Origin of the sequence: Vagococcus sp. (assembly GCF_052102835.1) — a bacterium.
Lineage (GTDB): Bacteria > Bacillota > Bacilli > Lactobacillales > Vagococcaceae > Vagococcus.
Map to the genome: position 1 here is coordinate 124,902 of NZ_JBQEIL010000005.1, position 56,765 is coordinate 181,666.

The following is a 56,765-nucleotide window of genomic DNA, read 5'->3' on the forward strand; positions in this document are numbered from 1 at the left end:
AAGAATTAAACAAAGAATTTAGCGCATTAAAAGAAGAAATCACTCGTATTTCTGACACAACTGAATTCAACAAGAAAACTTTATTAAACGGTGACTTTGATGGCGCTGCTAAAAGTAAAACAACAGCTGGAACAGAAGCTAGCAAATATTATACTCTTGACGTAAGTGACCATGAAAAATCTAACTCATTAGAAGTTTCATTCACTCGTACTGATGGCGATGCTGGAAAAGCAAAAGTGAATGCAGGTTTCTTCTTAGACACTGATGGAAAAGTTTATAAAGGTACTGATAAAACTGGTGATTTAGTAGGATCAGTTACTTTAACAACTGAAGGAAAATCAAAAGTTGGCGATGTAGCTGATACAGATACTAAATCTACTGTTGCAACAACAGCTCCAAAAGATGATACTAAATCATTAAAATTACATATTGGTGCTAACAAAGGTCAAAACATTTCTGTAACTATTGGTAAAATGGATGCTGAATCTTTAGGTATTAATGATTTAGACTTATCTAAACAAGAAGATGCTAACTCAGCTATCGAAGTTATTGATCAAGCCAAAACTCAAGTATCAAGCACTCGTTCTGACTTAGGTGCGGTACAAAACCGTCTACAACACACAATCAACAACCTTTCTACAACACAAGAAAACTTATCAGAAGCTAACTCACGTATCCGTGACGTTGACATGGCTGAAGAAATGATGAGCTTCACTAAGAGCAACATCCTTTCTCAAGCTGCTACTTCAATGTTGGCACAAGCTAACGCTATGCCACAAAGTGTTCTTTCATTATTACAATAATCAATTAAATTGAGTTGGATTAAAAAGTCGACCTAGTTGGCTTTTTAATTCATTTTGTTGTATTGATAGAGGCTAACTTTTTATTGCTATGTAGATAGGAGTGAAAAAATGGAAATCAATCAAGGCGTTCAGGGAATAACATCAATTTCATCTGTATCGAATTCACAAACAGAGAAGCATTCAGGACAACTAGCTAATAAAAACAAACTTAGTCTTAAGTTAGAGACTTTAATCGATTCAAATGGTCAAACTTATGAAGCGGGAATGTTATCAGGATATAGTAAGGAGCAAATAAGTAAAGCTGTTGAGGAAGCAAATCGTTTGTTAGTTGGAAAAAACACTAAATTAAGTTATAAAATACATGAAGCTACAAAACGTTGGATTGTTGAATTAAAAGACATAAAAACGGATGAAGTAGTTAAAGAAATACCACCACAAAAATTACTGGATGTTGTTGCTGAAATCTGGAAAGAGACTGGTATTATTGTTGATAAGAAGGGATAAGAAAAGATGGCAAATGTTACAAGTACAACAGGAATTAGTTCAACCTTGGGAAGTTATTCGGGGATTACAAGTCAAGATATCGATAAACTAATTGAAGCTGAATCACTACCAATTTTAAAATTAAATAATCAAAAATCAAAAATAACAGAACAACAAAATGCCTGGAAAGATGTTAAATTACGTTTAAATACATTTTTAACTAAACTTGATAATTTACAGAAAAATGAAGCATTTAATACTAAGAAAATTTCAAATTCTGATGATAAAAAAGTATCTTTTAAAGCAAGCGATAAGGCTTCAAACGAAAATTATGCGATAACAGTTGATCAATTAGCGACAGCTTCTCGTTTAGTTTCTAATGATATTGTTGCTTTGAAAGATAAAACTGTGTTTGAGGAACTTTCGATAGCAGGTAACTTAGAATTTACAGGCGAAAAAGGTAAGAAGATTACGGTTGATATAAATAATGAAGATAGTTTAAAAGAAATAACAAATAAAATAAATGAAGTAACAAAAGAAACAGGTGTAAAAGCAGCAATCGTAGATAATCATCTTGTGTTAGCAAATGTAGAAACTGGGAAAAAATCATTTGATCTTTCAGGTTCATTGATGAGTGATTTAGGATTAGATGTCACTAATTTAAAACTAGGAAAACAAGCTGAATTTACGATTGATGGTATGAAGGTTGTAAGAGACTCTAATACTGTGACAGATGTTGTAGAAGAAGTCACAATTCAATTAAAAGCAACTTCAAAGGAACCTATTCAAATTGAAGTAACTCAAGATATTGATGAAACCATAAAAAGTGTTAAAGGCTTAGTTGAACAATATAATAGTACAATGGATTTCATTAATGAAAAACTATCGGTTGGAGATCCTAGTAAAAAAGGAAATAAAACAGGCGCTTTATCGGGTGACAGTTCTTTAATTCGTTTGCAGTCTTCACTAAGAACAATGATGACAAGCCCGATTGAAGGGGCAGATAAATCTGAAATTAGTCGACCATCAGACTTAGGTATTACAAGTAAAGATCGTACGTCTACGATTGTCTTTGATGAAGAAAAATTTCGTAAAGCCTTAGAAAAAGATCCAGCTGCAGTTCAGAAATTCTTTTTTAATGAAGTGAAAACCTCTGAAACGATAGTTGATGATGCAGGTAAAAAAACAGTTAATAGAGGTAAAGAAGTTTCAGGCTATACTAAGGGAATAAAAGAACTCTTAAATGGATTTATAATAGATGACAAAGACAAAAAAAGTGTTTATACTACTAAAAGTAATACCTTTGAGCAGACCATTAAAGATTTAGATAAACGAATCGAGAAATTTACAGATCAAGTAGATAAAAAACGTGATTATTATGTTCGAACATTTACGCGTTTAGATCAAGTGATGATGCAAGCTGAAGAACAAATGGCTTATCTACAAAGTCAGTTAACGGCATTAACAGGCGGTAAATAAGAAATTTACAGGTGAGATAATGGAAAATAGACTTATAAATGATATGAAGGCTAATTTAATCAGTTGGGATGGTTCTGTTCAAGTCGGAGAAGCTATTCTAAAAGATAATGAAAAATTAATGCAAGAACTTAAAGCATTAAATTTCTCGCTTACTTTGGAAATGGTCGATGTCTTAAAAGAGATTATTGAAAAAACTGGAGAAATTAAAAAAGTATTACAAGGTGAAAAAAATCTATTAGTGAAGCAGTTAAATCAAATGAATCGAAAAGATAAAATGATTGATCACTATCTAGTCAGAGATCATTCACCGAGTTTCGTCGATCGCGATATTTAAAGGAATAGGAGCATCAAGGATAATGAGTTATAAACAAGCAACGAATGCCTACAAAAACAATCAAGTGTTAACAGCTTCTCCTAAAAAGATCATTGATTTATTATTAGAGGGAGCGATTAAGCAGATTAAATTGGGAATTCACTTTATGGAAGACAAAAACTTTGAAGCAGTCAATGAACATTTAATTAAGGCACAAGATATTATTTTAGAATTAAAATTATCGGTGGATACGACAGTTGAAGGTGAGATACCTGACCAACTGATTGCGATGTACGAGTTTATGTTTTCTCGATTGGTTCAAGCGAATATGGAAAAAGATGTTGAGCGTTTAGAGTTAGTTGTTACAATGTTAGAGGATTTCAGAGAAACATGGAATGAGCTGTAGAGGAAAGAATGATGAAATTAAGTAAAAAGAAACTCATTGGTACAACAACTGCTGTTAGTTTACTTATTTTGGGAGTTAGCTTTTTTTCGCACAATCAGTTTGAGGCTTCTAAACCTAATTATGAGCCAGTTGATTTACTCCGGGGATATGTGGAGAGCCAAGAAAGTAAAAATCTTGAGAGCTATCATATGGAAGTTCCATTGTATAATCAAATGTCTGGGGTCAGCTTACCCTATGGTTGTGAAGTGACTGCTTTAGGTATGTTACTGAGTTACTATGGATATGATGGCGATAAAAATCGTTTACAAGCAGAAATTGTTAAAGTTCCTTATGAAGACGACCAAGGATACAAGGGAAACCCAGATGAAGGTTTTGTTGGAGATGCGACGGGAAAACAACCCGGGACGGGTGTCAATCATGGCCCTATCGCTCAGCTGGCTCAAAAAAGGGTAGGAGCGAACTATCTTGTGAAGGATATTACCGGACAAGGATTTGCAGAGGTTAAACAACAGGTTTTATCGGGACATCCTGTTTGGGTGGTTACTAGTATTGATGATAAGTTGCCCACACAAGAAGACACAATTGAATGGAAGACGGCCAAAGGAACGGTTGATTTACAGCTAAAACACCATGCTGCGGTGTTGACGGGTGTTGATCAAGAGTTTGTGTATTTGAATGATGCTTATGGTATTAAGAAAAAAATACCTTTGACTCAATTTGAAGCGATTTATCATGCAATGGGTTCTCAAGCTATTTATTTAGAAAAAAATGGAATATCTTAAAAAGTGTTATTTATCTTACTCGATAAGTGATGCTTTTTTTTGCATTTTCTTTTCATTCCTTTTACAATAAGGGTAAGTTAAAAGAAAGAAGGTGCGTATGATGTATTGGATTTGGATCTTAATAGTTGGCGCAATCATTGGTGGAGTCGCAGGAGCATTGGTAAATAGAGGAGATTCAAAAGGTTGTTTATTTAACGTCATTGCCGGATTAGTCGGTTCAGCACTGGGTCAAAAATTATTTGGAGATGACTGGGGAGGCCATCTAGCAGGAATGGCGTTAGTACCATCGATTTTAGGAGCAATCATCATTGTGGCGATTGTCTCAATCTTCATGAAAAAACAAAACTAGTTTTTAATTGGAGTGGATGGATTTATGGAAAAAAAGTTAACCATGAGTAACGGTAGGAAAGTGGATGTCTTTTATGTTGAATCACTTAATCGTCTGTTAAAAGAAGGGCGCTTAGATTGTTGGCTTCAAGAAGAAAATATTTTGTTTATGAGTCAGCCTTCATTATATGAGCAGTACTATGACCGATTTTTGAAGCGTCTAAAAAATAAGGAAGGTTTTCATTGGTTTATCGCTCCCGTGAATCCAATCAATGAAACCCTTTCTAGCTTTTTGAGAGTCTTAGCTTTTATTGAAGAAATGAAGTTACCTAAAAAATTAATAGTGATTGGTATTGGAGATGAGATGATCTATCATTTAGGGGCAATATTACGAGAGACTAGCCCTTATGTTCGACAATTTATTTATGTACCAAGTTCCTTTGCTGGCTTTTCATTAGCTATAAACCAAACAGCTTTTCTTTATGGTCAACGCTTAGACAATGCAATCGAACAAAAGGCTTTACCGGATGGGTTGATATACGATACAATGATGGTTGATACTTCGAAGAGAAGTATATCGTCTTTATCTTTTTTACGTTTATTTCAATTTGGATTGCAACAAAACAAAGAGGTTTTACAGCGTTTATTTGTAGGAAATGATCAATATTCAAGCTATGCTGAAGAGGTATTCCAATTAGCAGAGGCCAAAGTATCGATTGATTATCAATATGGTATCTGTTTCTCTCGTGCATTATTACAAACGGAAGGTAATCATCACCTTGATTTTGAACAAAAAATATGGTTGGGAGTTTTACTTCAGTTAGCTTGGTCTGTCGAACGGATGAAGTTTAAGCTTGATTTAAATCGGATTAAACGATGGTTAGAACAGACTTTGAGCAAAGCCCTCTATTTGCCAGCACAACTGCTTAGGAGTGAGCTAAGTGAGCGAATAATGGCAGAATGTTTACGTGAGGGAGAACTAACGGTATTGAGTGGTTTGGGTCAAAGCTTAAAGACGACAATTCCAACAAGAGTAGAAGTTGAAAAAATAATAAAGATATTTTAAAGACTGAATTGAAGAGAGAATAGGGGAAAAGTCATGTCACATAGTAAAAAAATGCTAGAATTTATCGCCAATGGTGAGTTTATCGAGGCAGAAATGGCACTTGAAAATGTTATTGAGTTTGATTTACCAGAAGAAAAATTTCAACTAGCCGATAACTTGTTTCAATTAGGTTTTTTAGAAGAAGCTGAACGTGTCTACCAACATTTAACAGAAAAGTTTCCTTCAGAAGAAGGATTAAAAATATCATTAGCTGAAATAGCCATTGAAAATAATGAGTTAGCTGAAGCACAAAATTTATTGAGTTCGATTTCTAAAGAAAATGATGTTTATCCCCAAAGTTTGTTAACGCAAGCTGATTTATATCAATTATTAGAGATACCAGAAGTGAGCGAACAAAAAATTCGTGAAGCTAAAGCTTTATTGCCTGATGAACCATTAATCCAATTAGCTTTGGCAGAATTATTTTTCTCTATTGAAGAATATCAACAAGCCATTGAAAATTATGAAGCATTGTTAACGGAGTTCCCAGATTTTGATTCACCTATTAGTATTTTTGAACGTTTAGGCGTAGCCTTGTCTCGTATTGGTGAATTTGAAGAAGCCGTTAATTATCTTGAAGAAGCGCTAGAGGAAGAAGAAACAATCGAACGTCTCTTTCAGTTAGCTTTAACTTATTATCAGTTGGGTGAAAATGATCGAGCGATTCATCTTTTACGTCAAGTTTCATCAACGGATGAAGACTTCAGTCAAGCGTATTATCCGTTAGCGCAAATTTTATTTGATGAGGATCAGTATGAGGAAGCGTTAGCCACACTGATCAAAGGAATTGAATTAAACCCTTACGAAGTATCTTTATATCATTTAGCTTCTGAAACCGCTCATCGTTTGCGTGACAAGGATGGAGCCATTCATTATCTGCGTCAAGCGATTGCTTTAGAAGAAGATAGTGATTTTTCTAAATTACGTTTGGTTGATTTATTGCGTATGGAAGAAGAATACGATGAGGCGCTCACTTTACTATCAACTCTAGAAAATCCTGATCAAAGTCAAGCATATTGGCTAGCTGCTCAAATTTACAATGAATTAGAAGAGTTTGGACAAGCGGCATTGTTCTATGAAAAGGCAGAATCAGGATTGTTAGATCAAGCAGATTTCTTGAAAGACTACGGTCTATTTTTACGTGAAGAAGGTCAGTTAGAAAAAGCTGAGAAATTACTAAAAGCTTATTTGCAACATGTACCTGATGATTTTGAAATTGAAACGTTGTTAGGTTAAAAATTTAGAAAAGGTGGGGAGATTAGTGATTGACGTTGAACAAAAAAAGACATTTATCAAGTGGGTTATTGATTCGTTGACCTTAAAAAAGCGAGAATCATATTGGATTTTGAGTTATTTGTTAAATCATGATGTACTCTTAACTAAACTAATGTTTGTTAACAATGCATTGGCAACACCGAGAGGTTTAAAAATAAGTGATGAAACGGTGGCTGAAGTTGATTCGGGCTTATTATTATCTAAAGATGGATTGGAATTTGATGATCCGGAACAAATCTTTCATGAAATGCGTTTAAATTGGCGTCAAACACTCTATTTAGAAATAGACTTCCCAAATTCTTTTCATTATTTACCTTACCAAACGGTTTTAGAAACGAATCCTTATATTGATGAAACGAATGAGGAAGTTGTCGAATGGGAGAAAGAATTACAAGGTTATTTATCTTCTCTTGAAAAAGAGGCACAATTAACTAGCTTATTGGTAGCTATTAATCAATCAATTGATGAAGAGGATGAAGTGGCTTTTAGAAATTATACGAAAAAATATAAAAAAATAAAAGAACTGTAATTTTTTAGGCCCCCAAAACTCACGTGAGTTTTGGGGGCCTTACAATTAACAGTTCTTTTTTTTACTGAGAAACCTAAATTTAGCAGGTTTATCGAAGGAAAAGCCTTCACCATGAACTTCTTTAACATCAATGATTGAGATGAAGGCACTTGAATCAATGGTTTGACAAATTTCTTTTAATTCACTCAGTTCGGCAACATCAACAATACTGTAAATCATTAAACGTTCTTCTTCTGAATAAGCACCTTCTGATTTTAGAAAGGTTACCCCTCGTTCTAATTGGCTCATGATTTTTTTGGCAATGAGTGAAGCTTCATTCGAAATAATGTAGACTCCTTTAGAAGAATAACCAAAACCGGATTGGACGAAATCTACGACAAAACTAAACACAAAGACAGTAATCATGGTGTACATCATTTCTCTAATTGATAAATAAGAAAGCGATAATAATAAGACAATAATATCTAGTAAAAGTAAAGATTTACCCATAGTAAACCCAGTATACTTTTCAATCATCCGAGCAATGATATCAGTTCCACCAGTAGTCCCTCCAAAACGATAAACAATTCCACTACCAATACCCGAATTAATTCCTGCTAAAAGAGCGGCGATTAACAAATCATTCTCCAAGGGGACTGGAAAAGCAAAAGTTTGCCAAATCCATAAATTAAAAGAGAGTGAAATCGTTCCAATAAAGGTATATAATAAAGCTTTTTTACCAAGAAATTTAAGTCCTAATAAAATTAGTGGTATATTAAGAACAAGGATAGAAAGCGAAGGTTCAATCCCAAGTAAGTGATATAAAATCAAGGTAATCCCTGTTAAACCACCTTCTGCTAAATTGTTGGCAATATTAAAATTAACCAGCCCGAATGCAAAAATAAAAGTACCAATAAAAATCATGAGTGTATCGATAACATGTTGTTTCTTTAACATAACGTGTCCCCCTATTTTGATAATCTTCTCCATCTTATCACTTCAAAATAACAGTAACAAGCGTTCTTCAGTTGATTAATTAACTTTTTTTTTATAAGATGAAAATATTGAGATTTTTAATTGGAGGAAAAGAATGCAACAGATAAAAGCATTGGTCAACTGCAAGCGGAACTAGACAAGTATATCCATCAATTTAAACAAGGTTATTTTAAACCAGAAACACAAATGTTAAACTTAATGGAAGAGGTTGGTGAACTATCACGTGAAATAAATCATTATTATGGTGAAAAAAAGAAAAAAACGGGCAAGAAAACCCAGTATTTGGAAGAAGAATTGGGAGATGTTTTTATTACTTTACTAATTATGGCTAATTCATTGGAGTTAGATTTAGCCGCTATTTATGAAAAAAATATGGAAAAATTTCGTAAACGTGATAGTAATCGTTTTGAGAGAGTAGATTGAAGAAGGAATGAGATTAAAATGACAATGAAAAAAAAATTACCATTAGATTTTGAGAAAGCAATACCTGTCATGAAACGATTAATTAAGGCCGGCTATGAGGCCTATTTTGTAGGTGGTAGCGTTCGTGATATTATTTTAGAACATGCTATTCATGATGTAGATATTGCAACGAGTGCTTATCCATCGGAAATAAAAGCAATTTTTAACAAAACGATTGATGTTGGGATTGAGCATGGAACGGTTTTGGTTTTATGGGATGATGAAGAGTACGAAATCACAACATTTCGGACTGAATCAACCTATCAAGATTTTCGTCGTCCAGATAAAGTGACGTTTGTTCGCTCGTTAGAGGAGGATTTAAAACGTCGTGATTTTACGATGAATGCCTTAGCAATGACGATTGAGGGAAACATTATTGATCAATTTGAGGGGATTTCATCAATTCACCAACGTGAAATCAGGGCAGTTGGTAATGCAGAAGAACGTTTTTTTGAAGATGCCTTGCGCATGATGCGTGCCTTACGCTTTGCTTCACAGTTAGATTTTACGATTGAAACTGAAACGTTAGAAGCAATTAAGAAAAATGCTCCTTTGCTAAGTAAAATATCTGTTGAGCGGATTTATATTGAGTGGGTTAAGCTTTTATTAGGTGAAAACCGTCAAATTGGTTTAGCTTTATTTATCCAAACGGGGTGTTTTAAATATTGTCCAGGTTTAGCCAAATACGAAAAAGGTTTAAAAGCTTTTCAATCATTGAAAGGAAAACAATGGGACAATGAAGTCGTGGCCTGGGTTTTATTGTTAAATTACTTAGATGTAAATAATTTAACAGCTTGGTTGAAACAGTGGAAAGTTTCGAATAAATTAATGATGGATATTATAACTTGCTTAAGTTTATTGATGCAGAGAAAAAAAAGTGTTTGGACGATTGATATGTTGTATCAAGCGACACCAGGTTATATTCATATTGTTGAGCTTGCTTGTTATGAATTAGGGTTATCTAGTGTTGAAGAGCAAACGCAAAAAGCGTATCAAGCATTATCTCTGCATTCGATTAAAGATTTAGCAGTAACAGGAAAAGATATCATGACTTTAACAGGGCTAAAGGGCGGTAAATGGCTCGGCGATTTATTAAAAAAATTAGAACAAGAGGTACTCCATCAACGGTTACAGAATAAAAAAGAAGTTTTATTAGCAGCAACTAAAGATTATTTAGACCGTTAAAGAAAGGAAATAAAAATGAAATTAACTAAAAAATTTAAAGTCACCTCCAATTTAACAGCAGAAAAAATGGGGTCGGGTGATCTGGCAGTTTTAGCGACACCAGCCTTAATCGCATTTGCTGAAAATACCTGTCAAGAATTGCTAGGGAAACAATTAAAAGATGAGGAAACATCAGTTGGAACACAAATTGAATGTACTCATTTATTACCAAGTAAAGTAGGAACTGAAATTGAGTTAATCGTAGCGATGGAAATGATTCACAAAAAGAAGTACACTTTTTCATTTCAAGCCTTTCAATTAGAAAATAAAGTCGGAGAAGGGACACATGAGCGTGTCATTGTTAAGCGAGACTCGTTTTTAAAAAATTTGAAATAGTTAATTTAATTTGTGAAATAAGCATCAAATTAGTTTCACTCTATTCTTTTTCATGATATAATTGAGATGTTAAATTGATAAAGTAACTCAAACAGAAAGAGGAGATTATTGATGGCAAAAGAGATGACTAGCTTTAAATTTTATTTTAGAAATGGTGAAACATGGTCAATCGACCGTGAATATATTGGTGATTTATGGATTAGCCAAGTAACAACTAGTTATGGCCGTATTAATGGTAGTGATTTCCAAAAAATTCATCCATGTGAAGGGTTAAAAATTGAAATTTTAAATGAAGCTGATCATGTTCAGACCGATGATATTAATTTAGGTGGTTTAGAATTAGGGATGTTTTCTCGAGCATTAAAATATCAAGACATTGAAAAAATGAGTATTCATTTTGACGATGCAACTAGCGATTTAATTTATTTTCCATATAAAGACAAAGAAACTCCTGGTCAAGAAGGACTAGATAATCTATATCAATCTACTAAAGTATCAAAAGATAATCATTTATATATTGTTATCAACGCTAATCAATCTGTCAATGATGTCTACGGCGATAAATTTTAACTGAAAAGAAAATTTAAAAGATATGAAAAAGTAAAGTCTACTTTTTTATATCTTTTTTTAATCACTAAACTGTTATTCTTATTAAATAAACATTATACTAAATAATGTTTAAAAGATAGTTTGAATGGAAGGGAAAGGATGAGATTGCTTTATTTAGAGTTATTTGTTGATAGTGAAACGAAACAAGCTTTTTATTTGAATTTAGAAAATAATAAAACGTATGTTTTTAAAAATGATAGAAGAAAAAAAAGTAAAGAAAATAAATTGTATCTCGTTCCGATGGGATTCTCAATAAATTTAGACTTTATTTTAACTCAATTTAGTACTGTCTATTCCCATACTTCTTTAAAATTTTTGTTTTTTTGTTTGGTTTTAGGGGTATTCATTAGTTTTTTTTCATTTTTTCTTTTTCAAAGAAAACAAATAAAAGAAGTTATCAAAGGTAAAAAGAGAGAGGTTACTCTATCTCCTGCTCAAATCCAATTTGGTATGTCTCGGCGATTAGAAAATAATAAAAAAAAATTACCCATCGTATTATTGTTGATTTTGATTTATTATTTTATTTTGATTGATCATTTTAATCTCTTAGTGTTGTTTTTCTTGTTCTCAATGCTTTCTTTTTTAGGAATGTATTTGTTTCAATATTATCATTTTGCAAAGGTTAAGCGTTTTTTTAAATAGGCTTAAGCGAACGACCCTTTCATTGATAGGGTTGTTTTTTTATTTCTAAACCATTATGACTTCTAAAGTCACCTTGTTTAGCCCACCTAAATCTGTTAGAATTAACAATGATAAAATTTTAAGAGCAAGGTCTTTATTTTAAAATAAACAAAAAGTAAAAGAGCTTAGTTTTGATTATGTATTAGAAAGAGGACAAATCATGTATTTTTATTTTGAAGGCTCAAAAAAGAGTGAACAACAACATCAATTTGTTTCTATGTGGGTGAAAATATGAAAATACTAAGAGCAGATCATTTAACAAAATCCTATGGTGAAAAAGTATTATTAGAGGACGTTTCTTTTTTGATTAAAGAGAAAGAACGAATTGGACTAATCGGAATTAATGGTACTGGAAAGTCAACGTTGATGTCTATCTTAGCCAACAAGGACACTCCAGAACTAGGTAGTATAGACCATCCAACAGATTATCGAATTAGTTATTTGTCACAGCATACAGAGTTTCCACCAGAGAGTAGTGTTTTAGATGTTGTTTTTGATGGCGAGACTCCTGTGATGAAAGCTGTTAGGGCGTATGAAGTCGCCTTAACTAATCTAACTGATGACGGTATTAATCCAGTTTTTCAAAAGGAATATACCCAAGCAGAAGAGCGAATGAATCAAGAGGACGCTTGGATAGCTGATACTAATGCAAAAACGATTTTAAGTAAATTAGGTATTTTATTTTTAGATAAAAAAGTGGCTGAATTATCTGGTGGTCAGAAAAAAAGATTAGGTTTAGCTCAAGTCTTGATTCAAGAACCAGATTTACTTTTATTGGACGAGCCAACGAACCATTTAGATTATCAAAGTATCGAATGGTTAGAAAGTTACTTGAAACACTATAAAGGGGCTCTAGTTGTTACGACTCATGATCGCTATTTTTTAGATCGTGTGGCGAATCGGATGATGGAGCTGTCTAGAGGATCTTTGCAAGAATACTCAGGAAATTATGAAGCCTATTTAGTCCAACGTGCTGAGCGTGAAGATGTCGAACAGGCGCAACAACATAAAAACAAACAATTATTTAAACAAGAGTTAGCATGGATGCGTGCGGGTGTTAAGGCAAGAGGAACAAAGCAACAAGCTCGCATTGATCGCTTTAAAGATTTAAAAGATAAAGTCAGTCAAGCAACGGATTCTGATGTTTTTGAAATTTCAACTGCCAGTCATCGTTTAGGTAAAAAAGTGATTGAGATTACAAATGGTGAGTATGCATTTGATGATAAAATTATTTTAAACGATTTTAATTTATTACTTCAAGCAAATGAACGTTTAGGTATTACTGGTAAAAATGGATCCGGTAAATCAACATTATTAAATATTATGGCTTCTCGTTTAGAATTGCAAGCGGGGGAAATGTCGATAGGTGAAACGGTAAAACTTGGCTACTATACTCAAGAGAATGAGGGGATGGATACTTCACTACGTGTGATTCAGTATCTACAAGAAAAAGCAGAAGAAGTAAAACAGGCAGATGGAACTGTTATTAGTGTCACTGAAATGTTAGAACGTTTTCTCTTTCCTCGTCATATGCATGGGGCACTGATTTCTAAATTATCAGGTGGGGAGCAACGGCGCCTCTATTTATTAAATATTTTGATTCAACAGCCAAATGTTCTTTTATTGGATGAGCCAACGAATGATTTAGATATTGAAACATTAACAATTTTGGAAGATTATTTGGGGCAATTTCCTGGAGCAGTCATTACTGTCAGTCATGACCGTTATTTTTTAGATAAAACAATGAAAAAATTACTGGTCTTTAAAGGCGATGGCGAGCAGGAGATGTATTATGGTTTAATGAGTGATTATTTATTCGATCAAAAAGGGAACCAAGAGAATAAATCTGAAGAAAAAGTTAAGGAAATCAGAAAAATCGCGTCAGATGAAGTGAAAACAAAAGCTAAAAAACAAAAATTAACTTATAATGAGCAAAGAGAATGGGATACTATTGAAAATGAGATTGAACAGAGTGAAAATAGAATTTCCAAACTGAGTCAAGAGATGCTTTCTTTTTCGAAAGATGCGTTAAAATTACAAGAATTACAACAAGAATTAACTAAAGAAGAACAAATATTAGAAAAAAAGATGGAACGTTGGGAATATTTGAGTGAATTCGTTGATGATTAGAAAGTAAGGGGCAAGAATGGAACAAGCATATTTAGATTTAGGACAAAAAGTCTTAACAGCAGGTATTGAAAAATCAGATCGTACAGGAACAGGAACAAAAAGTATCTTTGGACACCAAATGAGATTTGATTTACAAAAAGGTTTCCCGTTATTGACGACCAAACGCGTTTACTTTTCATTGATTAAGAGTGAGCTATTATGGTTTTTAAAAGGAGATACAAATATCCGCTTCCTTTTAGAGAATAAAAATCACATCTGGGACGAATGGGCGTTTGAGCGCTATATTCAAAGCGAGGATTATGAAGGACCTGATATGACGGATTTTGGTCATCGCGCGTTGAGTGATGCTGTTTTCAAAGAGCACTATCAGGAGCAAATGAATTTATTTCGTCAAAGAATTTTAAGCGATGATGCTTTTTGTCAAAAATATGGAGAATTGGGTAATATCTATGGTGCACAGTGGCGACGTTGGAAGACATCAACAGGAGAAACGATTGATCAACTTCAAGAAGTGATTGAAATGATTAAAAAAACGCCAGATTCTAGACGGTTGATTGTATCTGCATGGAATCCAGAAGACGTACCCAATATGGCATTACCGCCATGCCATACGATGTTTCAGTTTTACGTGGCAAACGGTAAGTTAAGTTGTCATCTGTATCAAAGGAGTGGAGATATCTTTTTAGGTGTCCCATTCAATATCGCAAGTTATAGTTTATTGACTCATTTAGTAGCTTATGAAACTGGGTTAGATGTTGGGGAGTTTATCCATACGATTGGTGATGCACATATATATAGCAATCACTATGATCAAATGGAGCTACAACTGAGTCGAGAAACACGGGCATTACCAAAATTAATTTTGAATAATAAAAAGGAAAGTATATTTGATTTTGAGATGGAGGATATTACCCTAGAAGGTTACGATCCGCATCCAGCAATTAAGGCTCCAGTAGCCGTTTAACAAATTAGGGGGAAAACAAATGTTAGTAGCAATATGGGCGCAAGATGAGAATGGTTTAATTGGTAAGGATGATCAGTTACCTTGGCATCTGCCTGATGATCTACAATTTTTTAAAAAAATGACACAAAATAATACAATTGTGATGGGCCGTAAAACATTTGAAGGTTTAGGTAAACGTTTATTACCGAATCGTCAAACGATTGTATTAACTTCTAATAAAGAGTATGACGGTAATGGTGCGTTAGTAATGAATTCAATTGAAGAAGTTCTGGAGTATGCCAATCAATTTGAAGGAATTACTTTTATTGCTGGTGGTGGTGAAATTTATAAACAATTCTTACCCCATTATGATGTCCTATACCGGACACTTATCAGAGCTGAGTTTGACGGTGACGCCTTTTTCCCTTATTTAGATTGGGAAGAATGGAATATCGTTAGTACTAGTGAAGGAACAGTTGATGAAAAAAATCATTATCCGCATGATTTTGAAACGTATCAAAGAAATACAGTTAATTCAGTAAATAATTAATAAAAAAAGTCATTGACCGTTTTTGGTCAGTGACTTTTTAGCTTACTCGATGAATAAGGGCTAGGCTATCAAGATAATTGACGACTGAGCCTTCGTACTCTAAAACTAAAGGAACTTCATCCATCAAATCATAAGGTTTAATAAAATGCGATTTTTTTGTAAAAGAACAAACGTTGGCTTCTTTTAAAATAGTCGCTACGAACTGAGAACAAAAATAAGCATTTTGACGTTCAAAATTAAAGTTAAGAGCTAAAGTTAAAAGTCCGATGAAATTGTATTGTAAATCCTGTTGTCGGTCTTCAAAATAATGAATAAGAGCTTTTAAAGAATTAAGTTGTTCTAATGTAATATCAAGGGAATAAACACGACATTGGCTACATAAAAAGAAGGGGTGATAAAAATCTTCTTTTACAAAACCACCAATTAATGGATTTGAGATTTTTTTTCGTCCGAAACTATAAACATTTTTTAAATTTTCATCAAAAGCAATAGAAACATGGTTATATGGTTTTTGAGTATAAGCGCCAATTAGTTTAGATAAAATACTATCCGTAGCGCTAAATATTAAATAAACTTTCATGAATAAATAACTTCCTTTTTTATGATAAGTCTATTATAACTAAAATAAAAAGAAAAGACATCAAACTTTAGTCTGATTGACTAAAATTTGATGTCTTTATTTTTAAGCATAAAGTAAGATAGAAAAATAAATTAATCCAGCACCTAACATAACGAATAAGTGCCAGATAACATGCATAAACTTAACGTTTTTCATATTGTAAAAAATAGCACCGATAGTATAAGCGACACCACCTAAAAAGAGTAGGCCGAATCCTGTAGCACCTAAACCTAAATAAAGAGGTCTGATAGCTAAAATACAAATCCATCCCATTGCAACATAAAGAATAACACCAGTCTTTTTATTTGATTTTAAAAAGAGCGACTTGTAAATAACACCAGCAATGGCAAGAGCCCAAATGATTCCAAAAAGAGTCCAACCAGCCCAGCCTTTAATTACAACCAAACAAAATGGTGTATAGCTTCCTGCGATAAGTAAATAAATCGAACTGTGGTCAAAAACTTGGAAAACATTTCTAGCTTTTGTAAAAATTAAGCTATGAAAAAGAGTGGAAGCAAGAAATAGTAGTACCATCGTCGAACCAAAGATGGTGTAAGATACGACATCGATGGCCGAACCTGCTCTTGCTCCTTTAATAATTAAAAGAACAAGCCCTGCAATACTCAAGCCGGTTCCGATACCGTGAGTGATTGCATTAAAAACTTCATTAATAATCAAATAGCGTTTTGTTTGCTTTTTTATTTGTTGCATACATGGCACTCCTTTATATTTTATAAGTGAAAATATATCTCTTATCTGTTATAATAGTTAAAAGATATTATATTATAATTGTACACGAATAGACTGTATTTTGAAAGAGGTTTGAGTAATGACAACAATAAAAATTGTAACGGATTCGTCTTGTTTGATCGAATCAGATCGAGCAAAAGACTTAGATATTCATGTGATTGACTTATCAGTGTTGATTAATGGTACGGTTTATGATGACCGCGAGGACTTGGATCATGAAGAATTTATGAAAATGATGGCTGCTTCAAAAGAGTTGCCTAAAACAAGTCAACCCCCATTAGGTAAGTTTGTGGAACTCTATGATCAATTAGGAGCGGATGGAAGTCAGATTATTTCAATTCATTTGACTGAAAAATTAAGTGGAACTGTAAATACTGCGCGTCAAGCTGTCGAAATGACGGATTCTGACGTCACTGTGATAGATAGTCATTTTATTGATCAAGCTTTAGGGTTTCAAGTTTACGAAGCTGTAAAAGCAGTTAAGGCTGGTGCAACTAAAGAAGAGGTCATAAAGGTTATTGAAAAAACAAGAGCCAATACTTCTTTATTTATTGGTGTGGCGACCTTAGAGAATTTAGTTAAGGGAGGTCGTATTGGGAAGTTAGTTGGCGCTCTTTCTGGTTTCTTAAATATGAAAATTTTGATGGAATTAAAAAATGGAGAATTTAAGATAGATGCTAAAGGCCGAGGAAATAAAACTTTCACAAAATGGCTTAGTAGTTTAGAAGATAAATTACGAGAAGTAGAAGTTAATTATTTAGGGATTTCTGAAGCGGATAGTTTAGAATTAAGTTCAGGATTAAAAGCATCCTTACACGAAACCTTACCTTATTTGAAATCTATCCCAATTTTGCATACTTCACCATTAGTCGCAACGCATGCTGGTAAAGGTGCTTTTGCCGTTATGTATTATACAAACTAGTCGTTAGAAAGCAGATCATCGATGGTCTGCTTTTTTAGATAGAGGAGTTAGAAAGATGAAACAATTTAAAAAAATAGTACCTTTTATTATATTTTTTGTCGTAGTGAGCATGTTAACCAAATTGATGTTGTCTTTAAGCATTCCCAAAGCAGACGATATTAAAAGAACAACTCTTGTAAAAAAAGAAGAGCCACGAAGAGAAATATTGAGGCTACATGCTTTAGGTGATTCGCTTACAGAAGGCATTGGGGATAGTACTAATTCTGGTGGGTATGTTCCAATATTACAACGTGATTTAGCAGATCGTTTAAATGTAGATGTTGTCGAAGCAGATAATTTTGGTAAATCCGGAGACCGAAGTGACCAAATTTTAAAACGGCTTAAAAAGCAAACAGAATTACAAAAATCAATTGAAAAAGCCGATGTTATCCTTTTAACAGTTGGTGGAAATGATTTGTTACAATCGATAGGTTCAAAAATGTTTGGAACTTTTTCGATTAAAGCTTTTGATAAACCGTTAAAAAAATATGAAACAAATCTAGAAAAACTCTATGAAAAAATGAGAGAATACAATAAAAATGCTCCTATTTTTCAATTAGGTGTTTATAACCCATTCTATAAAAACTTTTCAGAGATTACAGAGATGCAAGAAATTGTCGACTACTGGAATGATGGCTCAAAACAAGTCATTTCGAAACAAAAAAATGCTTACTTTGTCCCGATAAATGATGAAATTTACAATGGATTAGATAATAAGGCAACCTTAACGAAAGATGAAAAAGAGGAGACAACAACAAGTACGTCGATTTCTGATGCTGAAATTATTAATAATTTATTATCTGAGGAAGATAATTTTCATCCTAATAATTTAGGTTATCAAATCGTAGCTAATGTTTTTAAAGAAAAAATGTTGGCAAATAAAAACGAATGGTTTAGTGAGGATAAAAATGAAAAATAATCGAAGTGAAAAAAAACAAAAAAAAACAGATACTAACTTTTTAAAACGTCTAGTCAGTAATCCTTGGCGTTTGGCTTTTCTATTTCTAGTTGCGCTTATTTTTGGTTGTGGTCTGTTTGTTTCAAGTCGTATTTTTGAAACACGGAATGCTTATATTCCTAAAGAAGAGGTTTCAAAAGCAAGTAAGCCTGCTTTTCAAATTAATTTTAAAAAAAATCAAGTCAACCAGATGGTCAATTACATGTTTGGTGAAGAAGTAAAAAAATCTGGAATGGATTATCGCTTTATTTTAGATAATGATGCTTTATTAGAAGGTAGTTTTCCTATTTTAGGTCATGAAACTAAATTTTATTTATATTTTGATCCCTATGTAATCAAAAATGGAAATTTTCAATTGAGAGCAAAGGAGCTATCTATAGGAACTCTGAATGTTCCAATTTCAGCGGTTATTAATTATATTTCGAACAGCATGGCATTTCCGGAATGGGTTGAGATGAATCCTAAGAAACAGTACATAACGCTTCATTTAGACCAATTAAAATTTAAAGATGGACTTAAGGTTAAAGCTGATAAAATCAATTTAATTGATGATGAGATTGTTTTTAATGTATACTTACCGAAAAAGAAATAAAAATAGTTAATAGGAGGTAAATTAAATGGAAAAAGCAATATTTGCAGGCGGTTGTTTTTGGTGTATGGTTCAACCTTTTGACCAATACCCTGGTATCGTTTCAGTGACTTCAGGATATACTGGTGGTACGACAACTAGCCCAACATATGAAGAAGTTTGTTCAGGTACGACGGGACATACTGAAGCCGTTGAAATTGTTTTTGAGCCTGAAAAAATCTCTTACGAGAGCTTACTTTCTATTTATTGGCAACAAACAGACCCAACAGATGCTTTGGGACAATTTCAAGACCGAGGATCAAGTTATCGACCGGTTATTTTTTATCATTCGGAAACTCAAAAGTTAGCCGCTTTAAAAAGTAAACAAATGTTAAATGAGAGTGGCCGTTTTAGTAACGAGATTGTTACCTCGATAGAACCAGCGTCGGAGTTTTATCCAGCAGAAGAGTATCATCAAATGTTTTATAAAAATAATCCGAGTCGTTTTGATTTATCGCATCAGAGACGTCAAACATTCATTAATGATAATTGGAAGGGGTAAAATCACTTGAAAAGAAGTTTTTATCACTATGTTCAAATCTTTCGAGATACAAAGTTAAGAACCGAAGAAACAAAATTAGCGGAAGCAATTTTTGAAGATTTACAGTTTCCTAAACAGTCAGAAGACTATGAAGAGGTCTCTAATTACTTAGAAACTAATACTTATTATATTTCTGATATGACACTTTTTGATGAGTTGTGGGAAACTTATCTTGAGAATAATTGATGAAGAAGGATGGTCAAATGAAAAAACCAAAATTAAAAACCAAAAAAATATCACTACTACAATATATTTTAACGATTATCGTTGCGGTAATACTTACTTCAGGGGCAACGATTGTCGTATATGAGTTATCTGGAACCGCACATCCAGTTATTTCAACAAGAAAGACGAGTTTTTCTGAGGTCGATTACTTAGCCGAATTAATTAAAGAAGGTTATTTAAAAGAGGTAGATGAACAAAAACTTGTTGATGGAGCACTGATGGGGATGGTTAATTCATTAGATGATCCTTATTCCACTTATTTTAGTCCAGAAGAAGCAAAAGACTTTGATAGTGATTTATCTGGGAATTTTGAAGGTATTGGTGCAGTAATGATGATTAAAAATGATTACCCAACAATTGCTGAACCACCGATTAAAGATTCGCCCGCAGAAAAGGCTCAACTTAAAGCCGGTGATATGATTATTAAAGTTAATAAAAAAGAGGTGAAAGGAAAACCTTTAGGCGAAGTTGTCAAAGAGGTTCGTGGTGAAAAAGGGACGTCGGTTAAATTAGAAATTTCACGAGATAATGAAGTGTTTACAGTTGACATTGTTCGAGACACTATTCCTGTAGAATCAGTAACAGGGACTATTGATAAGAAAAATTCAACGATTGGCACGATCCAGATTACCTCTTTTAACGAAACCACTTCCGATGAATTTAATAAAATTGTAGAAAAATTACGAAAAGAAGGAGCAAAATCTTTTGTGATTGATTTACGAGGGAATCCTGGCGGAGTTTTACCAGAAGTTGAAAAAATAAGCAGCCGTTTCTTAAAAGATGGTGAAACAATTGTTGAATTTGAAGACCGCGGAAGCAAAGATAAGTCGGTAGATAAAGCTAAGCGTTCTTTAGATAATGGTGAAAAAATAACGGAGCCAACTGTTCTAATCACGGATGAAAACAGTGCGAGTGCCTCTGAAATAATGGCGGCAGCATTGAAAGATACCGGTCGTTACCAAGTTGTTGGGACTAAAACGTTTGGTAAAGGGACGGTTCAAACACTGATTCCTTTAGATAACGGTGGTGAAGTAAAATTAACAATTCGTAAATGGTTAACACCTAAAGGCGAATGGATTAATAAAAAAGGAGTTCAGCCGACCATTGAAGTTAAGTATCCGGAATACCTAGAACAACCATTTATTGATACGTCAATGACATATACTCAAGGAGTTATTGGGAAAGATGTGAAAGCAATCAATATTTATCTTCAAACTTTGGGCTATTCAATGGATTCGGTGGGTGATGTTTATACCGAACAAACGACGGCAGCTATCAAAGAATTTCAAGAAGCCAATAAGATTAAAGTAACTGGTGATACGGATAAGGAAACGATTCGAGTATTGACAGAGAAAATATTGGACTATTGGAAAGAAAATGATACACAATATCAAAAAGCAGTTGAGGTTTTAAATAAATAATAGCATCAATAAAAAGATCTAAAAAAGAAAAAAGGAACAAAATCTTAAAAAGATTTTGTTCCTTTTTTTGAAACATCTAAATCAGCTTTTTTCACTGAACGAGATGAGTGTTATTATTTTTTTCGTTGCTGTTTTCCGGCATTTCGACCATTGTTATTGTTCTTTTGGTTCGCATTGAGCGAGGGCTTTTGACCAGCTTTTTTAGTCGGCGTGACATCTTTTACTTTTTTCGTTACTTTAACTTTAACTGGATTTTTTTCAAAATGATCAGCAATTTCTTTTTTTATACGTGGTTTATAGTAGAGATTTGTAATCAATGATTGAATACAACTAAAGAACCCACTAATTACCCAATACAAGGTTACCCCTGCAGGTGAATTGAAAGAAATCATAATAATCATAATCGGTGAAATATAAGTCATCATTTGCATTTGTTTCTTTTGTTCTGGAGCCATACCGATCATACTAATAAAACTTTGACCAAAGTAACTAATCCCAGCTAATGCAACCAAGATTAAACTTGGTTTACCTAAAGGAATCATATCAAAGAAGAAGGATGAATCTTGGATACCGGGTGTCACTTTAGCCGCATAAAAAAGAGCCGTGAAAATCGGCATTTGAATCAAGAGTGGTAAACAACCCATTCCGCCCATTAAGCTAATATCGTTATCTTTGTATAGACTTTGTAATTCCATTTGAATCAAGCGTTGATCTTCTGGAGATCCTGCCGCTTTCATTCTGGCATTGATTTCATCCATGTGTGGTTTAACAGCTTGCATTTTTTCTTGTTGAACCATGGATTTTTTCATTTGGCTTAGGCCAAGTGGTAAGATAATCAATCTAACAACTAAGGTTAAAACAATAATGGCAACGCCATAACCTAAGTCTAGATTTTCTGCTAGATAAGTGACAAGTCCACTCATTGGTTTAACTAAAAAACGATAAATTAATCCGCTCTCAACGGGGTTTCCGTTTTTATCTTGTTTCACACAACCTGATAGAAAAATCAATAGTGCGAGTAATCCTGAAGAGTAGAACCATCTTTTCATATTTTTCATTGCATTCGTCCTTTACTTTAATATACACAAGCTTAACTATAACTAATTATGTTGAGGATTTCAATTCATTTCATCAATTTAATAGGCAACGTAAAAGTTTTTTTCAAATAGAGTGCTTGAATTTTCTGTAATTTCAAGATGCTCAACTTGCGCAAAAGGAGAAATACCTTTCCGTAGGCGCTCAATAAAATAATCAAGTTGACTTTTAGAACCAGAAACTTCAATATAGACTTGTCCATTTTCTAAGTTTTTAACAAATCCAAAGACAGGAATTTGATCGGCTAATATTTTTGTGCTATAGCGAAAACCAACGCCTTGAACTCGACCTGAAACAGTAATATTTAAAGTCATTTTGGATGCTCCTTTCTCTAGTAATTATAGTATACCCTAATCTTTAAAAAAAATGAAAATTTGCTATAATAGAACAGAATGGAAATGAGGGACATTATGGAAAGAATTACATCTAGTAAAAATCAATTATTAAAGGATATAAAAAAATTACATTTAAAAAAATATCGTCATCAAATGAATAGCTACTTATTAGAAGGGGAACACCTGGTTGAAGAAGCGTTAACTTATGGGGTTGAAATGGAGTGGTGTTTAACGACAGACGAAGGTTTAATTAATTATTCACATTTAATCGAACAAATTTCAAGTGATAAAATTAGAATTGTAAGTGAAGGTATCTTTCAAACGCTGTCTACGTTACCGACACCTCAACCAATACTAGCGGTCGTTAAGCCTCAAGAAAAGCAGCAAATCATTACCTATGGAAAAGTTTTAATGCTAGATTGTGTTCAAGACCCTGGCAATGTCGGAACTTTAATTAGAACAGCTGATGCTGCAGGATTTAGTCATGTTATCCTTGGCGAAGGAACGGCTGATATTTATCAAAGTAAAGTTTTACGTGCCATGCAAGGAAGTCAATACCATTTGGAAATTATTGAAGCAGATTTAAATGAAAAAATAGCCGAGCTTCAGACGTTAAGTTTGCCAGTTTTTGGGACAGAATTAAATGACGTTGCGGTTAATTATCGCGAGGTGGGCTCTGTAGCAAAATATGGTTTAATTATGGGGAATGAAGGACAAGGGACCAATCCAATTTATCTACAACAAACAGATAAAAATCTTTATATCCCAATGGTTGGTAAAGCTGAATCGTTGAATGTAGCAATTGCGGGTGGAATTTTAATGTTTAGTCTTTAAGAATTTATTAGGAAGTAATTAATAAAAATTAAACAGTAGCAGATACGATTTAAACGTGTTAAAATGTACCTATATGTTAGGGATGTTAAATTTTTTAAAGAAGCGGAGAAAAAAATATGACACATTATTGGCAAAATGACCAAGAATACATCAGTTTGGTCGAAGACTTAATCTATACAGACGAAGTACAAGCGCTTAGAGAATTTAAACAACATCACTATACTAACCGTTTAGAACACTCTATCAGTGTTTCTTATCGAAGCTACCTCCTTGCAAAAAAATGGAATGGAGATCTTCGTGCAACGGCACGTGCAGGATTGTTGCATGATCTTTTCTTTTATGATTGGCGCGAGGAAAAAATGGGTGAAGGCACACACGCGTATGCTCATCCACGGATTGCATTGAAAAATGCTCGGAAATTGACAGAAATTTCACCTTTAGAAGAAGATATTATTGTAAAACATATGTTTGGTGCAACCATTGCACCACCTAAATATAAAGAAAGTTATATTGTAACCTTAGTGGACAAATATTGTGCAGTTGAAGAAGTATTATCGCCACTTTATCGTAAAATGAAACTTAAAGCCATCAGTTTTATCTAAATGATTTCAGCTTAAAACAGATAACTAGAATTTCACCTTTCTTTGTTTTATACTTAATTTTAAGAATAAAAAGATAAGGAGGGGAAAACATGATCGATTGTGTCGAACGTCAATTCCAGATATGTCCTAAATTTGAAAGAACGTTCGCTATTTTAGGTAAAAAATGGAACGGTTTAATTATTGATGTGTTACTTGAAGAAGGACCTCAACGATTTGTTGAACTTGCTTCAAAGATTCCCAATGTCAGTGATCGCGTCCTTGTTGAACGTTTAAAAGAGTTGGAAGATAAGAAAATAATTTCAAGGGATATGATTTCTGAAGAAACGACCCGAGCGATATACCAACTTACTGAAAAGGGTCAGGATTTAAAACAAGTAATGTTAGAAATTCAAACGTGGGGTGAAAAGTGGTCAGACTAACTTGACCTTTTTCATTTATTTATGTAAACTGAAGTTAGTTGTTATTATATTTTAAAAATACGTTTAGGGAAAAGAGTAACTAATTAAGAACTTAGATAAGGGACATTTACCAAAGACTGAAAGTAAATGATAAGATCAATTAGTGAAGTTCACTTCCTGAGTAGTTTTTTATAAAAGCCGGTGTTCGCATCGTTAAAAAACAGAGTTTTATTAAAGCGATAGTAGTTGCTTTAATATAAAATATAGGATGGTACCACGAGACATCGTTCCTTAGAGTTTTCTGAGGAACGGTGTTTTTTTGTGTTATATAAAGAAGGGAATGGAAAAAATGTCATTAAAAGAAGTTTTGGAAGAGCTTAAACAAGAAGCGATTACAAAAATAAGTGAATCAGATTCACTCGCACAATTAAATGAAATTCGTATTCAGATTTTAGGTAAAAAAGGTTCGATGACGGAAGTTTTACGTGGAATGAAAGATTTAACGCCAGAGATGCGTCCAGTTGTAGGGAGTTTAGCTAACGAAATTCGTGACGTGTTAAGTGAGCATTTAGAAGGAAAAAAAGCGGAATTAGAATTAAAAGCAATGAACAAAGCTTTAGCAGAAGAAACAATCGATGTCACATTGCCAGGTAAAACAATTAAAACAGGAAATTCACATATTTTAACACAGACAATGCAAGAAATTGAAGATATTTTCTTAGGATTAGGCTATAAAATTGTTGAAGGTTATGAAGTAGAACAAGATGAGTATAACTTTGAGCGTATGAATTTACCTAAGGATCACCCAGCGCGTGACATGCAAGATTCTTTTTACATTACAGAAGAATTACTATTAAGAACACACACATCACCTGTTCAAGCACGTACAATGGAAAAACATGATTTCAGTCAAGGTCCATTACGTATGATTAGCCCAGGGAAAGTATTCCGTCGTGACAATGATGATGCGACACATAGTCACCAGTTCCATCAAATTGAAGGCTTGGTGATTGATGAGCACATAACAATGGGCGATTTAAAGGGAACATTGGAAGTTTTGCTTAAAAAAATGTTTGGTGAGGAACGTAATATTCGTTTACGTCCAAGTTATTTTCCGTTTACTGAGCCATCTGTTGAAGTTGATATTAGTTGTTTCAAATGTGGTGGAAAAGGTTGTAATGTTTGTAAGCATACGGGTTGGATTGAAATTTTAGGAGCAGGGGTTGTTCATCCTCGTGTTTTAGAGATGTCAGGGATTGATTCAACAAAATACAGTGGTTTTGCTTTTGGACTAGGACCAGACCGTGTAGCAATGTTACGTTATGGAGTCAACGATATCCGTTACTTCTATCAAAATGATGTTCGATTCTTAAATCAATTCAATGTAAAGGGGTAGGAAAATGTTAGTTTCATATAAATGGTTAAACGAATTAATCGATATTAAAGATATTACACCAGATGAGTTATCAGATAAAATGTCACGTTCAGGGATTGAAGTTGAAGAAGTGAATGTTGCCAAAGAGGGATTAAAAAAAATAGTCGTTGGTGATGTTAAGGAATGTAAACCACATCCAGATAGTGATCACTTATCAGTTTGTCAAATTGATGTTGGTGAAGAGGAATTATATCAAATCGTTTGTGGAGCGCCTAATATAAGAGCGGGTAAGAAAGTGATTGTCGCCTTACCTAATTCACGAATTACTGGTAATGTTAAAATAAAAAAAGGGAAAATGCGTGGAGAAGTGTCACTTGGCATGGTTTGTTCTCTAGGGGAATTAGGTTATAGCGATAGCGTTGTTCCTAAGCAATACGCAGAAGGAATTTATTTCTTGCAAGATGACGCAGTGCCAGGTGAAGATGTTTTTTCTTACTTGGCTATGGATGATGCCATTATCGAACTTTCTGTAACGCCAAACCGAGCAGATGCTTTAAGTATGCGTGGCGTGGCACACGAAGTCGCGGCTATTTATGGAAGAACGCCTCATTTTCCAACTAAAAAATTAGTTGAAACAAAGGATGACACAATTGAAAAATATCTAAAGGTTAGTGTTGCAAACGCTGAAGATACACCAACCTATCATATGCGTGTGATTAAGGATGTTAAAGTTCAAGAAAGTCCAACGTGGTTACAAAACTTACTGATGAACGAAGGCATACGTCCTATTAATAATGTGGTCGATGTGACTAATTATGTTTTATTATTATTCGGTCAACCGCAACATGCTTTTGATTACGATAAGCTTGGTAGTCAAGAAATTGAGGTTCGTCGTGCTCAAGAAACTGAAAAACTAGTGACATTAGATGGTGTCGAACGTGAATTAATGACGTCTAACTTAGTCATTACAAATGGTCAAGTTCCTGTTGCTTTAGCAGGTATTATGGGTGGTGCAACAACAGAGATTGACGAAACAACGACCACTGTCGCTTTAGAAACAGCTTTATTCCAGTCTACTTTAATTCGTCGGACAGCCCGTTCATTTGGTCTATCTAGTGAATCCAGTAAACGGTTTGAACGTGGAATCAATACAGCAACTATTCAAGAAGCTAGTGACTTTGCAGCTGCAATGATTGCTGAACTTTCAGGTGGGACAGTTGTTAAGGGGGAGGCCATTAGTCAAGAGTTAATCCCTCAAAATGTTGAAGTCACGATTACACTCCATAAAATTAACCATTCATTAGGAACGAGTCTGTCATTAAAGACGGTTAATCAAATTTTTACTGACTTAGGTTTTGACTATACAGTGACGAATGAAGCTTATAATGTGGTCATTCCACCAAGACGTTGGGATATTACGATAGAAGCAGATTTATTAGAAGAGGTTGCCCGTATTTTTGGTTATGATAATTTACCATCAACCTTACCAAGTGGCAGTTCATTGGCAGGACAGTTATCACCTGCTCAAAAATTAGAACGTGAAATACGTGGTTACGTTGAGGGGAATGGCTTAACTGAAGCGATTAGTTATGCATTGACCACACCAGAATTAGCGACTAAATTTATTGGAAAACCTAAAGAAGTTGTCGCTTTAGATTGGCCGATGAGTGAAGAACATTCAATTTTACGTCAAAATTTAACGTCAACTTTATTAACAGATGTTCATTACAACTTAGCACGAAAAAATAATCGAATTGCATTGTATGAAATTGGAAATATCTTTGAAGCAACCTCTCGAACGGAGTTGCCAAATGAAGTTAAACATTTAGCGATGGCAATTAGTGGAGAATGGAAAGCCAATGATTGGTTTGGTTCGGTTGAAAAAGCAGATTTCTTTACGCTTAAAGGGGTATTAGAAAGTTTGTTAACCTCAATTGGACTGATTAAAGAAACACGTTTTGAAGCTTTAACTGATTATCCAGACTTACATCCTGGTCGTAGTGCAGCGATTATTATAAAAGATCAAAGGGTCGGCTTTATTGGCCAAGTTCATCCGTTAACAGCAAAAGAATTTGATTTAGCAGAAACTTATGTGAGTGAACTAGATTTAGAGTTGCTTTGTTCGTTGGCACCAACAATGGTTGAATTTAAAGAGGTTGGTAAATATCCATCTGTGAAGCGGGATATTGCCTTATTGGTTGATCAAACAATAGCACATCAAGCCATTTTAGATATTATTCATGCTAAAGGTGGCAAACATTTAAAACGTATTGAATTATTTGATATCTATCAAGGTGAAAAACTAGGCGTAGGTAAAAAATCATTAGCGTACTCTCTGATTTTCCAAGATGATCAAAATACGTTAGTGGACGAAGAAATTACCAAAACAATGACTAAGATTACAGATGAATTGATTGCAATTTTAAACGCAGAAGTTAGGTAATTAAATATTGACAAAAAAGAAAGATTTTATCTTGTGATAAAATCTTTCTTTTAGGATTGAGAGGGTTTTTAGAGTGGCATTTAAAATAATTGGGGAAAAAATAGAGTTAGAAAAAGTAATTGATAATTATCAATTAACAAAAGAACAAAGAGCTTTTAAAGATAAACGTGATGAAGAACTTAAATTAATTTTATCTGGACAAGACCAACGTTTGTTAATTATTGTGGGACCTTGTTCGGCTCACGATGAAGAGGCGGTTATTGCATATACTAAGAAATTAAAAAAACTTCAAACCGAATTGAAAGATAAACTCTTCTTATTGCCACGGATTTATACGAATAAACCACGAACTAATGGGACGGGTTATAAGGGACTGATGGAACAACCGAACTGTAATAAGCCTTCAAATTGGCTTGAGGGTGTTGAAGTTGCGCGTCGTTTACATTATCGTGTTTTAACAGAAGTAGGATTGACGACAGCGGACGAATTACTTTATCCAGAGACACTGCCCTTTATTGAAGATTTAGTTAGTTATTTTGCGATAGGTGCTCGTTCAGTTGAAAATCAAGGCCATCGTTTTGTTGCTAGTGGACTTTCCCAACCTGTCGGAATGAAAAATCCAACGAGTGGTGATTTAAATGTTTTATTTCATTCGATCTTTGCAGCACAACAAGAACATGAATTTTTAATTCAACAGAATGTTGTTAAGACAACAGGAAATAAACGTACGCATTTAATTTTAAGAGGTTGTCAAACTCAAACAAGTGACTTTAAGCCCAATTATCATTATGAAGATTTGTGTGATGTTTTATCTCGCTATGAGGCTAGTGAACTTAGTAATCCCTTCGTAATAATTGATGCGAATCATGATAATTCAGGAAAAAAAGAACACGAACAAATAAGAATTGTGAGAGAAGTACAAATGAATCGAGCATGGAACCCTTCTTTAGCGACTCTCGTTCGTGGTTTTATGATTGAAAGTTTTTTAGAATCTGGTAAACAGGATGAACAGAATCAACATTTTGGGCGCTCAATTACAGATCCATGCCTAGGCTTTGAAAAGACAGCGCAATTATTACGTGATATGTAAATTTAAAAATAAAAGGAGAGTATCACAATGAATGAAACAATAAAAAACCAGTTGAATCATCGTAGTATTCGTAAATATCAAGAGAAAAAAATACCAGAAGAAGTGATGTCAACTTTGATTGATGTTGCCCGTCACACCTCGACAAGTAGCTTTGAACAGTCTTATAGTATTATTAAAGTTACTGATCAAGAAAAGAAAAATAAAATTGCAGAGGTTTGTCAGCAACATTATGTAGCTGAAGGGAGTCATTTATTAATTTTTGTTGCTGATTTATATCGTAATGCGGTTATAGCAAAAGAAAATCATCAAGAAACAACCGTTTTGAAAAATATGGATCGTTTTATGGTTGCAATGAGTGATGCAGTTTTAGCGACTCAAAATGTAAATGTAGCGGCTGAAAGTTTAGGAATTGGGACTGTTATTTTAGGTAGTATTTTAAACGATAGTCGTGAAATTATTAAATTATTAGAGTTACCGGAACTCACGTTTCCAATTTTAGGATTAGCCTTAGGGTACCCAGATCAAGAACCACAATTGAAACCACGACTACCACAAAATTTAATGTGTTTTGAAAACATGTATCAATTACCAACTGAAGCTTTAGTGAAGGAGCTTGAACCTTATGATGCAGAAGTAACAGAATATTACGATTTGAGAAACGCTAATCGTCGTGTGGACTCCTTTACGAAGCAAATGACTGACAATATGAATCGGAAACCAACCAAACGGTTACAAACTTTAACTGAAATAAAAAAACAAGGTTTAATCTTAGAATAATTTTTATTTCTTTTATGTGTCATTTCGAGTATGATATTAAAGTATCATAGGATGATTAGGAGGGTTTTAAGTGGGCAATATAACGAAAGCATATCAACAAAATGAAAATATAAAAAAAATAATAATTGTAATAGTTGCTGGATTTTTATTAGCAGTTGGTTTAAATGTCTTTCTTATTCCAGCAAATGTCTTTTCTGTTGGTTTAAATGGTATCTCTCAATTAATATCAAGTGTTCTAGAGTTGAATTTTGGAATTAAAATCAATACTGGGACTTTTATTTTTCTATTTAATGTTCCTATTGCTGTACTAGGTTGGATTAAATTGGGTAAATCAGCCACTATTTACAGTTTATTAACGGTTCTTTCGATTACTATTATGACCCACATTGTGCCCATTGTTGAAGTGACAGATAATATTTTAATGAATGCCATTGCTGGTGGGGTTATTACTGGTGTAGGTGTGGGTCTAACGATGAAATTTGGTTTTAGTACAGGTGGAATGGACATTATTTCGCTTATCTTAGCTAAAACAACAGGGCGGACGGTCGGCTCATTAATGATGATCATTAACTGTTTTATTGTTGTAGCAGCGGGTCTTATTTTTGATTGGGAATCAGCATTATTTACAATTATCTCTATCTTTGGTACGACTCAAATGGTGGACACTATCCATGTGAGTCATCAAAAAGTTACCGCGTTTATTATGACTAAAAAGCCAGAAGAAACAATTACTTCTATTCAAGATGAATTAATTCGCGGGATGACGATTTTACCGGGAACTGGTGCGTATTCTCGTGAAAATGTCTCGATTATTATGATTGTTGTAACGCGTTATGAACTTTATATGTTGGAACAGGCCGTGTATAATGCTGATGCTCAAGCGTTTATTAATATTATGCCTGCCCAAACAGTTCTCGGTCAGTTTTGGAATGAAGATCAACAAAATGAGATACGAAAGAACTTAATAAAAAATAAAAAATAAAAAATAAAAAATAAGTCAAAACCTCTAGAATCCAACTTTTAGAAAAGGTTTTGACTTTTTATTTATAAATAAATAAAAAAAGAGTTGCATTTATAAAAGTTCCGCTATATACTTTGATTATCAAATCATTTGACATTCAAACTATTAATTCGATTGTTTAAATTAAATGATTTGGTTACTTTTTCAAAAAATACTTTGATGTTCAAACCTTTTGCAAAGATTGCTTTTTTTAAAATTTACTCATATACTTTGATTATCAAACAACAGATAAGCGAGGCATGACAATGACACAGGAATTTAACATTATCAATGCCCAACTAGTTAGAGTCTTTAATGACATTTTGACGATTGAAGAAACAGAGCTTAGAAAAAGTGATTTTAGTGATATATCAATCAAAGAGATGCATACAATTGAAGCAATTGGTATGGGTGAAAACAAAACAAGTAGTGAGGTAGCTAAAGATTTATCGATAACGGTTGGAACATTGACGGTTGCGATTAATAACCTTGTAAAAAAAGGCTATGTTGATCGTGTCAGAAGTGAAACAGATCGTAGGATTGTTCGTTTAAAATTAACTGATCGAGGTCGTTTGTTTTTTAGAGCACACCAAGATTTTCATAAAAAAATGGTTACCGCTGCTTTGGAAGGTATGGATGAAGAAGAGCGAGAGGCTCTGACTAAAGGACTTAAGAGTCTTCATTATTTTTTAAAGCAATATTATTAAGTTTGAATAAGAAGGAGTAAGTTGATGTATCCTAAAATCACGAAAGTTGCTAAATATCTACCGCCAAGACGAGTAACTAACAGTGAATTATCAGCGAAAATTGAGACAACAGATGAATGGATAAGAAGTCGAACTGGTATTGAGGAAAGGCGAATAGCAGAAACTTTAATGACAAGTGATTTGGCAATAGAAGTTGCTAGACAATTGATTAAAGAGGATGAGGTGGCATCACTAGATTTTATCATTGTAGCGACTATGACGGCTGATTTTTCGACCCCTTCGGTTGCTTGCTTGGTTCAGGGAGCCATTGGTGCAACCAAAGCTTTCGCTTTTGATATTAATGCGGCGTGTTCAGGATTTGTCTATGCGTTATCAACAGCTGAAAAATTCATATTGAGTGGCCAGTATCAAAAAGGCTTGGTCATAGGAGCAGAGAAAATGTCAAGTATTATTGATTGGCAAGATCGTAAGACCGCTGTTTTATTCGGTGATGGAGCTGCGGGTATTGTTTTAGAAAACAAGAGCAATGAACCTTCTTTTCTAGGAGAGGCTCTTGTTGCTGATGGAGGAAGAGCTCATTCGCTTGTAGCCCGGAAAAATAATCATGGATTTGATCCAATCGAAGACTTAGAAAAACAGCAAGAATTTTTAATGATGGATGGAAAAAAAATATTTGATTTTGTGATACGAGATGTTTCACAGCAAATAAGTGAAGTCTTAAAAGAAGAACCAGATGTAGATTATATTTTAGCACATCAAGCAAATGAACGTTTACTAGATGCGTTAGCTAAAAAAACAAAGATTTCTAGATTGAAATTTTTATCTAACGTTAGCCATTATGGTAATACATCAGCCGCTTCAATTCCACTGTTGCTAGCGGATCAAGTAGAAAAGGGAACCTTGGTTTTAGGAAGTCATCAAAAAGTGTTATTGACAGGATTTGGTGGCGGTTTAACTTGGGGAAGTCTTTTAATTAAATTATAGATAATATTGGAGGAAAAAACATGACAACAACATTTGATAAAATTAAAGCAATTATTATTGACCAATTAGGTAAAGAAGAAGAAGAGGTTCAATTAACAACGAGTATCAAAAATGAGTTAGAGGCAGATAGTTTAGACTTGTTTCAAATTTTAAATGATATTGAAGATGAATTTGAAGAACATGATGTAACAATCGAAACAGATGAAAATTTAGAAACCGTTAAAGATTTAGTTGATTTTGTTGACAAACAAATAGCAGAAAATAAATAGTGAAAAATTAGCTATTAAGGGAACCTCTCTTTTTAGCTATTTTTTTAAAAATGAAAGGGTGAAAAGATGAAATCGTCTAAAATATGCCAAATGTTAGAAATCGATTATCCGATTTTTCAAGGAGCAATGGCTTGGGTAGCAGAGGAACAACTAGCCAGTGCCGTCAGCAATGCTGGAGGGTTAGGCTTGATTGCTTCGGGACATGCACCGAAAGAAATTATTAAGGATAAAATAGATAAGGCACGTCAGTTAACAGACAAGACATTTGGAGTAAACATTATGCTGATGTCACCCTTTGTTGAAGATATTGTTGATTTAGTAATTGAAGAACGAGTAAAAGTAATTACAACAGGAGCTGGATCTCCGGCAAAATATATGAAGCGTTTTAAAGAAGTCGGAATTATTGTGATTCCGGTAGTTGCTTCTGTCGCGCAAGCCAAAAAGATGCAACGTGAAGGTGCAGATGCAGTTGTAGTTGAAGGAATGGAGGGTGGCGGTCATATTGGTAAATCAACAACAATGACGTTGGTTCCTCAAGTCGTTGATGCTGTCTCTATTCCGGTAATTGCTGCGGGTGGAATTGGTGATGGTCGTGGGATTGCTGCTGCATTCATGTTAGGTGTAGAAGGAGTTCAATTAGGAACACGCTTTCTTGTTTCAAAAGAATCGATAGCGCATCAAAATTTTAAAGCTAAGGTTTTGAAAGCTAAGGACATTGATACTGTGATTACGGGATTGATTACGGGCCATCCAGTTAGAGGCTTAAGAAATCGATTGACGAAAACATATGAAAAAGCAGAACGTGAAGAAGGTGGAAAAGAAAATCCCAATTTTGACCGTTTAGAAGATTTAGGTAAGGGAGCTTTAAAACGTGCGGTTATTGATGGTGATACTAAGGATAGTTCGATGATGTCGGGTCAAATCGCTGGTTTACTGACAAAAGAGAACCAAACATGTTCTGAAATTATTAATGAATTGATGATCGAAACGGAAACTGTTCTTAAAGAAAATGCCAAAAAATGGCTCAACTAGGAGTATAAAATGAAAATAGCATTCGTATTTAGTGGGCAAGGAGCTCAATATCTTGGAATGGGCCAAGAATTATCTAAATATTCAGATAAATTTAAATCTAAATTAAGTGAAGCAAATAATAGTTTAGATTTTGATCTTTTTCAACTTTTATTTGAAGATGAAAAAAAATTAAATGCGACTGAGTTTACACAACCCGCGATTTTAGCAGTTAGTTTAGCGATTTCCGAATTAATAAAAACTGAATTAGGAATTCAACCAGACGTAGTCGCAGGACTTAGTTTAGGAGAGTATAGTGCCCTTGTTGAAAATCAAATGCTTGATTTTCAAACTGCTGTGGGGCTAGTTCAAAAAAGAGGACGTTTTATGACAGAGGCAGTTCCTGAGAATGATGGAGCAATGGCCGCTGTTTTAGGATTGGAATGTACAATTGTTCAAACTATCTGTTCTAAAGTGTCATGTGAAGAAAATTTAGTGGCACCAGCAAATTATAATTGTCCCGGCCAAATTGTCATTGCGGGAAATAAAGAGGCCGTTGTTCAAGCTTGCTCAATCTTAAAAGAAGCAGGTGCAAAACGTGCCATTCTACTAAATGTTAGTGGCCCTTTTCATACACCACTTTTGAAAAAGGCGAGTGAAAAACTAGCCATAGAATTAGAAAAAATTGATTTTCATCAAGCGGTTCTTCCGATTTACTCAAATGTGACTGGAAGAAAAATGGAACAAGGGCAAAATGTGAAAGAGTTATTAGTTGAACAGGTGATGTCTCCTGTCTATTGGGAGGATTTAGTCCAGCAAATGATGGATGACGGTGTCGATACTTTTATTGAAGTTGGACCAGGGCGAATACTAAGTGGTTTTATCAAAAAAATAAATCGAAAGGTCACTATTTTCAATGTTGAAGATTTGAAATCATTAGAAAAGCTGAAAAGTAAGTGGCAAGAGTTAGGAGAAAAGAATGCTTAAAAATAAAACGGTCATTATAACAGGCAGTTCAAGAGGAATAGGTCGCGAAATTGCTTTATCTTTTGCTAAAGAAGGAGCCAACCTAGTTTTAAATGCCCGTACTGAAATTAAGTCTGATCTTATTGAGTCAATTGAAGCGTATGGTGTGAAGACTTTAGTTGTTTTAGGCGAGGTTCAAAAATATGAAATGGCTCAACAGTTAATTGAGCAAGCATATGCGACATTTGGTTCTGTCGATGTTTTAATTAATAATGCCGGAATTACCAAGGATACTCTATTGATGAGGATGAGCGAAATAGATTTTGATGACGTGATTGATGTTAATTTAAAAGGAACATTTAATACGATTAAACATGTCTCAAAAATTATGTTGAAGCAAAGAAGTGGTTGTATCATCAATTTGGCGAGTGTTGTGGGATTAGTGGGCAATGCAGGGCAAGCTAATTATGCAGCGAGTAAAGCGGGTGTTGTGGGTTTAACTAAATCAGTTGCTCGTGAACTGGCAAGTCGTGGCATCACATGTAATGCGATTGCACCAGGCTACATTGAAACAGATATGACCAATCAATTGAGTGATAAAGTTAAAGAAACAGTTAAAACCCAAATTCCATTGAAACGGTTAGGACAAGTAGAAGATGTTGCAAGAACGGCTTTATTTTTAGCACAAAATACCTATATTACAGGTCAAGTTTTAAATGTTGACGGTGGTATGGTAATGAACGGTTAAGGAGGATTAAGTAATGAAACGTGTCGTAATAACAGGATTAGGAGCAATAACTCCTTTAGGTAACACCGCTCAAGAATTTATGGAAAATGTAAAAAATGGTCAGTGTGGGATTGCCCCTATTACTAAGTTTGATGCTATAGAAACAGGAATCACCGTGGCGGCGGAAGTCAAAGAATTTGACCCAACGTTATATATGGAGAAAAAAGCAGTCAAGCGAATGGATATGTATTCTGTTTACGCTATTGGGGCAGCGGTACAGGCATTAGAAGATAGTGGTTTAAAAATTACGGATGAGAATGCAGATCGGGTAGGAACCATTGTTAGTTCGGGGATTGGTGGGATGAAAACCATTCAAGATCAAGTCATTAGAATGTCAACCAAAGGTCCGAAACGGATAGCTCCTCTATTTGTACCGATGGTAATAGGCAACATGGCTGCCGCTAATGTTGCCATTAAATTAGGGGCGAAAGGGCATTGTTCGTCAATTGTAACTGCTTGTGCATCTTCAACCGATGCGATTGGTGAAGCTTTTAGAAATATTAAACATGGTTACTCTGATATCATATTTGCAGGTGGTGCAGAGGCGACCATTTGTGAAATAGGAATTGGAGGCTTTGGTGCTTTGACGGCACTCTCAACAGAGGTCGATCCAACGATTGCTTCACGTCCTTTTGACGAAAAGCGAGATGGTTTTGTGATGGGTGAAGGAAGTGCAATTTTAGTCCTTGAAGAATTGGAACATGCTTTAGCTAGAGGGGCTAAGATTTATGGTGAAGTGGTGGGTTACGGCTCAAATTGTGACGCACACCATATTACAAGTCCAAATGCAGATGGTTCAGGTGCTGGTAAGTGTATGCAACTCGCAATGAATGAAGCAGGAGTAAGCAAAGAAGAAATTAGTTATATTAATGCCCATGGAACGAGCACACCTACGAATGATGGGGCTGAAACAACAGCAATTAAGTATGCTTTTGGTGAACAAGCGTATCGTATTCCAATATCGAGTACGAAAAGTATGATTGGTCATTTATTAGGTGCTGCTGGAGCAGTCGAAGCGATTGCGTGTTTGATGGCTTTACGGGAAAATTATATTCCTCCAACCATTGGCTTAAAAACACCGGATGTCAATTGTGATTTAGATTATGTTCCGGAAAAAGGGCGCTCACAAGAAGTGAACTATACCTTGAGTAATTCTTTAGGTTTTGGTGGTCATAATGCTGTCATTTGTCTGAAGAAATGGCGAGGTGTTTAAGATGCTAGCGAGTGAATTAAAAGAATTGTTAGCTTTTTTTGATACAAGTTCGATTCGCGAGTTGGATTTATCACTTAAAGAAGTGCAACTATATGTTAGCAAACAGGAAATGAGTCGTCATGAAAGACCAACAAGTCAGGTTTTTAAGTCAGAAGAAGTCGTTGAACGAACCGATCCATCTGAATTAGAAAACCGTGATCAACAAAAGGAAGATAAAATTAGCTTAGAAGCGAAGCACCTTGTCGAAGCACCTTTAGTTGGGGTCGTTTATGAAGCAAGCGAACCTGGTAGTGCCCCCTTTAAAAGCATTGGGGATCGCGTCGAGGTTGGTGAAACATTATGTATTATTGAAGCGATGAAAATAATGAATGAAATTAAAAGTGAGGTTTCTGGCGAGATTGTGGCTATTTGTTTTGAGAATGAAGCCGTTGTCGAGTATGGAGCACCATTATTTAAGATTAACTAGGAGGTAGACACATGCAATTAAATGTACAAGAAATTATGGAAATTATCCCCAATCGTTATCCAATTATGATGGTTGATAAGGTAACTGAATTAGAACCAGGAAAATATGTAAAAGCGATAAAAAATGTGACTTATAATGAACATTTCTTCCCAGGACATTTTCCTGGTGAGCCTGTCATGCCAGGTGTTTTGATTTTAGAAGCATTAGCCCAAACTGGCTCAATCCCGTTACTTAAAAGTGAAGAATTTGAAGGGAAAACAGGGTATTTAGGTGGGATTGATAAAGTGAAATTCCGCCAAAAGGTCGTTCCAGGTGATGTTTTAGTCATGGAGATGGAAATTATCAAACGAAAAGGAAATATTGGTGTCGGCAAAGCAACGGCCTCTGTAGAAGGCAAAAAAGTTTGTGAAGCATTGATGACCTTTATTATTGGAGCATAAAGTGATGTTCGAAAAAATATTAGTAGCCAACCGAGGAGAAATTGCCGTCCGCATTATTCGTGCTTGTCGTGAGCTTGGGATTAAAACGGTGGCTATTTTTTCTGAAGCTGATCGAACCGCGCTTCATGTAGAAATGGCGGATGAGGCAATTTGTGTAGGCCCTAGTCGCGCGACAGAATCATATTTAAACATGCAACAAGTTTTGAGTGCAGCCCTTGTGACAGGGGCTGAAGCCATTCATCCAGGTTTTGGCTTTTTAGCTGAAAATAGCCTATTTGCACAAATGTGTGAAGATTGTCAAATTAAATTTATCGGTCCTAAACCAAAAACGATTGATGCGATGGGCAACAAAATTAATGCTCGACATTTGATGATTGAAGCTAAAGTCCCTGTTATTCCAGGTAGTGATGGTGAAGTTGATACTCTTGAAGCCGCTGAAGAGGTTGCTCAGGCCATTGGTTATCCGTTGATGCTAAAAGCAGCAGCAGGTGGAGGTGGTAAAGGGATTAGAAAGGTTTTTTCGGTTGCAGATTTAGCGAGTCAATTTCATGCCGCTCAACAAGAAGCCTTAGCAGCTTTTGGAAATGGACAGATGTATATTGAAAAAATTATCTACCCAGCAAAGCATATTGAAGTTCAAATTTTAGGCGACGCTTTTGGGCATGTTATTCATCTTGGTGAAAGGGATTGTTCACTGCAACGAAATAATCAGAAAGTGCTAGAAGAAGCCCCTTCTTTAAAACTATCACACGAGTTACGTGAGGCGATGGGACAAGCTGCACTAAAGGCTGCTAAAGCGGTTGCTTATGAAAATGCGGGAACGATTGAATTTTTAGTTGATTCAGCAGGTCATTTTTATTTTATGGAAATGAATACGCGTATTCAGGTAGAACATCCAGTTACTGAGATGGTTACAGGAATTGATATCGTGAAATGGCAACTGAAAATTGCAGCAGGTGAAGCACTAACGTTAAAGCAGGCGGATATCAAATTAACAGGTTTTGCTATCGAATGTCGAATTAATGCCGAAGATCCAACCAAAAATTTTGCGCCTTCTCCTGGTAGGATTACAAATCTTTATTTACCAAGTGGTGGTCTTGGTTTGAGGGTCGATAGCGGCGTTTATCAAAATTATCTTATTCCTCCTTTTTATGATTCAATGATTGCTAAGATTATTGTTCATGGAGAAACACGAATTGAGGCCCTTCGAAAAATGCAACGAGCATTAGGCGAATTAGTAACGGATGGTGTGGTGACGAATCAAGAGTTTCAACTGGATTTAATTACTCATCCTGACATTATTGCTGGGAATTACGATACAGGTTTTTTACAAGAAGTATTTCTTCCAGCGTGGGAGCATCAATAGATTAAACAGAATTGAGGAGGACAGGTATGGGATTATTTAAAAAAAGAGATTATATTCGTATCAATCCCACTCACTCTATTCAAGAGACAACCGCTCCAGTAAAACCAGTTGTTCCCGATGGAATGTGGGAGCAGTGCCCAAGCTGTCAACAAGCGATTTATAGTAAACAGATGGGGACAGAAAAAGCTTGTATTCATTGCGGATATGGATTTAGAATAGGGGCGACTGAACGAATTGAATTAATCGTTGACCAAGGAACGTTTGAAGCTTGGGATTCTGAATTGAGTGCGCATAATCCGCTGGATTTTCCTGAATATTCAGAAAAAATAAAAAAAGCACAATTGACGACTCAATTAAAAGAAGCTGTCTTAACAGGCTCTTGCCAAATTGATGGCGTTCGATGTGGGATTGGCGTCATGGATAGTCAGTTTATTATGGGGAGTATGAGTTCAATAGTCGGTGAAAAAATCACTCGTTTATTTGAACGAGCCCAACAGGAAAAGTTACCAGTTATTATCTTCACTGCTTCGGGAGGAGCTCGGATGCAGGAAGGAATTCTTTCCTTAATGCAGATGGCAAAAATATCTGGAGCAGTTAAGTCACATAGTTTAGCTGGTTTACTATACATACCTGTTTTGACTGATCCAACAACAGGTGGCGTCACAGCGAGTTTTGCGATGCAAGGTGATTTAATTTTAGCAGAACCGCAGTCATTAATTGGTTTTGCCGGTCGTCGAGTCATTGAACAAACACTCCGTCAAGAATTACCTAAAGATTTTCAACGAGCAGAGTTTTTATTGGAACATGGATTTATTGATAAAATAGTTTCAAGAAATGAGTTACGAACGACATTAGCTAGTTTATTGAAGTTACATGGATATGATAAATAAATGGAGGGATTATCATGAAAAGTAAGCGCTCTGCAAGTGAGATTGTTACACTCGCGCGGTCGAGTAATCGTTTAACCGCTCGTGAACTAATCACTCATTTGTTTACTGATTTTATAGAATGTCACGGAGATCGTTATTTTGGTGATGATCCAGCAATTGTTGGGGGGATAGCTTTTTTTAACCAACAACCTGTAACCGTCATTGGGATTCAAAAGGGTCAAAATTTGACAGAGAATTTAAAAACTCATTTTGGCTCGCCTACACCAGAAGGGTATCGAAAGTCGCTTCGTCTAATGCAACAAGCTGAAAAATTTAATCGCCCGATTATAACATTTGTAAACACTCCGGGCGCATTTTGTGGCGTTGAGGCAGAAGAACGAGGGGAAGGGGAGGCCATAGCAAGGAATCTGCTAGAGATGAGTCATTTGAGTGTTCCGATTTTAACCATTATCACTGGGGAAGGTGGTAGTGGAGGGGCACTCGCTCTAGCAGTTGGTAATCGTGTTTGGATGATGGAACATAGTATTTATTCAATTCTCTCTCCAGAAGGTTTTGCTTCCATTCTATGGAAAGATAGTCGTCGTTCTGGAGAAGCCGCTGATTTGATGAAATTAACTGCTAGAGACTTATTGAAATTAGGTGTGATTGATGGTGTGATAAGTGAAACGGGTGAAACTGAAATATTACCTTCTTCCTTAATCATTAAAAATTTGCAAAACACGATTGAAAAAAGCTTAAAGGAATTAAGCACTTTAAGTCAAGCCGAATTACAAGAACAGCGTTTAGCTAGATTTAGAAAATACTAAAAAACAAGCAGGCTAAGTTTTAATTTAGCCTGCTTGTTTTTCTGTATCAAAAAGAGTAAAACCTCGTCCCACAACCTCGTGCGTACTGGCAATTGTAATAAAAGCTTCAGGGTCAATATCAAGAACTAGTTGTTTTAATTCAATAAATTGTTCTTCTCTAATGACACTCATAATCATCTTTTTAGCTTCCTTATTCAGGCCGCCTTCGACAGCAATGTAAGTAATTCCAAAATTATGTTCATTAACTAGCGAAGTTCCAATGATTTCGTATTGATTTGAAATGATAAAAATATTTTTAGAAGTATCTGGTCCAACTTGTACAGTATCAACCATGCGGCTCGATAGATATAAAGCGATTAAAGCTACCAAAACGGCTTGTACATCATAAACAATCAGTGCACATAAAATGACTAAACCATCTGTCAGTGCAAGTAAGATGGCGATTCTTAAGTTAGTTATTTTTTGTAAAAGCAACGCAAGTAAATCAGTTCCGCCGGTAGAGCCATTTCCTAGAAAGACTAGTCCAATTCCAAGTCCGACGGTAGACCCGCCAAAGATACTAGCAAGAATGGGCTCGGAAACTTCGATCTGAAGACCGCTAAAAAGAGAAATAAATAACGGGACTAGTAAAGACCCGAAGATACTTTTTAATAAAACTTCTTTACCTAAAAAAATAACTGATAGTGAAAATAAAAAAATATTAGCAATCAATATAAAAACGGAAGGTGTCCAACCGAAGACTTCATAAGCAAGGATTGATAAACCAGTGAGTCCACCGGAAACAATTCGATTAGGAAGTAAAAATGCATTAAAACCAAAACCAACAATAAAACAGCCTAGTGTAATCAAAGCTAAATCGACAATCCGTTTGCCGAAAACTTTATATAATTTTTGAATCATAGAAATCCCTCCAAGAGCTTATACTAACCGATTTAATAGGCTTAAGCAATACTTATTTATAAAATAAAAAGAGAATAATGGTTTCTTTTGTCTATTACTGGTTAATTGAAAAGAGAGATTGTTATTGTTTGTTTTGTGAAAAAATTATCATTATAATTTATGTTTATTAGTTTAATTGATTGATCTTTATATTGCTTTAAAAATAGTTGGCTAAAGAGGGATGGCAAGTTTTACCTATCATGAAAAACATCGGGAAATTATTGCGAGGGCTTCTGACTAATATAAGTTTTATTTCAGCTCAATCACTAAAATGGTCTATCCGTTTATTTAAATGTGTTAGCATTCAAAAGCTATTTTTCATTGCTACTTTAAAAAAAGGAACATGAAAAAGATAAAAGGATGTTTTTAAAGAAACTAATGCTGAAGTTACCTAAAAAAAGAATTTTTTATTTCAAATATGAGGGAAGTGCTTAAGTTTGTGATTTTTAAAGTGGTTAAAAACATTAATATAATACGGTTTCGACTTAAATTTCACATAAAATATTAATCAATTATATAGTACGTCTTATATAAGTTAATAATAGGTATTGATTATATATAGAACGTCATATATAATCTAATCATACGTACTATATAGGAGGCTAATCATGTTAAAACAAGTTTATCAATTCCAAGAAGGACAAGCAGAAATGAAAGGATTGCTAGGTGGTAAAGGTGCTAACTTAGCAGAAATGACTCGCTTGGGTTTACCAGTCCCACCAGGTTTTACTATTACAACAGAAGCTTGTAATCATTATTTGGAAAATGGAAAACACTTAACAGATGAACTGAAACAAGAAATCGAAGCACATTTATTCGAATTAGAAAAGAAAGAAAAAAAAGAATTTGGTCGAAGTGACGACTTACTATTACTATCTGTCAGAAGTGGTTCTAAATTTTCAATGCCAGGTATGATGGATACGATTTTGAATTTAGGTTTAAATGATGAAAGTGTCAAAGTGTTAGCTAAAATGACTAAGAATGAAGCTTTTGCTTATGATTGTTATCGCCGTTTAATTCAAATGTATGGTAACGTTGTTTATGGAATTGATGGACAACATTTTGAAAGTTTATTAGACTTTTATAAAACAAAATACCGAATTAAAAATGATTCTGATTTAACAGCAAGTCATTTAAAAGAAATTGTGAAAGATTTTAAAGATTTATTTTTAGAAAACAAACGTCAACCGTTTCCACAAGATCCTAAAGAACAGTTATTACAAGCGATTGAAGCCGTCTTCTTATCTTGGAATAATGAACGTGCTTTTATTTATCGCAATTTACATCAAATTGATCATCATTTAGGAACTGCTGTGAATATTCAAGCAATGGTTTTTGGTAATAGTGGTGATACAAGTGGGACAGGAGTTGTTTTTTCACGCCATCCTGCAACAGGCGAGAAAAAATTGTTTGGTGAATATTTAATGAATGCACAAGGTGAAGATGTAGTTGCCGGCGTAAGAACCCCATCAACCATTGATCATCTAGCAGAAGAGTTACCTGCCTGTTTTGAAGAATTACAAAGATTAGTTAATTTATTAGAAACGCATTATTTAGATATGCAAGATGTTGAATTTACGATTGAGCATGGAAAACTTTACCTACTTCAAACTAGAAATGGAAAGCGAACGGCTAAAGCAGCCGTTAAAATTGCAGTAGACTTGGTGAAGGAAAAGTTGATTGACAAAAAACAAGCATTAATGATGATTGATCCTCAATCTATCAATAGCTTACTGTATCCTGTTTTTGATGAAAAGGCATTGCGTCAAGCGGAATTAATCTCTAGTAAAGGGTTACCAGCGAGTCCAGGCTCCGCAACTGGAAAAGTTTGTTTTGATGCAGCAGCAGCTAAAAAATTAGTAGACATGGGTGAGAAAGCAATTTTGGTTAGACAAGAAACGTCACCAGAAGATATTGAAGGAATGGTTGTTAGTGAAGCGATTGTCACTAGTCGTGGTGGAATGACTTCACATGCTGCGGTAGTGGCTCGTGGGATGGGAACGTGTTGTGTAGCCGGTTGTTCTGAGATAGAAGTTAATGAGTTTTTTAAAGAGATCACGTATGCTGGTGGTGTTCTAAAAGAAGGCGATGTTATTTCAGTAGACGGAACGAACGGTGCGTTATACGTGGGTGAAATTGATCAAAGTATTGCTGAGCATGATCAAAATCTAGACACGATTTTATCTTGGTCAAAAGAAATTTCGCGTCTTGATATTCGAATGAATGCAGAGACGCCAAGTGATATTAAAACGGGCTTAGATTTTAATGCTGGTGGGATTGGATTGGTGCGTACTGAGCATATGTTCTTTGTACCAGAACGCTTAAGAGAAATGCGTCGTTTTATTTTAGCACAAACCTTTGAAGAACGTCAGCAAGCCTTACAAACAATTTTAGCGTATCAAATTGATGACTTTAAAGAAATTTTTGATACAATTGGTGAAAAACCAGCAGTCATTCGCTTGTTAGATCCACCTTTACATGAATTTATCCCGAGTCAGACTCACGAATTAGAAAAAATAGCACATGATTTAGAGGTTCCATTGGATAAACTGAAATCAAAAGTAAATGAGTTACATGAAGTTAATCCAATGTTAGGTCACCGTGGTTGTCGTTTAGCGATTACTTACCCTGAACTATACGTTATGCAGGCAGAAGCCATCATTCGGAGTGTCATTGAATTAGAAAAAGAAAAAAATATCAAAATAAAACCTGAAATCATGATACCATTAGTAGGGACGACGAAAGAATTAACGATTTTAAAAACAGAAATTGAGAATTATCTTAATCAATTATTGAATGAGGAAAACTATTCTGTTGATTATACGATTGGTACGATGATTGAAATACCACGTGCTTGTCTGATTGCTGATCAAATCGCTGAAACGGCAGAGTTTTTAAGTTTTGGTACCAATGATTTAACTCAAATGACATTTGGTTATTCACGTGATGATGCCGGTAAATTTATTCATCAATATTTAACGGATGGCATTTTACCTGTTGATCCTTTCCAAACGATTGATTTAGAAGGAGTTGGAGAGTTGATCCAATTAGCGGTTATTAGAGCTCGTCAAACAAATCCCACGATAAAAATTGGCGTGTGTGGTGAGTTGGGTGGCGATCCTCAATCGATTGAATTCTTTAACCGAATTGGTTTAGATTATGTATCGTGTTCACCTTTCCGTTTACCAATCGCCTATATTGCAGCAGCGAGAAGTCAAATACTTTTAGAAGATGAGAAATAAAAATTGATAAATGAGGGATGACGATGGAGTTAACTGAACGTCAGAAAAAAATAATTGAAATTGTAAAAGAAAAAGAACCAATCAGTGGCGATCGAATTGCTGAGAGTTTAGGTTTAACAAAGCCGACTTTGCGAAGCGATTTAGCTGTCTTAACGATGACTGGAATATTAGATGCTCGTCCGAAAGTAGGTTATGTTTATTCAGGTCTTACGTTTGAACCTCTATTACATGATCAACTATTTAAAACGACTGTTCGTGAATTAATGTCCGGTCCAGTGATTTGTTATCCAGAAACAACGGTTAGTGATGCTACAACATCATTATTTATGTATGATAGTGGTTCGCTTTATGTATGTGATGCCAAAAGTCAAGAATTACTAGGTATCGTTTCGAGAAAAGATTTATTAAGAAGTTTATTAAATAGCCACGATAATGATGTTTTAATTACGGTGATTATGACAAGGATGCCTAATTTGGTGATAGCGACACCTGAGATGAGTGTTTTAGAAGCCGGTGAGCTATTAGTCAAACATGAGATTGATTCGCTACCAGTTGTTAGTAGTCAGGATTCTAAAGAAGTAATCGGTAAATTATCAAAAACACGAGTGATGGAACATTTTATTCGGATGGGGAGTGGCAATTAATGAACGAAATGCAAAGAAGACGTGAAAGTACACTAAAAATATTTGTTATATCAGATTCGATTGGCGAGACAGCTCAGCGAGTGATTCATGCTGTCTTAGCCCAGTTTCCAACTTTGGAAGAATATGAAGTGAAAACCTTTCCTTTCATTGATTCTAAAGAAGGTTTATTGGCTATCTGTCAAGATGCTTTGAATGAAAAAGCGATTGTCGTAACGACGATGGTCGGTCTTGAGTTAAACCAAGTTTGTCGCGATTTTTGCCGACGAGTAGGTCTTGAACATATCGATTACATGACTAAATTGATGGGTATTGTTTCTAACCGTAGTCATATTGAACCTATTTACGAGAGTGGTTCACAGTATCATTTAAATCAAGAATATTTCAAGCGTGTTGAAGCTGTAGAATTTGCGGTAAGATATGATGATGGAAAAGATGCGAAAGGTTTTAATACAGCTGATATTGTTGTATTGGGAGTATCAAGAACTTCTAAAACACCTTTAAGTATGTATTTAGCAAATAAATCTTATAAAGTAGCCAATTTACCTTTAATTCCTGAAGTCGCATTACCGCATGAAATTGATGCTTTAAAAGGAAAAGTGGTAATTGGTTTAACAGCCAATGCAAACTATCTAATGAGTGTTCGACAAGCGAGATTAAGTTCTTTAGGTCTTGAAGGAGTATCTTCTTATGTTAAGTTAGATCGAATTAAGGAAGAATTGGCTTATGCACGTGAAGTGTTTGAACGGACCGGGGCTTATGTCATCGACGTTACGAATCAATCGATTGAAGAAACAGCTCAGTTAGTTATTGAATATCAAAAAGAATTTAATCAATAAATAACGGTTTCCTCAAGTGATTTAAAAGGTCGTATGAAATATCCATTTGGAATTTCATACGACCTTTTTGTTTATGACTTATTTATGTAAGTGATTCTTCCGAATAGATTTTGTCCAGAAACCACCCGAAATATATTTTGGTTCGTAGGAGATAATAAAAGCTCGTTCATCGAAGGTTTTAACAAGTTGATAAAGAGTTCTTTCTCTCTTGCGTGAAGATAGAATTTCTAAAATTAAGCGTTCGCCATCTCGTCCTTCACCAATACTCTGAGTGACACCATAGCCTTCTTCTCGTATTTGATTAGCTAAACCAGCATTTACTAAAGGATCATAAGGAATAATTGCCGTCACCATAATATAGCCGAGTGCTAAATAGTTTTCAATCTGGATGCCAACGCTAATTCCTACTGCATAGCCTAAAGCGTAGACAAAAATATTGAGTGGATTATCCATTCGATTAAGGACAAGTGATAAACCAACAATATAGATGGTAATCTCAACCATACTAACAAGAGGTGCGATGATGCGGTAGCCTTTCATGGTTAACATAAAACGAATTGTATTTAACGTAATGTAACAAAAATTAATGGTGAAAATCATAAGTAATTCTTTGATATCCATTAAAAGTCCCCCTTTTTATTGTCTAATAATATCGTATCATATTTTTACTAAAAATAGAGGTGAAAAAGAAATAATTTTGTTCAATTAAGATAACGTGTGGTAGACTGTAATAGAAGCAACTTTATTGAAGAAGTCTGAAGGAGGAAGGAATATGTTTTCATTAGAAACACGAAATGACAATCTAGAAAAGATGACCCAAAATACACTAGATGTTTTGGTGATTGGTGGAGGGATTACTGGTGCTGGCATTGTTTTGGATGCGGTTACAAGAGGATTGACCGTTGGTTTAGTAGAAATGCGTGATTTTGCCTCTGGAACTTCAAGTCGGTCAACAAAATTAGTTCATGGTGGGCTTCGTTATTTAGCTCAACTGGATATTAAAACCGTTGCTGAAGTTGGCCAAGAACGTGAAATTGTTTATGAAAATGCACCACATGTGACAACTCCAGTTAAAATGATGCTTCCTTTTTATAAGGGTGGAACGTTTGGTCCATTTACGACGACCATCGCTTTAGATATTTATGATCGATTAGCAAAAGTTAAAAAAAATGAACGTAAATTTATGTTAAATCCGGAAGAATCCTTGCGCCGAGAACCTTATTTGATAGAAAAAGGATTATCTGGAACAGGTGTTTATGTTGAATATCGAACAGATGATAGTCGCTTAACACTAGAAGCCTTGAAAAAAGCGAATGAATTAGGCGCAATGATTAGTAATTATACAAAAGTTGTGAAATTATTATATCGTCAAGAAACAGGGCAAATCATTGGCGTTCGAGTAATCGATACAGTAACAGGTAAAGAATATCCCATTTATGCTAAGCGTGTGATTAATGCTACTGGCCCTTGGGTAGACCAGCTACGTGAATTAGACCAATCAAAAGAGGGCAAATATCTCCATATGACAAAAGGTGTTCATGTAGTGGTAGATCAAGATAAGTTACCACTTTCTAACGCTATTTATTTTGATACACCATTCAATGATGGACGAATGATGTTTGCTATTCCTCGAGCAGGAAAAGTTTATATTGGAACCACTGATACGTTCTATGAAAAAAATCCAGCAGAACCAGAGATTAAACGTGAAGATGTTGATTATATTATCCGTGCAACGAATGCTATTTTTGATATTCCAAAATTAAAATTAAGTGATGTGGAGACTGCTTGGGCTGGGGTTCGTCCACTAATTCATGAGGCCGGTAAATCACCTTCTGAAATTTCGCGTCGAGATGAAATTTTTCATTCTAAGAGTGGCTTATACTCAATCGCTGGAGGGAAGTTGACAGGTTATCGTAAGATGTCAGAAACAATCATGGATAAAGTATTAAAAGACCTATCTGTTAATGAAGGGATTCCTTATATTGATTGTCAGACAAAAGAATTGACATTATCAGGTGGAGTAGTTGGAGGTAGCGCTGCTTTTAATCAGCTAGCGGATCGTTTTATTCAAATGGGGCAAACGCATTATAATTTAGCACCCGCAGAAGCAAAAGAAATTGTCCAACGTTATGGAGCAAATGCAAAAGTTGTATTTGATTATCTATTGGAAGAAAATACGACTAATTTAAATGATATGACATTAGCAATGCTTAAATATGGGTTGGAACATGAGATGATTTTAGATCCAGTTGATTTCTTATTGCGTCGGACAAGTTATTTATTATTTGATATTAAACATGCCTTAGAAATTAAGGATGATGTCATCTTATTTATGGCGACTTACCTTAACTGGACAGAAGAAAAAGTAGCAGTGATGATGGAAGAATTAGAGGTTGAAATCAATCGTCATACTGTTTTTCCATATTAAAAAAAGAGAAGACAGATGAGTGAACCGAAAGGCTTTCTCATCTGTCTTTTTTAGTTAGTGTTCGATTTTGTTATAGTTTAAAAAATTTGAAGCTAAACGATTAAACGTTTTTGGTTTTAGAACAGGTATAGAATGAGGGCATTTTTTAATGATTGTAAACATCGCATTAGGGACTTTTTGAGCAAATTCTTTAATTTTTTGCGTTTCCATAATGTCATATTCACCAACAACAATCAGTGTTGGTACATCCCAGTTCTTAAATTGTCGTTTAAAAATCGGTAAATCAGTAATCGCTAATTTAGCCACTCGTGCTCGTTTTTTCCAGTGTAATAACTTGTCGGTAATGTCAAAAAATAGTTTGGAGTAAAAACGTTGAACTGGTTTTAATTGTTTGAATGTAATATTAGGCGAAACAAGAATGACGCTTTCAACGAGTTTACGATAATAGCTACTAAAAGTTAAAGCAATATTTGCTCCATCGCTAAAACCAATTAATGAAACTTTTTTTATGTTTTCATGTTTTAAAATCGTTAAAATATCGGTCATAATTTGTCCAAAAGTAAGTTGGTCGGAGCGGTTAATTGACCGACCATGATCTCTGGTATCCATAAGAATTAATTGGTATTTATTTTTAAAAAATTCAACTTGTTTTTTGAAATAACGATGACTGCCACTATTTCCATGAATAAAAAAAAGTGGTTTACCAGTTCCAATAATTTGATAGTAAATTGTGCCACCATCAACGGTTGAAATTAATTTTTCCATAATGATCACCTTTGAATTTATTTTTTTAATTCATAAATTTTGGAAGGGCGCCCGACACCAATTGCTTTTTGTCCAACCTCAACGAGGTAAGGACGTAAGGCTTTTTTAAAGTTAGAATGATCTAAATCCCGATAATCGATCCCTAAAAATTTAGCATAAACTTTACGAGCTTCAGTAATGGTGAAATTTTGTCCTAAAACACGTAGGAGTTTAGGCTCATGGTACATTTTGTTACAGACACGATTAAAAGCTTTGGTTACAATTTCGGCGTGGTCAAAAGCAAGTGAATCACGACCAAGAGATTCGCCATCCATTAAGTTTAATTTGATTTGAGCTTTATTTGGATTGGATAAAACTAAAAGATTTGCCGTTCTTTTGATTGAAAACCATGAGGCATCATTTGCTTTAGAACCTGCAGTTAAGGGTTCTTCACCGATAAAAGCGAGATAACTCACAGTAATCACCCAACCACGTGGGTCACGTCCAGGGTTACTAAAGGTATGGAGTTGTTCAATATTTGAACGAGTGATAGAAACACCTGTTTCTGCATAAGTTTGTCTAATACAGCTATCAGCAGTAGCCTCATGCTGGTTAACAAAGCCTCCAGGTAAAGCCCAAGAATATTGGAAGGGATGAGTGTTTCTTTTAATAAATAGAACTTTTAAATCATCTTGCTCCCGGTTATAACAGAATAAAACAATATCAACCGTAACAGAAGGAACTTCTTGAGTAGGAAAATGTTGATTTTTATACCATTTTAAAAATTCTGTTTCTGAAACTTGAGTTTCATAATAATGTTGTTCTTCCGATCTAGAATGAAATGACGACATGATAAACGACCTTTCTAATATAACAGTAAATAGTACCCTAACATTATCATTTTAAGTCAAAAAAATCATCTGTTTCGCTAAAAATTTTAATGTTTTTAATAATTAAGCAATGATTAATGGAAATATGAGTCTAAAAAAAGGGTTCATTCTAAAGAAGCAAATAAAATAATATTTAAATTTATGATAAAATAGATAAAAAGCACACGAAAGGGTACAAAAAAATGAGTATGACTAAAGATCAATTGAGTATAGAGGTAGCTAAACTTTACTATCAATTAGAATATGGACAACAAAAAATCGCGACGGAATTAAATATATCACGTCCAACGGTTTCCCGTTTACTAAAGCATGCGAAAGATCAAGGGTTCGTGATAATTACCATTACAGACCCTTTTAGTGATACCTTCGCTTTAGCTAATAAAATTAAAGAAAAATATGGGTTGAAACATGTAAGAATTGCTCAAACCCCAAGTGAAAATTACGATTTAATTATTGAACAAATTAGTTCTGTTGCAGCCACTTTTCTTAATGAATCCATTGTGGATGAGGATGTGATTGGTATTGGTTGGGGAACGACGATTTATGAAGTCGCTAAAAAACTGAGTCCAAATCAATTAAAAAATATTCAAGTGGTCCAATTGAAAGGCAGTATTACGCATTCCAATGTAAATACTTACGCTCATGAAACCTTATCTTTATTTGCAGAGTGCTACCACACTACAGGAACAGCCTTGCCACTTCCGGTCATATTTGATAATAGAGAAGTCAAAAAAATCGTTGCTAAAGACCGACACATCCAACATATTATGATGCTACAAGAAGAAGCAACAGTTGCCGTTTATACCGTTGGAACGACACGTGAAGAAGCCCTCTTATTTCAATTGGGTTATCTGACTGATTTACAGAAGGATGAGCTCCAACGACGAGCTGTTGGTGATATTTGTTCAAGGTTTTATGATCAAAAGGGTAAAATTGCTTTGCCTGAAATCAATGAACGAACGATTGGTGTTGAATTGAGTGAGTTACCGAAAAAAAGATTGTCCATTCTTGTCGCTGGTGGCGAGCATAAATTAGAAGCGATACAAGGGGCTTTAAATGGCAACTACGTCAACACATTAGTTACAGACTATTGGACCGCGCAAAAACTAGTTCGTTGAACTTAATTTCATTTTAATCTTTACATTTGTTCTGATGCGATGTATACTTAAATTATCAACAAAGAAGAGAGGAAGAAAAAAATGACAAACTTAGCAAAAATGATTGACCACACAAAATTAAAAGCAGATACAACGAAAGAAGATATTATTACGTTAACAGGAGAAGCAAAAACACATGGCTTCTGGTCTGTATGTATTAATCCAACTTGGATTCCTTTAGCTAAAGTAGAATTAGCCGGTAGTGATGTGAAAATTTGTACGGTGATTGGTTTTCCTTTAGGAGCTAATTCATCAAAAGTTAAAGCTTTTGAAACAGAGCAAGCCATTACAGATGGTGCTGATGAAGTCGATATGGTAATCAACGTTGGAGCATTAAAAGGAGCTCAATATGATGTTGTTTTAGAAGATATTAAAGCAGTTGTTCAAGCAGCAAATGGTCGCGCATTAGTCAAAGTTATTATTGAAACAGCGCTATTAACCAAAGAAGAAATTGTAAAAGTCTGTGAATTAGCAGTTGAAGCAGGAGCAGATTTTGTAAAAACATCGACTGGTTTCTCAACAGCGGGTGCAACGGTTGAAAATGTTAAATTAATGAAAGATACAGTAGGTGAAAAAGCTCTTGTAAAAGCTTCTGGAGGCGTACGTACAACAGCAGACGCTGAAGCAATGGTTGCTGCCGGTGCTTCCCGTATTGGTGCAAGTGATGGTATCAAAATTATTGGTGCGGGTGATGATACTACACCAGTAAGTGATTACTAAATCGTTTAGTTTTTAGTGAGACTGCCTTAAAAAGGTAGTCTTATTTTTTTTAGCGAATGATGTTTTATTCGTCAGATGATTAAAGCGAAACGTTTTTTATAAAATTAAATTTTTATGAGAAAAAGATGGATTTTATATTGACAGCCTCATTTTACTTTGGTAAGATACATTCAACAAATAGAAATCAATTATAAATTAGCTTTGAAAAGAAGAGTACATATTACAAAACATTTAAAGAGACCTCGGTTGGTGAGAAAGAGGAGAGTGATGAGTATGGAAGATGGTCTTTGAGCTTAAAGTAGGTGAGTCTTAACGACTAGCTTGCTACGGGAGTTCCCGTTATCGGACAGCAGTATTGAAGAGGTGACTCTGCGTACTGAGTAAGGTCATTATTGTAAGATAATGATAAATTAAGGTGGTAACACGAACAATAGCTTTCGTCCTTTGTTTACTTTTATAGTGTAAAAGTAAACAAAGGAGGGAAGCTTTTTTTGTCGTATTACTCAAAATGTCAGGAGGAACAAAGAAATGAGTATTATTAATTTAAAAGAGGTCTCGCGAATTTTTAACACGAAAAATGCTGAAGTGACAGCTGTCAATAAAGTCAGTCTTTCAATTGAAAAAGGTGAAATTTTTGGTGTGATTGGTTTTTCAGGAGCAGGTAAAAGTACTTTAGTTCGAATGTTAAACCAATTAGAACCGACAACATCAGGAACGGTTGAAATCGGGGGACAAAATGTAAGTAACTTAAAAGGTCGTGAATTACGTGAATTTCGTAAAAAAGTTGGAATGATTTTTCAGCATTTTAATTTATTGTGGTCACGAACAGTACTCGAAAACATTGCTTTGCCATTGGAATTAAGTGGATTAAGTAAGAGTGAACGTTTGAAAAGAGCGCAGGAGTTGACGAAGTTAGTCGGTTTGGAAGGTCGTGAAAATGCCTATCCGAGCGAATTATCAGGTGGGCAAAAACAAAGAGTAGGTATCGCAAGAGCATTAGCAAATGAGCCAGAAATCTTGCTTTGTGATGAAGCCACAAGTGCACTCGATCCACAAACAACAGATGAAGTTTTAGAGTTATTATTAGATATAAATGAAAAATTAAATTTAACAATAGTCTTAATTACTCATGAGATGAATGTCATTCGTAAAATTTGTCATCGAGTAGCCGTGATGGAACAAGGAAAAGTTGTTGAGGAAGGTCCGGTTATATCTGTTTTTAGACAACCTCAAACCGCAATTACACAAAAATTTGTTAAGCAAGATATTGTTTTAGAAGAAGAAGATAGCCAAGAAACATTGCGTTATTTAATTGAGGCATATCCAAAGGGAATGTTGGTTCGCTTGATTTTTGAAGGTGAAAAAGCAACAGAAACGATTATTAGTAAAGTCTTACGTGAGTATGCGATTGATGTGAATATTCTACAAGCAAATATTCGTCAAACTAATCAATTATCTTTTGGGACGATGTTAATTCAATTGACAGGAGAACAAGCATTAGTTAGTGAAAGTTTGGCATTCTTTGAAAAAAATGGTGTGGGTGTGGAGGTAATTAATTATGGATAAGACCTTTTTAGAAACTTATTTTAACTGGGAAGAAATTCAACCAGAAGCTTTTGTTCAAGCAACAAAAGAAACATTGTATATGACTTTTGTTTCGACTATTTTTGTTGCAATCATTGGTTTGATAGTCGGCTTATTACTTTTCCAATTAAGTCGAAAGAAAACACCTCTTAACCGTTTTTTTTATGGGGTTGTTTCAATCATTAGTAATACCTTTCGTTCTATTCCTTTTATTATTTTGATTATCCTCCTTTTTCCAGTAACCAAAGCAGTCATTGGCACTATGTTAGGTCCAACAGCGGCCTTGCCGGCACTTATTCTCTCAGCGGCGCCATTTTTTGCACGATTAGTAGATATCGCTTTTCGTGAAGTCGATCAAGGTGTTATTGAAGCAAGCGAAGCGATGGGAGCGACACAACTTCAAATCATTTATAAAGTCTTAATACCTGAAAGTTTGCCTGCGTTAGTATCAGGAATAACAGTGACTACGATAACGATGATTGGTTTTACGGCAATGGCAGGTGCGATTGGTTCAGGAGGACTAGGAACATTGGCCTATCAAGCGGGCTTTATGGGGAATAAATACACCATTATTATGTTATCAACTGTTTTAATATTAGTTTTAGTTTTCTTAATTCAAGCGCTTGGCGATTTAATCGTTAAACAATTGGATAAACGATAAAAGATAAAAATTAGGAGGAAGAAAAAATGAAGAAAAAATTATTAGCACTTGGTTTATTGGGTTTAGTGACTGTTGGATTAGTAGCTTGTGGCTCGAAAGATAAAGAAGAAGCGGGATCTTTTTCTACAAAAGGTTCTGATCAAACAATCATTGTCGGAGCATCACCAACGCCTCATGCAGAAATTTTAGAAAAAGCTAAACCGTTATTAAAGGAAAAAGGCTATGATTTAGAAGTGAAAGTTTTTAATGACTATGTTATTCCAAACCAAGCCTTATCAGAAAAACAAATTGATGCGAACTATTTCCAACATGTTCCTTATTTTGATAAAGAAGTGAAAGAAAAGGGATATGACTTTGCGAATGCTGGTCCTATTCATATTGAAAGAATGGCTTTTTATTCTAAAAAGATTAAAGATGTTAAAGATTTAAAAGAAGGAGCAACGGTTTTAGTTAGTAACTCTCAATCGGATTGGGGGCGTTTGATTGCTATCTTACAAGAAGCTGATTTAGTTAAAGTTAAAGAAGGAACGGATTTAACCAATGCGACTTTTGATGACATTGAAGAAAATCCTAAAAATCTGAAATTCAAATATGACATTGACCCAGCCATCATGACAACGACCTATCAAAATGATGAAGGTGATTTAATTGCGATTAATGCAAACTTCGCTGAAGGCATTGGCTTAAATCCTGAAAAAGATGGTATTTTGGTTGAAAGTGACAACTCCCCTTACGCTAATATCATCGCAGTTCGTACAGAAGATAAAGATAGTGATAAAACGAAAGCTTTGATTGACGTTTTACACTCAGATGAAATCAAAAACTTTATCAATGATAAATGGAAAGGCAGCGTCTCTGCTGTCAAATGACAAGATAAATAAAAAGTAGCCTCTCAAACTTAGAATGGTTTAAGAGGCTACTTTTTTAAGTGCTAATGGAATCTAAACGAGAAAAGTAAGTAGATTTCTGCTGAAGTAAATTACCGAAGTAGTTTTTTGTTCACTAAAGTTTTCTTTAACATTTGTTAGACAGGCTATTCCTTAAAAAGCATAATAAAAAACCTTGATAATAACAATCATCAAGGTTTTTTGAGTTGGGTTTTAGTTATATGACACCGAGTAACCCAGCAGATAGTGGAACAACGATCACAGTGATGATACCAACAATTACAACTGAGATACTAGCCATCGCTGTTTCAGTTTCACCCATATCCATCGCAATGGCAACACCTAGAGCATGGCCAGAAGCACCTAAGGCTAAACCTTTGGCAATTGGATCTTTAATTCTGAAAAGCTTAAGAGCTGCTTGACCGAGTGCAAAGACAACAACGGCATTGAAAATAACGGCAAAAGCTGTGATGGAAGAAATACCACCAATTGATTCAGCAATAGGAACAGCGATGGCTGTCGTTGCTGCTTGAGGTAATAAAGAAGCAATCATGTTAGGGTGCATTTGGATGAGACGACCAACCGCAACAATACTAGTAACTGAAATTAGGGAACCAATCATAATGGCTGCTGTGATTTCTAACCAATATTTCTTTAAAACATCGCG

The 56,765-nt window shown here is 34.7% G+C and carries 63 protein-coding genes and 1 other annotated feature (1 of these 64 only partly in view); of the genes, 53 read left to right on the plus strand and 10 right to left on the minus strand.

From position 1 onward, the window contains the following. Positions 1-38 precede the first annotated feature (38 nt). The 10 genes from ACTJFD_RS06565 to ACTJFD_RS06610 all read left to right on the plus strand — a co-directional run bounded on the left by ACTJFD_RS06565 (position 39) and on the right by ACTJFD_RS06610 (position 7,502). Entirely contained in the window at positions 39-803 is a 765-nt protein-coding gene (locus ACTJFD_RS06565; RefSeq protein WP_239433757.1) for a flagellin, read from the plus strand. 108 nt (positions 804-911) lie between these two features. Continuing rightward, positions 912-1,307, plus strand: coding sequence for a flagellar protein FlaG (locus ACTJFD_RS06570; RefSeq protein ID WP_442260540.1), 396 nt, complete (start codon positions 912-914; stop codon positions 1,305-1,307). Between the two features lie 6 nt (positions 1,308-1,313). Continuing rightward, on the plus strand, positions 1,314-2,765 hold the full coding sequence (fliD, locus tag ACTJFD_RS06575) for a flagellar filament capping protein FliD (protein ID WP_442260541.1): 1,452 nt from the start codon (positions 1,314-1,316) through the stop codon (positions 2,763-2,765). 19 nt (positions 2,766-2,784) lie between these two features. Then, complete coding sequence (locus ACTJFD_RS06580; RefSeq protein ID WP_442260542.1) at positions 2,785-3,099, plus strand: hypothetical protein; 315 nt, start codon at positions 2,785-2,787, stop codon at positions 3,097-3,099. 22 nt (positions 3,100-3,121) lie between these two features. Further along, entirely contained in the window at positions 3,122-3,484 is a 363-nt protein-coding gene (gene fliS / locus ACTJFD_RS06585; protein WP_442260543.1) for a flagellar export chaperone FliS, read from the plus strand. 11 nt (positions 3,485-3,495) lie between these two features. Next, positions 3,496-4,266, plus strand: a complete 771-nt coding sequence (locus tag ACTJFD_RS06590; RefSeq protein ID WP_442260544.1) for a C39 family peptidase — start codon at positions 3,496-3,498, stop codon at positions 4,264-4,266. Positions 4,267-4,366: 100 nt separating this feature from the next. Continuing rightward, positions 4,367-4,615 (plus strand): GlsB/YeaQ/YmgE family stress response membrane protein, encoded by a 249-nt coding sequence (locus tag ACTJFD_RS06595; protein WP_442260545.1) that lies wholly within the window; start codon positions 4,367-4,369, stop codon positions 4,613-4,615. Between the two features lie 24 nt (positions 4,616-4,639). Continuing rightward, positions 4,640-5,659: a hypothetical protein gene (locus ACTJFD_RS06600; RefSeq protein WP_442260546.1), complete on the plus strand. Its 1,020-nt coding sequence runs from the start codon at positions 4,640-4,642 to the stop codon at positions 5,657-5,659. Between the two features lie 33 nt (positions 5,660-5,692). Next, on the plus strand, positions 5,693-6,934 hold the full coding sequence (locus ACTJFD_RS06605) for a tetratricopeptide repeat protein (RefSeq protein WP_442260547.1): 1,242 nt from the start codon (positions 5,693-5,695) through the stop codon (positions 6,932-6,934). 25 nt (positions 6,935-6,959) lie between these two features. Beyond that, positions 6,960-7,502 carry a YpiB family protein gene (locus ACTJFD_RS06610; protein ID WP_442260548.1) on the plus strand — a complete coding sequence of 181 codons (543 nt, stop codon included), beginning with the start codon at positions 6,960-6,962 and terminating at the stop codon, positions 7,500-7,502. A 45-nt stretch (positions 7,503-7,547) separates the two neighbouring features. Here ACTJFD_RS06610 and ACTJFD_RS06615 read toward each other — a convergent pair whose 3' ends face one another. Next, complete coding sequence (locus tag ACTJFD_RS06615) at positions 7,548-8,438, minus strand: YitT family protein (RefSeq protein ID WP_442260549.1); 891 nt, start codon at positions 8,436-8,438, stop codon at positions 7,548-7,550. Positions 8,439-8,558: 120 nt separating this feature from the next. On the opposite strand from ACTJFD_RS06615, the gene ACTJFD_RS06620 reads away from it, so the two are divergent. From ACTJFD_RS06620 to ACTJFD_RS06655, 8 genes are all read left to right on the plus strand, one after another. Beyond that, positions 8,559-8,900 (plus strand): MazG nucleotide pyrophosphohydrolase domain-containing protein, encoded by a 342-nt coding sequence (locus ACTJFD_RS06620; protein WP_442260550.1) that lies wholly within the window; start codon positions 8,559-8,561, stop codon positions 8,898-8,900. An 18-nt stretch (positions 8,901-8,918) separates the two neighbouring features. Continuing rightward, positions 8,919-10,124 (plus strand): CCA tRNA nucleotidyltransferase, encoded by a 1,206-nt coding sequence (locus ACTJFD_RS06625; protein WP_442260551.1) that lies wholly within the window; start codon positions 8,919-8,921, stop codon positions 10,122-10,124. Positions 10,125-10,139: 15 nt separating this feature from the next. Then, on the plus strand, positions 10,140-10,499 hold the full coding sequence (locus ACTJFD_RS06630) for a thioesterase family protein (RefSeq protein ID WP_442260552.1): 360 nt from the start codon (positions 10,140-10,142) through the stop codon (positions 10,497-10,499). A 111-nt stretch (positions 10,500-10,610) separates the two neighbouring features. Continuing rightward, a complete protein-coding gene (locus ACTJFD_RS06635) occupies positions 10,611-11,069 on the plus strand; it encodes a hypothetical protein (RefSeq protein WP_442260553.1) in 459 nt (152 codons plus the stop codon). 138 nt (positions 11,070-11,207) lie between these two features. Then, positions 11,208-11,750, plus strand: coding sequence for a hypothetical protein (locus ACTJFD_RS06640; protein WP_442260554.1), 543 nt, complete (start codon positions 11,208-11,210; stop codon positions 11,748-11,750). Positions 11,751-12,020: 270 nt separating this feature from the next. Further along, positions 12,021-13,919 (plus strand): ABC-F family ATP-binding cassette domain-containing protein, encoded by a 1,899-nt coding sequence (locus ACTJFD_RS06645; RefSeq protein ID WP_442260555.1) that lies wholly within the window; start codon positions 12,021-12,023, stop codon positions 13,917-13,919. A gap of 16 nt (positions 13,920-13,935) precedes the next feature. Then, positions 13,936-14,883: a thymidylate synthase gene (locus ACTJFD_RS06650; protein WP_442260556.1), complete on the plus strand. Its 948-nt coding sequence runs from the start codon at positions 13,936-13,938 to the stop codon at positions 14,881-14,883. A 19-nt stretch (positions 14,884-14,902) separates the two neighbouring features. After that, a complete protein-coding gene (locus ACTJFD_RS06655; RefSeq protein ID WP_442260557.1) occupies positions 14,903-15,412 on the plus strand; it encodes a dihydrofolate reductase in 510 nt (169 codons plus the stop codon). A gap of 37 nt (positions 15,413-15,449) precedes the next feature. Here the strand turns inward: ACTJFD_RS06655 and ACTJFD_RS06660 are convergent, their stop codons facing one another. Further along, the gene (locus tag ACTJFD_RS06660) at positions 15,450-15,992 is read right to left on the minus strand and encodes a hypothetical protein (protein WP_442260558.1); all 543 of its coding nucleotides are present in this window, start codon (positions 15,990-15,992) and stop codon (positions 15,450-15,452) included. Between the two features lie 102 nt (positions 15,993-16,094). After that, positions 16,095-16,742, minus strand: a complete 648-nt coding sequence (gene trhA / locus ACTJFD_RS06665; RefSeq protein ID WP_442260559.1) for a PAQR family membrane homeostasis protein TrhA — start codon at positions 16,740-16,742, stop codon at positions 16,095-16,097. A gap of 118 nt (positions 16,743-16,860) precedes the next feature. On the opposite strand from trhA, the gene ACTJFD_RS06670 reads away from it, so the two are divergent. Genes ACTJFD_RS06670 through ACTJFD_RS06695 form a run of 6 tightly spaced genes read left to right on the plus strand, consistent with a single transcriptional unit; the run spans position 16,861 to position 21,515 of the window. Then, positions 16,861-17,703 (plus strand): DegV family protein, encoded by an 843-nt coding sequence (locus ACTJFD_RS06670; protein WP_442260560.1) that lies wholly within the window; start codon positions 16,861-16,863, stop codon positions 17,701-17,703. A gap of 55 nt (positions 17,704-17,758) precedes the next feature. Next, the gene (locus ACTJFD_RS06675; RefSeq protein WP_442260561.1) at positions 17,759-18,661 is read left to right on the plus strand and encodes an SGNH/GDSL hydrolase family protein; all 903 of its coding nucleotides are present in this window, start codon (positions 17,759-17,761) and stop codon (positions 18,659-18,661) included. After that, positions 18,651-19,292, plus strand: a complete 642-nt coding sequence (locus tag ACTJFD_RS06680; RefSeq protein ID WP_442260562.1) for a YpmS family protein — start codon at positions 18,651-18,653, stop codon at positions 19,290-19,292. The genes ACTJFD_RS06675 and ACTJFD_RS06680 overlap by 11 nt, the downstream gene beginning before the upstream one ends. Before the next feature lie 25 nt (positions 19,293-19,317). Then, on the plus strand, positions 19,318-19,830 hold the full coding sequence (msrA, locus tag ACTJFD_RS06685; protein WP_442260563.1) for a peptide-methionine (S)-S-oxide reductase MsrA: 513 nt from the start codon (positions 19,318-19,320) through the stop codon (positions 19,828-19,830). A gap of 6 nt (positions 19,831-19,836) precedes the next feature. Next, the gene (locus tag ACTJFD_RS06690; RefSeq protein ID WP_442260564.1) at positions 19,837-20,055 is read left to right on the plus strand and encodes a YozE family protein; all 219 of its coding nucleotides are present in this window, start codon (positions 19,837-19,839) and stop codon (positions 20,053-20,055) included. A 17-nt stretch (positions 20,056-20,072) separates the two neighbouring features. Then, complete coding sequence (locus ACTJFD_RS06695; RefSeq protein ID WP_442260565.1) at positions 20,073-21,515, plus strand: S41 family peptidase; 1,443 nt, start codon at positions 20,073-20,075, stop codon at positions 21,513-21,515. Positions 21,516-21,628: 113 nt separating this feature from the next. Here the strand turns inward: ACTJFD_RS06695 and yidC are convergent, their stop codons facing one another. Continuing rightward, entirely contained in the window at positions 21,629-22,573 is a 945-nt protein-coding gene (yidC, locus tag ACTJFD_RS06700; protein WP_442260566.1) for a membrane protein insertase YidC, read from the minus strand. A gap of 78 nt (positions 22,574-22,651) precedes the next feature. Beyond that, on the minus strand, positions 22,652-22,924 hold the full coding sequence (locus ACTJFD_RS06705) for an acylphosphatase (protein WP_442260567.1): 273 nt from the start codon (positions 22,922-22,924) through the stop codon (positions 22,652-22,654). A gap of 96 nt (positions 22,925-23,020) precedes the next feature. Between ACTJFD_RS06705 and ACTJFD_RS06710 the strand changes: the two genes are divergently transcribed. The 20 genes from ACTJFD_RS06710 to accA all read left to right on the plus strand — a co-directional run bounded on the left by ACTJFD_RS06710 (position 23,021) and on the right by accA (position 41,366). Further along, a complete protein-coding gene (locus tag ACTJFD_RS06710) occupies positions 23,021-23,779 on the plus strand; it encodes a TrmH family RNA methyltransferase (protein ID WP_442260568.1) in 759 nt (252 codons plus the stop codon). A 116-nt stretch (positions 23,780-23,895) separates the two neighbouring features. After that, the gene (locus tag ACTJFD_RS06715) at positions 23,896-24,381 is read left to right on the plus strand and encodes an HD domain-containing protein (protein ID WP_442260569.1); all 486 of its coding nucleotides are present in this window, start codon (positions 23,896-23,898) and stop codon (positions 24,379-24,381) included. Between the two features lie 92 nt (positions 24,382-24,473). Further along, on the plus strand, positions 24,474-24,800 hold the full coding sequence (locus ACTJFD_RS06720) for a winged helix-turn-helix transcriptional regulator (protein ID WP_442260634.1): 327 nt from the start codon (positions 24,474-24,476) through the stop codon (positions 24,798-24,800). A 328-nt stretch (positions 24,801-25,128) separates the two neighbouring features. After that, a complete protein-coding gene (gene pheS / locus ACTJFD_RS06725) occupies positions 25,129-26,175 on the plus strand; it encodes a phenylalanine--tRNA ligase subunit alpha (RefSeq protein ID WP_442260570.1) in 1,047 nt (348 codons plus the stop codon). 4 nt (positions 26,176-26,179) lie between these two features. Then, positions 26,180-28,597, plus strand: coding sequence for a phenylalanine--tRNA ligase subunit beta (gene pheT, locus ACTJFD_RS06730; RefSeq protein WP_442260571.1), 2,418 nt, complete (start codon positions 26,180-26,182; stop codon positions 28,595-28,597). A 73-nt stretch (positions 28,598-28,670) separates the two neighbouring features. Continuing rightward, complete coding sequence (locus ACTJFD_RS06735) at positions 28,671-29,687, plus strand: 3-deoxy-7-phosphoheptulonate synthase (RefSeq protein WP_442260572.1); 1,017 nt, start codon at positions 28,671-28,673, stop codon at positions 29,685-29,687. Positions 29,688-29,714: 27 nt separating this feature from the next. Further along, entirely contained in the window at positions 29,715-30,464 is a 750-nt protein-coding gene (locus tag ACTJFD_RS06740) for an NADPH-dependent oxidoreductase (protein WP_442260573.1), read from the plus strand. Positions 30,465-30,534: 70 nt separating this feature from the next. Then, positions 30,535-31,446 carry a YitT family protein gene (locus ACTJFD_RS06745; RefSeq protein ID WP_442260574.1) on the plus strand — a complete coding sequence of 304 codons (912 nt, stop codon included), beginning with the start codon at positions 30,535-30,537 and terminating at the stop codon, positions 31,444-31,446. Between the two features lie 284 nt (positions 31,447-31,730). Then, positions 31,731-32,171, plus strand: coding sequence for a fatty acid biosynthesis transcriptional regulator FabT (gene fabT, locus ACTJFD_RS06750; RefSeq protein ID WP_442260575.1), 441 nt, complete (start codon positions 31,731-31,733; stop codon positions 32,169-32,171). Positions 32,172-32,192: 21 nt separating this feature from the next. Further along, the gene (locus ACTJFD_RS06755) at positions 32,193-33,155 is read left to right on the plus strand and encodes a beta-ketoacyl-ACP synthase III (protein WP_442260576.1); all 963 of its coding nucleotides are present in this window, start codon (positions 32,193-32,195) and stop codon (positions 33,153-33,155) included. A gap of 20 nt (positions 33,156-33,175) precedes the next feature. Beyond that, positions 33,176-33,424, plus strand: a complete 249-nt coding sequence (locus tag ACTJFD_RS06760; protein WP_442260577.1) for an acyl carrier protein — start codon at positions 33,176-33,178, stop codon at positions 33,422-33,424. A 66-nt stretch (positions 33,425-33,490) separates the two neighbouring features. Beyond that, positions 33,491-34,456: an enoyl-[acyl-carrier-protein] reductase FabK gene (fabK, locus tag ACTJFD_RS06765; RefSeq protein ID WP_442260578.1), complete on the plus strand. Its 966-nt coding sequence runs from the start codon at positions 33,491-33,493 to the stop codon at positions 34,454-34,456. A 9-nt stretch (positions 34,457-34,465) separates the two neighbouring features. Further along, positions 34,466-35,419, plus strand: coding sequence for an ACP S-malonyltransferase (gene fabD / locus ACTJFD_RS06770; RefSeq protein WP_442260579.1), 954 nt, complete (start codon positions 34,466-34,468; stop codon positions 35,417-35,419). Next, a complete protein-coding gene (gene fabG / locus ACTJFD_RS06775; RefSeq protein ID WP_442260580.1) occupies positions 35,412-36,146 on the plus strand; it encodes a 3-oxoacyl-[acyl-carrier-protein] reductase in 735 nt (244 codons plus the stop codon). The genes fabD and fabG overlap by 8 nt, the downstream gene beginning before the upstream one ends. 13 nt (positions 36,147-36,159) lie before the next feature. Next, positions 36,160-37,398 (plus strand): beta-ketoacyl-ACP synthase II, encoded by a 1,239-nt coding sequence (gene fabF / locus ACTJFD_RS06780; RefSeq protein ID WP_442260581.1) that lies wholly within the window; start codon positions 36,160-36,162, stop codon positions 37,396-37,398. A 1-nt stretch (position 37,399) separates the two neighbouring features. Continuing rightward, a complete protein-coding gene (locus tag ACTJFD_RS06785; protein ID WP_442260582.1) occupies positions 37,400-37,864 on the plus strand; it encodes an acetyl-CoA carboxylase biotin carboxyl carrier protein in 465 nt (154 codons plus the stop codon). 11 nt (positions 37,865-37,875) lie between these two features. Beyond that, the gene (fabZ, locus tag ACTJFD_RS06790; protein ID WP_442260583.1) at positions 37,876-38,304 is read left to right on the plus strand and encodes a 3-hydroxyacyl-ACP dehydratase FabZ; all 429 of its coding nucleotides are present in this window, start codon (positions 37,876-37,878) and stop codon (positions 38,302-38,304) included. A 4-nt stretch (positions 38,305-38,308) separates the two neighbouring features. Beyond that, positions 38,309-39,670 carry an acetyl-CoA carboxylase biotin carboxylase subunit gene (accC, locus tag ACTJFD_RS06795; protein WP_442260584.1) on the plus strand — a complete coding sequence of 454 codons (1,362 nt, stop codon included), beginning with the start codon at positions 38,309-38,311 and terminating at the stop codon, positions 39,668-39,670. 26 nt (positions 39,671-39,696) lie between these two features. Next, positions 39,697-40,560, plus strand: a complete 864-nt coding sequence (gene accD / locus ACTJFD_RS06800; protein WP_442260585.1) for an acetyl-CoA carboxylase, carboxyltransferase subunit beta — start codon at positions 39,697-39,699, stop codon at positions 40,558-40,560. 14 nt (positions 40,561-40,574) lie between these two features. Continuing rightward, a complete protein-coding gene (gene accA / locus ACTJFD_RS06805) occupies positions 40,575-41,366 on the plus strand; it encodes an acetyl-CoA carboxylase carboxyl transferase subunit alpha (protein WP_442260586.1) in 792 nt (263 codons plus the stop codon). A gap of 24 nt (positions 41,367-41,390) precedes the next feature. On the opposite strand, the gene ACTJFD_RS06810 is transcribed toward accA, so the two are convergent. Continuing rightward, positions 41,391-42,266 carry a YitT family protein gene (locus tag ACTJFD_RS06810; protein ID WP_442260587.1) on the minus strand — a complete coding sequence of 292 codons (876 nt, stop codon included), beginning with the start codon at positions 42,264-42,266 and terminating at the stop codon, positions 41,391-41,393. 647 nt (positions 42,267-42,913) lie between these two features. Between ACTJFD_RS06810 and ppdK the strand changes: the two genes are divergently transcribed. Genes ppdK through ACTJFD_RS06825 form a run of 3 tightly spaced genes read left to right on the plus strand, consistent with a single transcriptional unit; the run spans position 42,914 to position 47,027 of the window. After that, entirely contained in the window at positions 42,914-45,547 is a 2,634-nt protein-coding gene (gene ppdK / locus ACTJFD_RS06815; protein WP_442260588.1) for a pyruvate, phosphate dikinase, read from the plus strand. Between the two features lie 23 nt (positions 45,548-45,570). After that, positions 45,571-46,191: a CBS domain-containing protein gene (locus ACTJFD_RS06820; RefSeq protein ID WP_442260589.1), complete on the plus strand. Its 621-nt coding sequence runs from the start codon at positions 45,571-45,573 to the stop codon at positions 46,189-46,191. Continuing rightward, positions 46,191-47,027: a pyruvate, water dikinase regulatory protein gene (locus tag ACTJFD_RS06825; RefSeq protein WP_442260590.1), complete on the plus strand. Its 837-nt coding sequence runs from the start codon at positions 46,191-46,193 to the stop codon at positions 47,025-47,027. Before ACTJFD_RS06820 ends, ACTJFD_RS06825 begins: the two co-directional genes overlap by 1 nt. A 78-nt stretch (positions 47,028-47,105) precedes the next feature. Here the strand turns inward: ACTJFD_RS06825 and ACTJFD_RS06830 are convergent, their stop codons facing one another. Beyond that, positions 47,106-47,648 carry a DUF2179 domain-containing protein gene (locus ACTJFD_RS06830; protein ID WP_442260591.1) on the minus strand — a complete coding sequence of 181 codons (543 nt, stop codon included), beginning with the start codon at positions 47,646-47,648 and terminating at the stop codon, positions 47,106-47,108. Positions 47,649-47,799: 151 nt separating this feature from the next. Here ACTJFD_RS06830 and ACTJFD_RS06835 point away from each other — a divergent pair, with 151 nt between their 5' ends. Then, a complete protein-coding gene (locus ACTJFD_RS06835) occupies positions 47,800-49,455 on the plus strand; it encodes a glycerol-3-phosphate dehydrogenase/oxidase (protein WP_442260592.1) in 1,656 nt (551 codons plus the stop codon). A gap of 54 nt (positions 49,456-49,509) precedes the next feature. Here the strand turns inward: ACTJFD_RS06835 and ACTJFD_RS06840 are convergent, their stop codons facing one another. Both ACTJFD_RS06840 and ACTJFD_RS06845 read right to left on the minus strand, forming a co-directional pair. Continuing rightward, the gene (locus ACTJFD_RS06840; protein WP_442260593.1) at positions 49,510-50,220 is read right to left on the minus strand and encodes an alpha/beta fold hydrolase; all 711 of its coding nucleotides are present in this window, start codon (positions 50,218-50,220) and stop codon (positions 49,510-49,512) included. 17 nt (positions 50,221-50,237) lie between these two features. Further along, a complete protein-coding gene (locus ACTJFD_RS06845; RefSeq protein ID WP_442260594.1) occupies positions 50,238-51,050 on the minus strand; it encodes an NrtR DNA-binding winged helix domain-containing protein in 813 nt (270 codons plus the stop codon). A 221-nt stretch (positions 51,051-51,271) separates the two neighbouring features. Between ACTJFD_RS06845 and ACTJFD_RS06850 the strand changes: the two genes are divergently transcribed. From ACTJFD_RS06850 to ACTJFD_RS06870, 5 genes are all read left to right on the plus strand, one after another. Then, positions 51,272-52,207, plus strand: a complete 936-nt coding sequence (locus ACTJFD_RS06850) for a sugar-binding transcriptional regulator (RefSeq protein ID WP_442260595.1) — start codon at positions 51,272-51,274, stop codon at positions 52,205-52,207. An 81-nt stretch (positions 52,208-52,288) separates the two neighbouring features. Further along, positions 52,289-52,966, plus strand: coding sequence for a deoxyribose-phosphate aldolase (gene deoC, locus ACTJFD_RS06855; RefSeq protein ID WP_442260596.1), 678 nt, complete (start codon positions 52,289-52,291; stop codon positions 52,964-52,966). Positions 52,967-53,158: 192 nt separating this feature from the next. Continuing rightward, positions 53,159-53,414: a binding site (T-box leader), on the plus strand. 80 nt (positions 53,415-53,494) lie between these two features. Continuing rightward, positions 53,495-54,532, plus strand: a complete 1,038-nt coding sequence (locus ACTJFD_RS06860; RefSeq protein WP_442260597.1) for a methionine ABC transporter ATP-binding protein — start codon at positions 53,495-53,497, stop codon at positions 54,530-54,532. Then, positions 54,525-55,211, plus strand: coding sequence for a methionine ABC transporter permease (locus ACTJFD_RS06865; RefSeq protein WP_442260598.1), 687 nt, complete (start codon positions 54,525-54,527; stop codon positions 55,209-55,211). The genes ACTJFD_RS06860 and ACTJFD_RS06865 overlap by 8 nt, the downstream gene beginning before the upstream one ends. A gap of 26 nt (positions 55,212-55,237) precedes the next feature. Beyond that, on the plus strand, positions 55,238-56,080 hold the full coding sequence (locus ACTJFD_RS06870; RefSeq protein ID WP_442260599.1) for a MetQ/NlpA family ABC transporter substrate-binding protein: 843 nt from the start codon (positions 55,238-55,240) through the stop codon (positions 56,078-56,080). A gap of 235 nt (positions 56,081-56,315) precedes the next feature. On the opposite strand, the gene lrgB is transcribed toward ACTJFD_RS06870, so the two are convergent. Beyond that, on the minus strand, positions 56,316-56,765 hold the 3' portion of the coding sequence (lrgB, locus tag ACTJFD_RS06875; protein ID WP_442260600.1) for an antiholin-like protein LrgB. It continues 237 nt past the right edge of the window; the window shows 450 of its 687 coding nt (coding positions 238-687); the start codon falls outside the window, past its right edge; the stop codon is at positions 56,316-56,318.

Excerpts from the sequence above, each read along its gene's own strand:
- ACTJFD_RS06820 (WP_442260589.1), top strand. The coding sequence starts at position 45,571 with ATGGAGTTAACTGAACGTCAGAAAAAAATAATTGAAATTGTAAAAGAA.
- ACTJFD_RS06670 (WP_442260560.1), top strand. The coding sequence starts at position 16,861 with ATGACAACAATAAAAATTGTAACGGATTCGTCTTGTTTGATCGAATCA.
- ACTJFD_RS06645 (WP_442260555.1), top strand. The coding sequence starts at position 12,021 with ATGAAAATACTAAGAGCAGATCATTTAACAAAATCCTATGGTGAAAAA.
- fabD (WP_442260579.1), top strand. The coding sequence starts at position 34,466 with ATGAAAATAGCATTCGTATTTAGTGGGCAAGGAGCTCAATATCTTGGA.
- ACTJFD_RS06830 (WP_442260591.1), bottom strand. The coding sequence starts at position 47,648 with ATGGATATCAAAGAATTACTTATGATTTTCACCATTAATTTTTGTTAC.
- ACTJFD_RS06845 (WP_442260594.1), bottom strand. The coding sequence starts at position 51,050 with ATGTCGTCATTTCATTCTAGATCGGAAGAACAACATTATTATGAAACT.
- ACTJFD_RS06710 (WP_442260568.1), top strand. The coding sequence starts at position 23,021 with ATGGAAAGAATTACATCTAGTAAAAATCAATTATTAAAGGATATAAAA.
- ACTJFD_RS06570 (WP_442260540.1), top strand. The coding sequence starts at position 912 with ATGGAAATCAATCAAGGCGTTCAGGGAATAACATCAATTTCATCTGTA.
- deoC (WP_442260596.1), top strand. The coding sequence starts at position 52,289 with ATGACAAACTTAGCAAAAATGATTGACCACACAAAATTAAAAGCAGAT.
- ACTJFD_RS06595 (WP_442260545.1), top strand. The coding sequence starts at position 4,367 with ATGTATTGGATTTGGATCTTAATAGTTGGCGCAATCATTGGTGGAGTC.
- ACTJFD_RS06865 (WP_442260598.1), top strand. The coding sequence starts at position 54,525 with ATGGATAAGACCTTTTTAGAAACTTATTTTAACTGGGAAGAAATTCAA.
- ACTJFD_RS06850 (WP_442260595.1), top strand. The coding sequence starts at position 51,272 with ATGAGTATGACTAAAGATCAATTGAGTATAGAGGTAGCTAAACTTTAC.
- fliD (WP_442260541.1), top strand. The coding sequence starts at position 1,314 with ATGGCAAATGTTACAAGTACAACAGGAATTAGTTCAACCTTGGGAAGT.
- ACTJFD_RS06625 (WP_442260551.1), top strand. The coding sequence starts at position 8,919 with ATGACAATGAAAAAAAAATTACCATTAGATTTTGAGAAAGCAATACCT.
- ACTJFD_RS06810 (WP_442260587.1), bottom strand. The coding sequence starts at position 42,266 with ATGATTCAAAAATTATATAAAGTTTTCGGCAAACGGATTGTCGATTTA.
- ACTJFD_RS06870 (WP_442260599.1), top strand. The coding sequence starts at position 55,238 with ATGAAGAAAAAATTATTAGCACTTGGTTTATTGGGTTTAGTGACTGTT.
- ACTJFD_RS06825 (WP_442260590.1), top strand. The coding sequence starts at position 46,191 with ATGAACGAAATGCAAAGAAGACGTGAAAGTACACTAAAAATATTTGTT.
- accD (WP_442260585.1), top strand. The coding sequence starts at position 39,697 with ATGGGATTATTTAAAAAAAGAGATTATATTCGTATCAATCCCACTCAC.
- fabG (WP_442260580.1), top strand. The coding sequence starts at position 35,412 with ATGCTTAAAAATAAAACGGTCATTATAACAGGCAGTTCAAGAGGAATA.
- fabZ (WP_442260583.1), top strand. The coding sequence starts at position 37,876 with ATGCAATTAAATGTACAAGAAATTATGGAAATTATCCCCAATCGTTAT.
- ACTJFD_RS06740 (WP_442260573.1), top strand. The coding sequence starts at position 29,715 with ATGAATGAAACAATAAAAAACCAGTTGAATCATCGTAGTATTCGTAAA.
- ACTJFD_RS06705 (WP_442260567.1), bottom strand. The coding sequence starts at position 22,924 with ATGACTTTAAATATTACTGTTTCAGGTCGAGTTCAAGGCGTTGGTTTT.
- ACTJFD_RS06835 (WP_442260592.1), top strand. The coding sequence starts at position 47,800 with ATGTTTTCATTAGAAACACGAAATGACAATCTAGAAAAGATGACCCAA.
- fliS (WP_442260543.1), top strand. The coding sequence starts at position 3,122 with ATGAGTTATAAACAAGCAACGAATGCCTACAAAAACAATCAAGTGTTA.
- accA (WP_442260586.1), top strand. The coding sequence starts at position 40,575 with ATGAAAAGTAAGCGCTCTGCAAGTGAGATTGTTACACTCGCGCGGTCG.
- accC (WP_442260584.1), top strand. The coding sequence starts at position 38,309 with ATGTTCGAAAAAATATTAGTAGCCAACCGAGGAGAAATTGCCGTCCGC.
- ACTJFD_RS06615 (WP_442260549.1), bottom strand. The coding sequence starts at position 8,438 with ATGTTAAAGAAACAACATGTTATCGATACACTCATGATTTTTATTGGT.
- ACTJFD_RS06715 (WP_442260569.1), top strand. The coding sequence starts at position 23,896 with ATGACACATTATTGGCAAAATGACCAAGAATACATCAGTTTGGTCGAA.
- yidC (WP_442260566.1), bottom strand. The coding sequence starts at position 22,573 with ATGAAAAATATGAAAAGATGGTTCTACTCTTCAGGATTACTCGCACTA.
- ACTJFD_RS06675 (WP_442260561.1), top strand. The coding sequence starts at position 17,759 with ATGAAACAATTTAAAAAAATAGTACCTTTTATTATATTTTTTGTCGTA.
- ACTJFD_RS06695 (WP_442260565.1), top strand. The coding sequence starts at position 20,073 with ATGAAAAAACCAAAATTAAAAACCAAAAAAATATCACTACTACAATAT.
- ppdK (WP_442260588.1), top strand. The coding sequence starts at position 42,914 with ATGTTAAAACAAGTTTATCAATTCCAAGAAGGACAAGCAGAAATGAAA.
- msrA (WP_442260563.1), top strand. The coding sequence starts at position 19,318 with ATGGAAAAAGCAATATTTGCAGGCGGTTGTTTTTGGTGTATGGTTCAA.
- ACTJFD_RS06860 (WP_442260597.1), top strand. The coding sequence starts at position 53,495 with ATGAGTATTATTAATTTAAAAGAGGTCTCGCGAATTTTTAACACGAAA.
- ACTJFD_RS06590 (WP_442260544.1), top strand. The coding sequence starts at position 3,496 with ATGAAATTAAGTAAAAAGAAACTCATTGGTACAACAACTGCTGTTAGT.
- ACTJFD_RS06630 (WP_442260552.1), top strand. The coding sequence starts at position 10,140 with ATGAAATTAACTAAAAAATTTAAAGTCACCTCCAATTTAACAGCAGAA.
- ACTJFD_RS06580 (WP_442260542.1), top strand. The coding sequence starts at position 2,785 with ATGGAAAATAGACTTATAAATGATATGAAGGCTAATTTAATCAGTTGG.
- fabK (WP_442260578.1), top strand. The coding sequence starts at position 33,491 with ATGAAATCGTCTAAAATATGCCAAATGTTAGAAATCGATTATCCGATT.
- trhA (WP_442260559.1), bottom strand. The coding sequence starts at position 16,742 with ATGCAACAAATAAAAAAGCAAACAAAACGCTATTTGATTATTAATGAA.
- pheT (WP_442260571.1), top strand. The coding sequence starts at position 26,180 with ATGTTAGTTTCATATAAATGGTTAAACGAATTAATCGATATTAAAGAT.
- ACTJFD_RS06605 (WP_442260547.1), top strand. The coding sequence starts at position 5,693 with ATGTCACATAGTAAAAAAATGCTAGAATTTATCGCCAATGGTGAGTTT.
- fabF (WP_442260581.1), top strand. The coding sequence starts at position 36,160 with ATGAAACGTGTCGTAATAACAGGATTAGGAGCAATAACTCCTTTAGGT.
- ACTJFD_RS06840 (WP_442260593.1), bottom strand. The coding sequence starts at position 50,220 with ATGGAAAAATTAATTTCAACCGTTGATGGTGGCACAATTTACTATCAA.
- pheS (WP_442260570.1), top strand. The coding sequence starts at position 25,129 with ATGTCATTAAAAGAAGTTTTGGAAGAGCTTAAACAAGAAGCGATTACA.
- ACTJFD_RS06785 (WP_442260582.1), top strand. The coding sequence starts at position 37,400 with ATGCTAGCGAGTGAATTAAAAGAATTGTTAGCTTTTTTTGATACAAGT.
- ACTJFD_RS06660 (WP_442260558.1), bottom strand. The coding sequence starts at position 15,992 with ATGAAAGTTTATTTAATATTTAGCGCTACGGATAGTATTTTATCTAAA.
- ACTJFD_RS06635 (WP_442260553.1), top strand. The coding sequence starts at position 10,611 with ATGGCAAAAGAGATGACTAGCTTTAAATTTTATTTTAGAAATGGTGAA.
- ACTJFD_RS06600 (WP_442260546.1), top strand. The coding sequence starts at position 4,640 with ATGGAAAAAAAGTTAACCATGAGTAACGGTAGGAAAGTGGATGTCTTT.
- ACTJFD_RS06680 (WP_442260562.1), top strand. The coding sequence starts at position 18,651 with ATGAAAAATAATCGAAGTGAAAAAAAACAAAAAAAAACAGATACTAAC.
- fabT (WP_442260575.1), top strand. The coding sequence starts at position 31,731 with ATGACACAGGAATTTAACATTATCAATGCCCAACTAGTTAGAGTCTTT.
- ACTJFD_RS06640 (WP_442260554.1), top strand. The coding sequence starts at position 11,208 with ATGAGATTGCTTTATTTAGAGTTATTTGTTGATAGTGAAACGAAACAA.
- ACTJFD_RS06650 (WP_442260556.1), top strand. The coding sequence starts at position 13,936 with ATGGAACAAGCATATTTAGATTTAGGACAAAAAGTCTTAACAGCAGGT.
- ACTJFD_RS06655 (WP_442260557.1), top strand. The coding sequence starts at position 14,903 with ATGTTAGTAGCAATATGGGCGCAAGATGAGAATGGTTTAATTGGTAAG.
- ACTJFD_RS06760 (WP_442260577.1), top strand. The coding sequence starts at position 33,176 with ATGACAACAACATTTGATAAAATTAAAGCAATTATTATTGACCAATTA.